This is a genomic window from Pradoshia eiseniae, from assembly GCF_002946355.1.
In the GTDB taxonomy this organism is placed as follows: Bacteria; Bacillota; Bacilli; order Bacillales; family Pradoshiaceae; genus Pradoshia; species Pradoshia eiseniae.
Window position 1 is genome coordinate 57,672 of the sequence record NZ_PKOZ01000008.1, and the last position, 57,671, is coordinate 115,342.

56 protein-coding genes and 1 other annotated feature (2 of these 57 cut by a window edge) are annotated in these 57,671 nt (G+C 43.3%); of the genes, 46 read left to right on the forward strand and 10 right to left on the reverse strand.

Features of this window, described 5'->3' with window-relative positions; genetic code table 11:
* Positions 1–279, reverse strand: the beginning of a protein-coding gene (locus CYL18_RS13255; RefSeq protein ID WP_104850004.1) for an NAD kinase. Its footprint begins 522 nt before the window's first position; only the first 279 of its 801 coding nucleotides appear in the window; it begins with the start codon at positions 277–279; the stop codon falls past the left edge of the window.
* A gap of 128 nt (positions 280–407) precedes the next feature.
* On the opposite strand from CYL18_RS13255, the gene sppA reads away from it, so the two are divergent.
* From sppA to CYL18_RS13300, 9 genes are all read left to right on the forward strand, one after another.
* Complete coding sequence (sppA, locus tag CYL18_RS13260; RefSeq protein ID WP_104850005.1) at positions 408–1,397, forward strand: signal peptide peptidase SppA; 990 nt, start codon at positions 408–410, stop codon at positions 1,395–1,397.
* A 12-nt stretch (positions 1,398–1,409) separates the two neighbouring features.
* A complete protein-coding gene (locus CYL18_RS13265) occupies positions 1,410–1,913 on the forward strand; it encodes an RDD family protein (RefSeq protein WP_236636468.1) in 504 nt (167 codons plus the stop codon).
* Between the two features lie 108 nt (positions 1,914–2,021).
* Positions 2,022–2,675, forward strand: coding sequence for a DUF2953 domain-containing protein (locus tag CYL18_RS13270; protein WP_161497140.1), 654 nt, complete (start codon positions 2,022–2,024; stop codon positions 2,673–2,675).
* A 14-nt stretch (positions 2,676–2,689) separates the two neighbouring features.
* Positions 2,690–3,121 carry a GerW family sporulation protein gene (ytfJ, locus tag CYL18_RS13275; protein WP_104850007.1) on the forward strand — a complete coding sequence of 144 codons (432 nt, stop codon included), beginning with the start codon at positions 2,690–2,692 and terminating at the stop codon, positions 3,119–3,121.
* Positions 3,122–3,256: 135 nt separating this feature from the next.
* A complete protein-coding gene (gene tpx / locus CYL18_RS13280; RefSeq protein ID WP_104850008.1) occupies positions 3,257–3,757 on the forward strand; it encodes a thiol peroxidase in 501 nt (166 codons plus the stop codon).
* 221 nt (positions 3,758–3,978) lie between these two features.
* Positions 3,979–4,971, forward strand: a complete 993-nt coding sequence (locus tag CYL18_RS13285; protein WP_104850009.1) for a class I SAM-dependent methyltransferase — start codon at positions 3,979–3,981, stop codon at positions 4,969–4,971.
* 193 nt (positions 4,972–5,164) lie between these two features.
* On the forward strand, positions 5,165–6,352 hold the full coding sequence (locus CYL18_RS13290) for an acetate kinase (RefSeq protein ID WP_104850010.1): 1,188 nt from the start codon (positions 5,165–5,167) through the stop codon (positions 6,350–6,352).
* A gap of 160 nt (positions 6,353–6,512) precedes the next feature.
* Entirely contained in the window at positions 6,513–7,343 is an 831-nt protein-coding gene (locus CYL18_RS13295) for an EcsC family protein (protein WP_104850011.1), read from the forward strand.
* A gap of 1 nt (position 7,344) precedes the next feature.
* A complete protein-coding gene (locus tag CYL18_RS13300; RefSeq protein WP_104850012.1) occupies positions 7,345–7,866 on the forward strand; it encodes a MogA/MoaB family molybdenum cofactor biosynthesis protein in 522 nt (173 codons plus the stop codon).
* 34 nt (positions 7,867–7,900) lie between these two features.
* On the opposite strand, the gene CYL18_RS13305 is transcribed toward CYL18_RS13300, so the two are convergent.
* Positions 7,901–8,215 carry a hypothetical protein gene (locus CYL18_RS13305; protein ID WP_104850013.1) on the reverse strand — a complete coding sequence of 105 codons (315 nt, stop codon included), beginning with the start codon at positions 8,213–8,215 and terminating at the stop codon, positions 7,901–7,903.
* 244 nt (positions 8,216–8,459) lie between these two features.
* Between CYL18_RS13305 and CYL18_RS13310 the strand changes: the two genes are divergently transcribed.
* From CYL18_RS13310 to nagE, 4 genes are all read left to right on the forward strand, one after another.
* Complete coding sequence (locus tag CYL18_RS13310) at positions 8,460–9,668, forward strand: argininosuccinate synthase (RefSeq protein WP_104850014.1); 1,209 nt, start codon at positions 8,460–8,462, stop codon at positions 9,666–9,668.
* The gene (gene argH, locus CYL18_RS13315) at positions 9,665–11,047 is read left to right on the forward strand and encodes an argininosuccinate lyase (protein ID WP_104850015.1); all 1,383 of its coding nucleotides are present in this window, start codon (positions 9,665–9,667) and stop codon (positions 11,045–11,047) included. Before CYL18_RS13310 ends, argH begins: the two co-directional genes overlap by 4 nt.
* A 452-nt stretch (positions 11,048–11,499) precedes the next feature.
* Positions 11,500–11,970, forward strand: coding sequence for a PTS sugar transporter subunit IIA (locus tag CYL18_RS13320; protein WP_104850016.1), 471 nt, complete (start codon positions 11,500–11,502; stop codon positions 11,968–11,970).
* Between the two features lie 131 nt (positions 11,971–12,101).
* Positions 12,102–13,556, forward strand: coding sequence for an N-acetylglucosamine-specific PTS transporter subunit IIBC (nagE, locus tag CYL18_RS13325; RefSeq protein ID WP_104850017.1), 1,455 nt, complete (start codon positions 12,102–12,104; stop codon positions 13,554–13,556).
* 175 nt (positions 13,557–13,731) lie between these two features.
* Here the strand turns inward: nagE and CYL18_RS13330 are convergent, their stop codons facing one another.
* The gene (locus tag CYL18_RS13330) at positions 13,732–14,556 is read right to left on the reverse strand and encodes a PRD domain-containing protein (RefSeq protein WP_104850018.1); all 825 of its coding nucleotides are present in this window, start codon (positions 14,554–14,556) and stop codon (positions 13,732–13,734) included.
* Positions 14,557–14,953: 397 nt separating this feature from the next.
* Between CYL18_RS13330 and CYL18_RS13335 the strand changes: the two genes are divergently transcribed.
* Positions 14,954–15,676: an alpha/beta fold hydrolase gene (locus tag CYL18_RS13335; RefSeq protein WP_236636470.1), complete on the forward strand. Its 723-nt coding sequence runs from the start codon at positions 14,954–14,956 to the stop codon at positions 15,674–15,676.
* A 185-nt stretch (positions 15,677–15,861) separates the two neighbouring features.
* Positions 15,862–16,248: a DUF302 domain-containing protein gene (locus CYL18_RS13340; protein WP_104850019.1), complete on the forward strand. Its 387-nt coding sequence runs from the start codon at positions 15,862–15,864 to the stop codon at positions 16,246–16,248.
* Positions 16,249–16,461: 213 nt separating this feature from the next.
* Here CYL18_RS13340 and CYL18_RS13345 read toward each other — a convergent pair whose 3' ends face one another.
* Together CYL18_RS13345 and CYL18_RS13350 are read right to left on the reverse strand one after the other, a co-directional pair.
* Entirely contained in the window at positions 16,462–16,917 is a 456-nt protein-coding gene (locus CYL18_RS13345) for a universal stress protein (protein WP_104850020.1), read from the reverse strand.
* 295 nt (positions 16,918–17,212) lie between these two features.
* Complete coding sequence (locus CYL18_RS13350; protein WP_104850021.1) at positions 17,213–18,304, reverse strand: M24 family metallopeptidase; 1,092 nt, start codon at positions 18,302–18,304, stop codon at positions 17,213–17,215.
* A 127-nt stretch (positions 18,305–18,431) separates the two neighbouring features.
* Here CYL18_RS13350 and CYL18_RS13355 point away from each other — a divergent pair, with 127 nt between their 5' ends.
* From CYL18_RS13355 to CYL18_RS13365, 3 genes are all read left to right on the forward strand, one after another.
* Complete coding sequence (locus CYL18_RS13355) at positions 18,432–19,109, forward strand: metal-dependent hydrolase (RefSeq protein ID WP_104850022.1); 678 nt, start codon at positions 18,432–18,434, stop codon at positions 19,107–19,109.
* Between the two features lie 95 nt (positions 19,110–19,204).
* Complete coding sequence (locus tag CYL18_RS13360) at positions 19,205–19,438, forward strand: hypothetical protein (protein ID WP_104850023.1); 234 nt, start codon at positions 19,205–19,207, stop codon at positions 19,436–19,438.
* Positions 19,439–19,512: 74 nt separating this feature from the next.
* On the forward strand, positions 19,513–20,817 hold the full coding sequence (locus CYL18_RS13365) for a CBS domain-containing protein (RefSeq protein ID WP_104850024.1): 1,305 nt from the start codon (positions 19,513–19,515) through the stop codon (positions 20,815–20,817).
* A 79-nt stretch (positions 20,818–20,896) separates the two neighbouring features.
* On the opposite strand, the gene CYL18_RS13370 is transcribed toward CYL18_RS13365, so the two are convergent.
* Positions 20,897–21,199: a YtpI family protein gene (locus tag CYL18_RS13370; protein ID WP_104850025.1), complete on the reverse strand. Its 303-nt coding sequence runs from the start codon at positions 21,197–21,199 to the stop codon at positions 20,897–20,899.
* A 136-nt stretch (positions 21,200–21,335) separates the two neighbouring features.
* Here CYL18_RS13370 and CYL18_RS13375 point away from each other — a divergent pair, with 136 nt between their 5' ends.
* Positions 21,336–22,271: a DHH family phosphoesterase gene (locus CYL18_RS13375; protein ID WP_104850026.1), complete on the forward strand. Its 936-nt coding sequence runs from the start codon at positions 21,336–21,338 to the stop codon at positions 22,269–22,271.
* Positions 22,272–22,332: 61 nt separating this feature from the next.
* Here the strand turns inward: CYL18_RS13375 and ytrI are convergent, their stop codons facing one another.
* A complete protein-coding gene (gene ytrI / locus CYL18_RS13380) occupies positions 22,333–22,833 on the reverse strand; it encodes a sporulation membrane protein YtrI (protein WP_104850027.1) in 501 nt (166 codons plus the stop codon).
* On the reverse strand, positions 22,830–23,165 hold the full coding sequence (locus CYL18_RS13385) for a YtrH family sporulation protein (protein WP_104850028.1): 336 nt from the start codon (positions 23,163–23,165) through the stop codon (positions 22,830–22,832). Before CYL18_RS13385 ends, ytrI begins: the two co-directional genes overlap by 4 nt.
* A gap of 154 nt (positions 23,166–23,319) precedes the next feature.
* On the opposite strand from CYL18_RS13385, the gene dnaE reads away from it, so the two are divergent.
* The 8 genes from dnaE to CYL18_RS13425 all read left to right on the forward strand — a co-directional run bounded on the left by dnaE (position 23,320) and on the right by CYL18_RS13425 (position 34,211).
* On the forward strand, positions 23,320–26,700 hold the full coding sequence (gene dnaE, locus CYL18_RS13390) for a DNA polymerase III subunit alpha (RefSeq protein ID WP_236636471.1): 3,381 nt from the start codon (positions 23,320–23,322) through the stop codon (positions 26,698–26,700).
* Between the two features lie 103 nt (positions 26,701–26,803).
* On the forward strand, positions 26,804–28,042 hold the full coding sequence (locus CYL18_RS13395; protein ID WP_104850030.1) for an NAD(P)-dependent malic enzyme: 1,239 nt from the start codon (positions 26,804–26,806) through the stop codon (positions 28,040–28,042).
* Between the two features lie 6 nt (positions 28,043–28,048).
* Entirely contained in the window at positions 28,049–28,690 is a 642-nt protein-coding gene (locus CYL18_RS13400; protein WP_236636472.1) for a FadR/GntR family transcriptional regulator, read from the forward strand.
* A 154-nt stretch (positions 28,691–28,844) separates the two neighbouring features.
* On the forward strand, positions 28,845–29,708 hold the full coding sequence (accD, locus tag CYL18_RS13405; protein WP_104850031.1) for an acetyl-CoA carboxylase, carboxyltransferase subunit beta: 864 nt from the start codon (positions 28,845–28,847) through the stop codon (positions 29,706–29,708).
* Entirely contained in the window at positions 29,708–30,685 is a 978-nt protein-coding gene (accA, locus tag CYL18_RS13410; RefSeq protein WP_104850032.1) for an acetyl-CoA carboxylase carboxyl transferase subunit alpha, read from the forward strand. The genes accD and accA overlap by 1 nt, the downstream gene beginning before the upstream one ends.
* A 278-nt stretch (positions 30,686–30,963) precedes the next feature.
* On the forward strand, positions 30,964–31,923 hold the full coding sequence (gene pfkA, locus CYL18_RS13415; RefSeq protein WP_104850033.1) for a 6-phosphofructokinase: 960 nt from the start codon (positions 30,964–30,966) through the stop codon (positions 31,921–31,923).
* A 30-nt stretch (positions 31,924–31,953) separates the two neighbouring features.
* Entirely contained in the window at positions 31,954–33,714 is a 1,761-nt protein-coding gene (gene pyk, locus CYL18_RS13420) for a pyruvate kinase (RefSeq protein ID WP_104850034.1), read from the forward strand.
* A gap of 104 nt (positions 33,715–33,818) precedes the next feature.
* Positions 33,819–34,211 carry an FxsA family protein gene (locus tag CYL18_RS13425; RefSeq protein WP_104850035.1) on the forward strand — a complete coding sequence of 131 codons (393 nt, stop codon included), beginning with the start codon at positions 33,819–33,821 and terminating at the stop codon, positions 34,209–34,211.
* 57 nt (positions 34,212–34,268) lie between these two features.
* On the opposite strand, the gene ytvI is transcribed toward CYL18_RS13425, so the two are convergent.
* On the reverse strand, positions 34,269–35,399 hold the full coding sequence (gene ytvI, locus CYL18_RS13430) for a sporulation integral membrane protein YtvI (RefSeq protein ID WP_104850036.1): 1,131 nt from the start codon (positions 35,397–35,399) through the stop codon (positions 34,269–34,271).
* Between the two features lie 139 nt (positions 35,400–35,538).
* Here ytvI and CYL18_RS13435 point away from each other — a divergent pair, with 139 nt between their 5' ends.
* The 18 genes from CYL18_RS13435 to thrS all read left to right on the forward strand — a co-directional run bounded on the left by CYL18_RS13435 (position 35,539) and on the right by thrS (position 55,919).
* Positions 35,539–35,997 carry a DUF441 domain-containing protein gene (locus tag CYL18_RS13435; protein ID WP_104850037.1) on the forward strand — a complete coding sequence of 153 codons (459 nt, stop codon included), beginning with the start codon at positions 35,539–35,541 and terminating at the stop codon, positions 35,995–35,997.
* A gap of 323 nt (positions 35,998–36,320) precedes the next feature.
* Positions 36,321–37,436, forward strand: coding sequence for a citrate synthase (citZ, locus tag CYL18_RS13440; protein WP_104850038.1), 1,116 nt, complete (start codon positions 36,321–36,323; stop codon positions 37,434–37,436).
* Between the two features lie 177 nt (positions 37,437–37,613).
* The gene (icd, locus tag CYL18_RS13445; protein ID WP_104850039.1) at positions 37,614–38,885 is read left to right on the forward strand and encodes an NADP-dependent isocitrate dehydrogenase; all 1,272 of its coding nucleotides are present in this window, start codon (positions 37,614–37,616) and stop codon (positions 38,883–38,885) included.
* Between the two features lie 80 nt (positions 38,886–38,965).
* The gene (mdh, locus tag CYL18_RS13450; protein ID WP_104850040.1) at positions 38,966–39,904 is read left to right on the forward strand and encodes a malate dehydrogenase; all 939 of its coding nucleotides are present in this window, start codon (positions 38,966–38,968) and stop codon (positions 39,902–39,904) included.
* Between the two features lie 407 nt (positions 39,905–40,311).
* Positions 40,312–41,025 carry a response regulator transcription factor gene (locus CYL18_RS13455; RefSeq protein ID WP_104850041.1) on the forward strand — a complete coding sequence of 238 codons (714 nt, stop codon included), beginning with the start codon at positions 40,312–40,314 and terminating at the stop codon, positions 41,023–41,025.
* Positions 41,022–42,791, forward strand: coding sequence for a two-component system histidine kinase PnpS (gene pnpS, locus CYL18_RS13460; protein WP_104850042.1), 1,770 nt, complete (start codon positions 41,022–41,024; stop codon positions 42,789–42,791). Before CYL18_RS13455 ends, pnpS begins: the two co-directional genes overlap by 4 nt.
* A 187-nt stretch (positions 42,792–42,978) precedes the next feature.
* Positions 42,979–45,606 (forward strand): DNA polymerase I, encoded by a 2,628-nt coding sequence (gene polA, locus CYL18_RS13465; RefSeq protein ID WP_104850043.1) that lies wholly within the window; start codon positions 42,979–42,981, stop codon positions 45,604–45,606.
* Between the two features lie 24 nt (positions 45,607–45,630).
* Positions 45,631–46,461, forward strand: a complete 831-nt coding sequence (gene mutM, locus CYL18_RS13470; protein WP_104850044.1) for a DNA-formamidopyrimidine glycosylase — start codon at positions 45,631–45,633, stop codon at positions 46,459–46,461.
* 59 nt (positions 46,462–46,520) lie between these two features.
* Positions 46,521–47,159 carry a sporulation membrane protein YtaF gene (ytaF, locus tag CYL18_RS13475; RefSeq protein WP_104850045.1) on the forward strand — a complete coding sequence of 213 codons (639 nt, stop codon included), beginning with the start codon at positions 46,521–46,523 and terminating at the stop codon, positions 47,157–47,159.
* 19 nt (positions 47,160–47,178) lie between these two features.
* On the forward strand, positions 47,179–47,772 hold the full coding sequence (gene coaE / locus CYL18_RS13480) for a dephospho-CoA kinase (protein WP_104850046.1): 594 nt from the start codon (positions 47,179–47,181) through the stop codon (positions 47,770–47,772).
* 174 nt (positions 47,773–47,946) lie between these two features.
* The gene (locus tag CYL18_RS13485; RefSeq protein WP_104850047.1) at positions 47,947–48,975 is read left to right on the forward strand and encodes a glyceraldehyde-3-phosphate dehydrogenase; all 1,029 of its coding nucleotides are present in this window, start codon (positions 47,947–47,949) and stop codon (positions 48,973–48,975) included.
* 265 nt (positions 48,976–49,240) lie between these two features.
* Positions 49,241–49,615 carry an adenosylmethionine decarboxylase gene (speD, locus tag CYL18_RS13490; protein ID WP_104850048.1) on the forward strand — a complete coding sequence of 125 codons (375 nt, stop codon included), beginning with the start codon at positions 49,241–49,243 and terminating at the stop codon, positions 49,613–49,615.
* Positions 49,616–49,761: 146 nt separating this feature from the next.
* The gene (nrdR, locus tag CYL18_RS13495; protein WP_104850049.1) at positions 49,762–50,220 is read left to right on the forward strand and encodes a transcriptional regulator NrdR; all 459 of its coding nucleotides are present in this window, start codon (positions 49,762–49,764) and stop codon (positions 50,218–50,220) included.
* A gap of 73 nt (positions 50,221–50,293) precedes the next feature.
* On the forward strand, positions 50,294–51,685 hold the full coding sequence (locus CYL18_RS13500; protein WP_104850050.1) for a replication initiation and membrane attachment family protein: 1,392 nt from the start codon (positions 50,294–50,296) through the stop codon (positions 51,683–51,685).
* A gap of 3 nt (positions 51,686–51,688) precedes the next feature.
* Entirely contained in the window at positions 51,689–52,630 is a 942-nt protein-coding gene (gene dnaI / locus CYL18_RS13505; RefSeq protein ID WP_104850051.1) for a primosomal protein DnaI, read from the forward strand.
* Between the two features lie 137 nt (positions 52,631–52,767).
* Positions 52,768–53,619, forward strand: coding sequence for a putative sporulation protein YtxC (locus CYL18_RS13510; protein ID WP_236636478.1), 852 nt, complete (start codon positions 52,768–52,770; stop codon positions 53,617–53,619).
* A gap of 80 nt (positions 53,620–53,699) precedes the next feature.
* A complete protein-coding gene (locus CYL18_RS19610) occupies positions 53,700–53,828 on the forward strand; it encodes a hypothetical protein (protein WP_269089192.1) in 129 nt (42 codons plus the stop codon).
* A 162-nt stretch (positions 53,829–53,990) separates the two neighbouring features.
* A complete protein-coding gene (gene thrS / locus CYL18_RS13515; protein WP_104850053.1) occupies positions 53,991–55,919 on the forward strand; it encodes a threonine--tRNA ligase in 1,929 nt (642 codons plus the stop codon).
* A 300-nt stretch (positions 55,920–56,219) separates the two neighbouring features.
* Here thrS and CYL18_RS13520 read toward each other — a convergent pair whose 3' ends face one another.
* Positions 56,220–56,720, reverse strand: coding sequence for a kinase (locus CYL18_RS13520; protein ID WP_104850054.1), 501 nt, complete (start codon positions 56,718–56,720; stop codon positions 56,220–56,222).
* 731 nt (positions 56,721–57,451) lie between these two features.
* Positions 57,452–57,585, forward strand: a sequence feature (ribosomal protein L20 leader region).
* 66 nt (positions 57,586–57,651) lie between these two features.
* Between CYL18_RS13520 and infC the strand changes: the two genes are divergently transcribed.
* On the forward strand, positions 57,652–57,671 hold the 5' portion of the coding sequence (infC, locus tag CYL18_RS13525; RefSeq protein WP_104850055.1) for a translation initiation factor IF-3. 484 nt of this gene lie beyond the right edge of the window; 20 of the gene's 504 nt are visible here — the first part of the coding sequence; it begins with the start codon at positions 57,652–57,654; its stop codon lies beyond the right edge, outside the window.

The window sequence follows — 57,671 nt, forward strand, 5'->3', positions numbered from 1 at the left end:
AACCATCTTCTCTGTATCATTAATATAAAAATCACAATACATATTCAATTTCTTGTCGAGGGAAATCCCTGCATAGAGACAGTCCTCTCTGAAATCTGTCTTTCGAACAGCTTGCAGGAATGTGCCGTCATCACCGATGCTGACGATGATATTTGCTTCTGCAGGATCTTTTACGGTGCTAAACCCATACTTATCTGTGCTTGCTTTAATGGCCTCAATTCGTTCGAGAATATCCTTGTCTTTCTTGTAGTAAAAATAGATGTTCTTGCGGTTATCCATCGCGAAACCTCCTCATAGGCAGTGCTTGCTAGAATTCTATGCAATTTCAAGTTTACCCAACATCGTCATGTTATAATAATTTTATCAGGAAAATAGGAAGATTCAAACTTCGACTGGGGGAATATTGTGTGAACAAAAAAAGATGGTTGGCACTGGGAATCGCGGCAGTTATTTTCTTCGCATCAATCCTTACGAATTCGATTTCCTTGCTGGCTTCTGATGAGGCTTCAATGTCAGAATTACTAGCAGCAGAAGAGGAAGTAATTGAGGATGGAGATTTCGAAAAAAGAATTGTGGTCTTGGATTTAGACGGAACGATTGCAGATACAGGAGATAGCGCTTCACTTTTCTCTTCGGAGGGATATAATCACCAAGCATTGCTTGAGCATTTAGATACCATCGCTTGGGATGACACGATTAGCGGACTTGTGCTGGAGGTGAATTCACCAGGCGGAGGGGTTCATGAGAGTGCTGAAATTCACCGGAAAATCGAGGCCATTAAAGAGGCGGGAAAACCAGTTTATGTGTCCATGGGCTCAATGGCTGCCTCTGGCGGCTATTATGTCGCAGCTCCTGCCAATCAAATCTATGCAAGTCCTGAGACATTGACAGGATCGCTTGGCGTCATCATGCAAACCTTTAATTTTGAAGGATTTGCCGAGAAGTACGGCATTGATATGGTAACCATCAAAAGTGGAGAGTTCAAGGATATAGGTAACTCCTTCCGTGATATGACTGATGAAGAGAAGAGCATTATGCAATCCCTCGTGGATAACTCTTATAACCAATTTGTTACGGTCATTGCAGAAGGAAGGGACATGTCGAAAGAAGAGGTAAGAAAAGTGGCGGATGGCCGAATCTATGACGGCCGTCAAGCGAAGGAGCTGAATCTCGTGGATGAGCTCGGCTACTTGGATGATGCAATTGCTGGCATGAAGAAAAACGAGGGGCTGGAGGATGCAGCTGTCGTTAAGCTGACAGATTCCATTGGCCTAGGTTCAATGCTGAATTTGAAGCTCACGCAGTGGCTTGGCGGAAATGATGAGGCAAGCATCATTAAAGAAATCATGACCGAAAATCAATCTCCGCAACTGATGTACTTATATTCTGGAGAGTAAGGAGGCAGGGGAATGACGGATACACACGAGACTAGCTTGAATGAGCAAGAAGATATAAATACACAGAAAACGGATAATTTTTCTCAAAAGATTATGAACCTGCCCCGTGCTGGATTTTGGATGAGATTTTGGGCTTATATCATTGACATCCTGATTGTCGGGAGCATCAGCCGGCTTTTCATCAAGCCAATTTTTCGCTTGCTTGATATACCGATTGACAGCAGCGGAATCTTCTCGCCGTTCACGGTGATTGATTCCATCGTTTTTTTCGGATACTTTTTCATTATGACGCTCCTGTTTGCACAAACATTAGGCAAAATGGTCATGGGGGTGCATGTTATTTCGCTCACAAGAGATAAGCTGGATTGGAAGACATTATTGTTTAGAGAGTGGATAGGAAGATACATCTCCGCCTTTTTCTTCCTTGGCTATATCGTTGTCGCTTTTAACCCGCGCAAGCAAGGCTTCCATGATATGTTCAGTGATACGGCTGTCCTGCTTGATAAGGAGCGGTGAGATCCATTAAATAATAGTAGAAGCATAAACCCGCCTGCTGCCAGGCGGGTTTATTTTATGTATCTGTTGTCCATACTGTTTGCTTGATAATAGATGGGGGTGTTCAACGTGGTCATTCTATTTGGATGCTTGCTTGCGCTGCTCGCATTGTTTGCCGTGTTCTTGCTATCACAAGTAACGGTGTCGGTTATTTATGATAAGAACTTCCAGAAAAATGAGGCGGAAGTCAAGATACGAATGTGGCGCGGGCTGCTGCATTATGAGAAAAAAGTGAAAATAGGTGCGCCGGTTGGGGAAGTGAAGAAGGATGGGGCAGAGAGCATACAGGAAGAACTGTCCATTGATGAGATGGATGGTTCTTTACGGGTCATCGCCAAGTCTTTGACAGAACTAAAAGGATATGGATCGGCAACAAAGGAAATCACCTCAGATATCCAATTGACGAGCCTTGAGATTTCCCTGTCCTATGGGGCTGGGGATGCACCTAAAACGGCGATGGCGACGGGACTGTTATGGGGAATTGTCAGTGCAGCTATTGCTGTCATAAGTCACTTTTTCCAATTAATCGTCATACCGAAAACGGAAGTTGTTCCCTATTTCATGATTAAGAAACCTCTTGAGCTTCATTTTGGTTGCATAGGAAAGGTCAGAATGGCAAACGCTATAAAAGCTATATGGAAATTAGCCCGGTTTATGCAAAGAAAAAAGCAGTTGCATAATACAGGCGAACATAGCCATAAGGACAAAAATCAAATGGCCTAACAGGAGGGTATATTATGTCTAATCATCCTATTGGTGGATTAATGAATTCGGCGATGGAAAACTTGAGAAGCATGGTAGATGTGAACACGATTATTGGTGACCCAGTCGAAACCCCGGATGGGAGTGTCATTATGACCGTATCAAAGGTGGCATTTGGTTATGCGGCTGGCGGCAGTGACTATCAAATCAGCGGTCCGGATGCTGAGAACCACAGACATCCCTTTGGAGGCGGAAGTGCAGGAGGCGTGTACATTACCCCAATCGCCTTCTTGATTGTTAGCTCCCAAGGAATCAAAATGCTGCATCTCGACGAGAGTACTCATCTCATCGAAAAGCTAATGGAAGCAACCCCTGTTGCAGTCGATAAGGTAAGCTCCATGCTCTCGAAAAAAGGAAAAGGGATGCAAAACGATCAGCAAACATCTGGTATAGACAGCATGGATTAAACGAACAGAGACCGCATCTTGCTAATGAGATGTGGTTTGTTTTTGTAGAATTATTAATCATAGCTTTTTACAAAGGGTGGCTGAAACTCTATACTTAGAATGAATGAAAAATTCAGACTATGGAGGGGAATTAGTGTGGCGAACGTGACTTTTAAAGGAAATCCGGTTACATTGGTCGGAACAGAAGTAAAAGTAGGCGACAAGGCGCCTGAATTTACGGTGCTAGGGAATGATTTATCTCCTGTTACGCTGGAAAGCTCAGCTGGAAAGGTGAGAATTTTTAGTGTCGTTCCATCTATTGACACAGGCGTATGTGACGCGCAAACCCGTAAGTTTAATGAAGAGGCGGCCAACTTGGATAATGTTAAAGTCATCACGGTCAGTGTCGATTTGCCCTTTGCTCAAAAGCGCTGGTGTGCGGCAGCCGGACTTGAAAATGTTGTGACGGTTTCTGACCATAGAGATTTATCTTTTGGAGAGGCATACGGCGTGTACATTAAAGAATTGCGTTTGCTAGCGCGTTCTGTATTTGTGGTAGATAGCCAAGATAAGGTTACATACGTGGAATATGTGCCTGAAAGCACCGACCATCCGAATTACGAGGCGGCCATTGAAGCGGCAAAAGCGGCAAACTAAACACGAGATTTAAGACATTAGAGGAATCCAGGAAGGTTCAGCGAGAACCGTTAAGCCTGGGTTCTTTTTTTGTTTAGATTAATTTATTGAAAATTCTTAATAAAAATACCCCTTTTGGTCCTCGAAATGTTTATCCCTCTCAGAAAAGGTGATACTTGTTCTTTATAGGATGTAATACTACAATGGGTAAAAGAATAGTGGACGAAGTTGGAGGAAACGCTATGAATACAACAAAAGTTGAACAAATATATGAGCTCATCACAAGTACCGCGAAAATCATTCAAGAAGAATTGGGCGGGACTGAACTGGAGGCCATCGCCGAAACAGGAGAAAATCTTTTCCAGGGCGATGTGCTGCAGGATGAACTCAGTGAGATAACTGTAAAGAAATTAAAGAAAGGCTATCAGGAAATCCATCTTGATCATTTCAGCAAGGAAGATATCCGAAAAGGATGGCAATTGGCCATTTTAAAAGCTATGCGCACGCATGTGCAGCCGAATCATCAAATGACCCCTGACGCGATTGGCTTCATGTTTGCTTATCTTTTGGAGAAGTTTACGGCAAAGCAAGAAGCTTTGTCTGTCCTTGACCCTGCTGTTGGGACAGGGAATCTGCTCTTTTCTGTCATGAATGTCTTGAGTGGCAAGCAATTGAATGCCACTGGGATTGAAGTAGACGAAACATTGGTCAAACTCGCTTATACAGGTGCGAATTTATTGGGTATGCCTGTCCATTTCTTGCACCAGGACAGCTTGCAGCCCTTGTTCATTGACCCAGCCGATGTCGTGATTTGTGATTTGCCTGTAGGCTATTACCCGGATAATGAGCGTGCAAAGGAATTTAAGGTAAGAGCGAAGGATTCAGAATCAATGTCCTATGCCCATCATCTTTTCATTGAACAAGGCTTTACCTATTCTAAGAATGGAGGCTATCTTTTCTTCCTCGTACCAAATGATCTGTTTACGACATCTGAAGCCCCTGCATTGAACCAATTCATTCATGAGCACGGATATATCCAAGGGCTTATTCAATTGCCGGAGAGCATGTTTAAATCCAAGCAGTCAGCAAAAAGCATCCTAATTCTGCAAAAAGCTGGTGATGGAGTGAAAGCGCCAAAACAAGTGCTGCTAGTCAATATGCCGAAATTGTCAGACAAAACCGCAACAGCCGCTATGCTGAACAAAATCGATAATTGGATCAAGGCAGAAAAATAATCATGGCAAAGCTCCTGTAATTCATTCGTTTTTTCAATGTGTTAGAATTATGTGAAAATAATAAAATTTAATGTGCAAGCGTTAACATGTAAATAATTCTATTGCTAGAACCAAACTTCAGTGGTTTAATTGGATTCGAGGTTTAATTTTAAAATTATATCACTATGGATAAATTATAGGAGCTGTGATTTAAATGTCTAAAATTATCGCGATAAATGCGGGTAGTTCCTCGTTGAAATTTCAGTTATTTGAAATGCCCGAAGAAAAAGTAATTACAAAAGGAATCGTAGAGAGAATTGGCTTGGCTGATTCTATCTTCTCTATTACTGTTGATGGTGAAAAGAAAACAATCGTAACAGATATTCCTGACCACTCTGTGGCAGTTAACCTTTTATTAGAGAAGCTAACAGAGCACAAAATTATCAACTCACTTGATGAAATCGAAGGTATTGGCCATCGTGTCGTTCACGGCGGAGAAATCTTCACTGATTCAGCTGTTATCACGGATGAAGTGCTTGCACAAATCGAGCAGCTTTCTGAGCTTGCTCCGCTTCACAACCCGGCAAACGCAACAGGTATTAAAGCATTCCGCAATGTATTGCCAAATGTTCCTGCTGTTGCCGTATTTGATACAGCTTTCCACCAAACAATGCCAGAGGCTTCTTACCTATACAGCTTGCCGTATGAATACTACAAAGAGTATGGCATCCGTAAGTACGGTTTCCATGGCACATCTCATAAATATGTGTCTGAACGTGCGGCTGAATTGCTTAAACGTCCGCTTGAACAGCTTCGTTTGATTTCTTGCCACCTTGGTAACGGTGCAAGTATCACGGCAATCGAGGGCGGAAAATCCATTGACACAACAATGGGCTTCACTCCTCTAGAAGGTTTAACAATGGGAACTCGTTCTGGTAGCTTGGACCCTGCGTTGATTCCATACTTGATGGAGAAAACAGACAGCACAGCTGATGAAGTAATAAATATCCTTAACAAGAAGAGTGGTATGCTTGGTGTATCCGGATTCTCAAGCGACTTGCGTGACATCGAGGATGAAGCAGCGAAAGGAAACGCTCGCGCTGAGTTAGCGTTGTCTAAGTTCTCTGACGGCATTCACAAATACATCGGTTCTTACGCAGCGAAAATGAATGGCGTTGATGCAATCATCTTCACAGCTGGTATCGGTGAAAACAGTGCTGAGATCCGTGCGCGTGTTCTTCGCGGCCTAGAATTCATGGGTGTATACTGGGATCAAGACGCTAACAACGTGAGAGGCGAAGAGAAATTTGTTAACCACCCTTACTCTCCAGTTAAGGTCATTATCATTCCAACTGATGAGGAAGTTATGATTGCCCGCGACGTTGTTCGCTTAACAAAATAATCGCTTTACAAAGAGACTGTGAATGCTTTGCATTCATGGTCTTTTTTGCTGTTGAATGGGTCATGTAAACTTTATCGACTAGCCTCTGCCTGAATGTGAAAGAATAGGAAGGAGGTATGTTATACTCTATATACATGTTAATTAAAGAAGAGGTGATCAAATGGCGCTTACAGAGAGGGAAGGCATAATCTTACAGGAATTAAAAACGTGGGAAAGTGAAATGCGGTCTGATGAACCGACAGACTTTGAAGCCTATTATGATCGATTGATTGAAAGCTTGTTCACGCTGTTGCCTGAATCTGTACAGGAGGAGTTCTTCGCAAAGCTCGATAACTGGCTTTTTCATTTACACTCCATGATTCACGAATCTCAGTTCCAGGCTGATGCGAGAAACCGAATTCTTACGAATGCCCGTGTATTCGATGAACATGTCAAAGATATTGAAGGTTTGAGGGAGATGCCGATTGACCGGCTGACGTATATCGCAGAGCAGCAAATGGCGCGCCACAGGCTGTATTCCCTAGTTCAAGGAGGCATTTCAGCAGCCAATGGCGGATGGGCGCTTGCGTCCGACCTGCCAGCGCAGATGGTCATTAATTTGCGGAGCATCCAGCTCATCGGGCTATCCTATGGGTATGATATCAGCACACCATATGAAACCACCTTGTCACTGAAGGTATTCCATGCCGGCACAATGCCAAAGCGAATGCAGAAATATTTCTGGGATGACCTTATGGAGGACTTAGAAAAGCCTTCTGATTACTTCTATGAAGGGGAAGAAATGAGCAACGTCTTTTGGTTTGATCAGCCTATTAAACAAATGCTCAAGGTACTCGCCATTTACTTCTTCCGCAAGCAGATGCTAAAAGGAGTGCCGATCATCAGTCTCGCCATCGGCAGTCAAGCGAATTACCGGCTTACCAAGAATGTCACGACCTTCGCTAATCAGTTCTATAAATACCGCTATTTAAGAGATAAAGAAGGCGAATGAAATGACCCAATCCAGTACATACATCCATAAGAAAGAGGCTCCTAAGGTCGTGCGCTGCCAGATCATCACCATCAGCGATACGAGAGATATGGAAAGTGATAAGAGCGGACAGATAATGCTGGAGTTAATTGAGGCATCAGGCCACAAGGTGGCAGGCCGGGAGATTGTCAAAGATGAAGCAGTACAAATTCGGGAGGCAGTCCTTCGAGCTAGTCAGGATGATGGTGTTGATTGCGTGCTGACTAATGGAGGTACAGGCATTGCCAAACGTGATGTTACGATAGAAGCTCTGTCTGAGCTATATGAGAAGGAGATACCTGGTTTCGGAGAGCTATTTCGGATGCTTAGTTTCCAGGAAGATATAGGTTCCGCTGCAATACTCTCAAGAGCGAGTGCCGGTGTTATTGGAGATACTCCTGTTTTCTCCACACCTGGGTCAAGCGGAGCAGTTCGCTTGGCCATGAATAAATTAATTATTCCAGAGCTTGGTCATCTATTGCGCGAAATCAGGAAAGACCGATGAACCGTTCCATTGATGGGGCGGTTTTTTTATAGGCTCATCTATGCGCCTTGCCTGATAGCTCCTCGTTTGTCCGAAACCAAATCCAGAGGTCATTTATGCATGAGGCGAGTTCAGAAATCTCATCATTGATTAAGCAGGACCTTTCAAAGTCCTCTTCCTCATTTAAATCATGTAATTTTTCGTTGATTTGCGCTTCGAGCTCCTTCACCCGGTCTGGGATGGTCCCCTTGATCTCCTCCCAGTGCATGAGAATCTCGGATTGAGTATCTGCTGAATAACGGGTCCAATCCCGTTTGAGGCTGGGAACATCGATGCCAAGCCGTTTGTCATGTACAAAATACATTTCCATAACTATGAAGCCTCCTCTTGTTTATTACCTTTTATTGTATACAACTATCCTCAGAATAACGATTCTTTTAGACAAATTCGAGAAGTACATACACTTTGCCTCTTTCATTTGAATAAAAAATTAGATATTTTCAGATAAATACTTGAAAAAGCATTTTAAGATTGTTATAGTGAATATCATATTAATTGCATAAAAACATATAATAATGAATAAATATACAACATACAATGGAGGGAACAGGAACATGACAAAGGAGAAAGTCGTGCTTGCCTACTCAGGCGGATTAGATACATCGGTGGCCATCTCATGGCTGAAAGAAAAGGGGTATGATGTCGTCGCTTGCTGTCTCGATGTCGGTGAAGGAAAAGACTTGGAATTCATTAAGGAAAAAGCCATCAAGGTGGGTGCCTGCAGCTCTTATGTCATTGATGCGAAAGAAGAGTTCGCACAGGAATTCGCGCTCGTTGCCTTACAAGCACATGCCTTGTATGAAGGGAAATACCCGCTGGTCTCTGCTCTTTCAAGACCGCTGATTGCGAAGAAGCTTGTAGAGGTTGCAGAGAAGGAAAATGCGGTCGCTGTTGCCCATGGCTGTACAGGAAAAGGCAATGACCAAGTCCGCTTTGAGGTATCCATCCAAGCATTGAATCCAGACTTAAAGGTGCTTGCTCCTGTCCGAGAATGGAGCTGGTCCCGTGAAGAGGAAATCCAATATGCAAAGGAAAACAATATACCAATACCCATTAATCTAGACAGCCCTTATTCGATTGACCAAAATCTATGGGGACGCAGCAATGAATGCGGTGTGCTGGAGGATCCGTGGGCTGCACCACCTGAGGGTGCTTATGATTTGACATGTGCCCTTGAGAATACGCCTGATGTGCCTGATACAGTTGAAATCCTTTTTAATGAAGGTGTTCCATTTGCTTTAAATGGAAAAGAATATCCATTGGCACAATTGATTCTTACCCTCAATGAAATGGCTGGCAAGCATGGAGTGGGAAGAATTGACCATGTGGAGAATCGCCTTGTCGGCATTAAATCAAGGGAAGTGTACGAGTGCCCGGGCGCGATTACGCTGATTAAAGCCCATAAGGAATTAGAAGATTTGACTATGGTGAAGGAGCTGGCTCATTTCAAGCCGGTTATTGAGAAGAAGCTGACGGAGCTTATCTATGATGGATTATGGTTCTCTCCTTTGAAGGACTCTCTCCTTGCTTTCTTGAAACAGTCACAAAGCCATGTAACAGGCATTGTGCGTGTGAAGCTTTTTAAAGGTCACGCCATTGTGGAAGGCCGCAAATCTGCTTATTCTCTATATGATGAGAAATTAGCTACCTATACATCAGCTGATGAGTTCGATCATACGAGCGCGGTTGGGTTCATCAATCTCTGGGGCTTACCGACAAAAGTGAACAGCCAAGTGCATATCCAAAAGAAGGTGACAGTGTGAAAAAGCTTTGGGGCGGAAGGTTCACCAAAACCGCTGAGGAATGGATTGATTCTTTTGGCGCATCCATCTCGTTTGACCAAGAGCTAGTAATGGAGGACATCGAAGGGAGCCTGGCACATGTACAAATGCTAGGCTCCTGCGGAATCCTTACGAAGGAAGAGGAAAGTGTTATTAAAGAAGGACTCTCTTCCTTGAAGGTAAAGGCCGAGAAGGGGGAGCTCCCCTTTTCCGTTGACTATGAAGATATTCATTTGAATCTGGAGAAGCTATTGATTGATGAAATCGGCCCTGTTGGGGGCAAGCTACACACCGCAAGGAGCCGGAATGACCAAGTGGCGACAGATATGCATCTTTATCTGCGCCATCAAGTCGAAGAAATCATCGTGACCATCGAGGAGTTCCAGAAAACATTAATCGATGTTGCCGAGAAACATGTGGAGACGATTGTGCCGGGATATACCCATCTGCAGCGAGCTCAGCCCATTTCGCTCGGCCATCATTTCATGGCCTATTTCTGGATGCTTGAACGGGACAAAGAACGGTTTACAGACAGCTTGAAGAGAATCAATCTTTCTCCCCTTGGGGCAGGAGCGCTCGCAGGCACAACATTCCCGATTGATCGTCATATGACAGCTGAGCTGCTCGGATTTGAAGGTATTTATGAGAATAGCCTTGACGCAGTCAGCGATCGGGATTTTATAGCGGAGTTTCTCAATCATTCATCGATTTTGATGATGCATCTCTCTCGCTTCAGTGAGGAAATCATCTTGTGGTCAAGCCAGGAATATCGTTTCATCGAGCTTGATGATACATTTTCGACTGGGTCGAGCATCATGCCTCAGAAGAAGAATCCTGATATGGCAGAATTGATTCGCGGGAAGACAGGTCGCGTATACGGAAATGCCATTGGACTAATGACTCTTCTGAAGGGCTTGCCCCTTGCCTATAATAAGGATATGCAGGAAGACAAGGAGGGAATGTTTGACACGGTTATAACGGTCAAAGGTTCGCTTAAAATTTTTAACGGGATGATTGCGACGATGAAGGTGAACTCATCTGTCATGAAGGAGGCAGTCTACCAGGACTTCTCCAATGCGACGGAGCTCGCTGATTATTTAGCAGCAAAGGGAATCCCTTTCAGGGAAGCGCATGAAATTGTCGGAAAGCTTGTGTTGAGCTGCATTCAGCAGGGCTGCTATTTACTCGACCTGCCGCTTGAGACCCTTAAGGATGCATCCTCACTCATTGAAGAGGATATTTATGACGCTCTTAAGCCTGAGGAAGCCGTGCGCAGAAGGAATAGTGCAGGCGGAACAGGTTTTAAACAAGTCTCTTCAGCCATTGAGAAGGCCAGGGCTTTACTATCCTTGGACAAATAGAGATATAACTTGCAGGCGCGAACCAGCTTTTGGTTTGGCGCCTGTTTTTGTGGTGCAAGGGTCTCTCACAGGAATATGAAATTCAATAGAAGAATCATAAGGTATAGTCCTATAAGTTAGAAATACGACCGGGGGATTATGACAGACAATCTTAACCCGGTCTTACTGCATTCGCTATGTGTTGCATAAATAGTGTAAAAACACATTAAAAAAGTAAAAATTAAAATATTGTGACATAATAAAATTTTTAGTTTAAATTTGATGCACGGGATGATAATATAGAATTAGAAATGATATATGTCTCTCATGTAACTGATTCGATCAGGCATGGTGGTAAATTACTAGGTTACGAGTAACTTAGTGAAATTCCGCCATGCCTTTTTTTAGTACTTTAAGAACTAAAAAAAGAGTTATATCAATTCATCATTTCAGACAGAAAGGAGCAATCAAGAATGGCGTTTGGTTTTTTTAAGAAAAAAGAGACTGATTTGTTGGCTCCGTTAAATGGAACGATCATCCCGCTAGAGGAGGTTCCCGATCCAGTATTCAGCCAAAAAATGATGGGCGACGGTATTGCGATTCAACCATCGGGCGGACATGTTCATGCTCCATTTAATGGAGAAGTTATTATGATTACACCTACTAAACATGCTATTGCTATTCGGTCTACATCTGGTGTCGAGGTTTTGATCCATATAGGCCTTGAAACAGTTGCCTTAAAGGGTGAAGGATTTCAACTCGCTGTTAAAGAAGGTGATCGTGTCGAGAAGGGGCAATTGCTTGTTGAGGTCGACTGGGCATATATAGAGGAGCACGCGGAAAATACGATTACCCCTATAATCGTGACAGATAGCGATAAGGAAATCACCTACAGCAGCAAGGGAAGCTGTGTTCAAGGAGAGACGGTCTTAATGACCATTTAGTCTATTCCTGTATGAATATTAAGGAGGTGATGCCCGAGGCTGTGAATTTAAGTAAACGCTTACGCTCTTTGGCTAGCTATATGGCCAGATAGACGTGGAGTTATGAAAAAAGAAGAATCGGAGGGAGTAAAGTGAAAAAATTCTTTCAAAGACTTGGTAGTTCTCTAATGTTACCAGTTGCCGTATTGCCTGCTGCTGCGATTTTGATGGGTATCGGTTACTGGATCGATCCAAGCGGCTGGGGTGCTGACAGTTCAGTTGCCGCCTTCTTAATCAAAGCCGGGTCCTCTATTATCGATAATATACCAATCTTGTTTGCCGTTGGTGTAGCACTTGGTATGTCGAAGGATAGAGATGGCTCTGCCGCATTAAGTGGTTTAGTTGCTTATCTAGTCGTAACGACTTTGTTATCACCTGGGTCTGTTTCAATGTTAAAAGGGGTTGAGCTAGAAGCCGTAGACCCTGGATTCGCGAAAATCGGAAATGCATTTGTTGGTATTATAGCTGGTATTGTAGCCGCAAATATGTACAATCGATTTAGCCATGTTAAGCTTCCGGATGCTTTAGCCTTCTTTAGCGGAAAACGTTTAGTGCCAATTATGACAGCTGTATCCATGCTGCTTGTTTCTGTTATCTTATTCTTTATCTGGCCGCCGGTTTACTCTGGACTCGTTTCCTTCGGTGAAGCAATTGCCAAATTGGGAGCAGCTGGTGCTGGTCTTTATGGATTCTTCAATCGATTATTAATCCCAACTGGCTTACACCATGCCTTAAACTCTGTATTCTGGTTTGACGTTGCGGGCATTAATGACATCGGTAATTTCTGGTCCGGTGAAGGTGTTAAAGGTGTAACAGGAATGTATCAAGCAGGGTTCTTCCCAGTCATGATGTTCGGGTTGCCTGCTGCTGGTTTAGCTATGTATCATACAGCTAAAACAAAAAACAAAAAACAAGTTGCTTCCTTAATGATCGCAGCTGGTTTTGCGGCCTTCTTTACTGGTGTAACAGAACCGATTGAGTTCGCATTTATGTTTGCAGCTCCATTATTATATGTTGTCCATGCTGCGTTGACAGGTATTTCTCTTTTTGTGGCAGCCTCTTTCCAATGGACAGCTGGTTTTGGTTTCAGTGCCGGTTTGGTTGACTTTGTTCTAAGCTCCAGATTACCTCTTGCTAATCAGCCATATATGCTGATTTTACAGGGATTAGTGTTTGCTGTAATTTATTATTTCTTATTCCGTTTCATCATTGTGAAGTTCAACCTCAACACACCAGGCCGCGGGGAAGAACTTGATGCAACTGAGGAAGCTCAATCTCAAGCAGGTTCATCAGAAGATAAGTTTGCTGCACAAGCTCAAGTAATCTATGATGGATTGGGCGGTAAAGAAAACATCGTATCTGTTGATAACTGTGCTACTCGCCTTAGACTAGAAGTCAAAGATATTGATAAGGTTGATCAGAATAAAATTAAATCAACTGGTGTTCCTGGCATTAAGGTGACTGGTCGTGAAAGCTTACAAGTTATCGTAGGGACAAGCGTTCAGTTCGTAGCAGATGAGTTGAAAAAAATTGTGAAATCAAAATAAAAAAGTAATAAGGGGATTCCAATCATGGAGCTATAAATGGCTTCATTTCAAGCTGAAAATCGTTTATAGTGACCCCGAATAAAAGCTCGTTCCATCGATAAAAGATAGAACGAGCTTTTTGTGTGTGATTATTCTGTTTTTTTATGATGAATGGGTATCTCGGTAATTAGATCGTTTACACTTCTCTGCTTCGTAATCTTTCTATATGTATCGTAATATAGCCAACTTCCTCTGATGGGAGCTGGATGTCATGCTGCCGGGAAAGGTATTCTGCTATTTTTGTGGCGCAATGATAAGAGGATGGGAATTTATTACGCACCATGATTAGCATCTCATCATCCATTGTTCGCTCTGCAGTATCATTAATTCTATAAAGAGTATAGCGGAGATGAGTAATCAAACGCTCATAAGATAGTCCTGTCTCTTCCAAGCTGATAGAAAAATAATCCCGAATGATATGTATAATCTCATTTATGATGGAAGTTTGACGCAGGGAAACCTGCAAATCTCCAGATGGAACAGATGCTGTATGCAGGTGGAGAGCGATAAACGCAGCCTCATCAATCGGCATACGTATCCCTATTTTCTCCTCCACATAATTAATGGCCCAGACGCCTATATCAAACTCCTTTTTATAGAGGATTTTAATCTCAGAGAGCAGTTTGTTTTTGATAAAAATACCATCTTCATAGCGTTCAATTGCAAATGAAAGGTGATCGGCCAAAGCAATAAAGATATGAGGGTTCAATTTGACTTGAAGAAGCTCCTCAGCATACTGAATAATTTCCTGGGTTAAAGCCATATGTTCAACTGGAATCTGAGGTAAAAGCTGCCCAAGATGAGCATCATTTTTAACCACAAACAATTTATCGATTTTATTTCGGTTGATAAGGTCGTTTTTCCCTTTATTGAATGCAATGCCAGGACCAATGACGATTTTTTCCTGATTATCCTCTACTACAATCGCTGCATTGTTGTTTAAGATTTTCTTAATTTTCATGCCTCTTCACCTCCAGTATTTCTTATTCTAGTACTTTTATCATATTAAAATATAAAGTTTCTGTAAAATACATAATTTATCATTCTCAGCTTGAGAAGATTATAATATATGCTTTTTATACAGAATAAGGATGCTTTGTCAGCATGCAAATTCTATTGAAGCGAGTGAGAAAAGATTTATTCCAGAATAAATAATCGCTATATTGAAGTACAAAATGTGTAGAGAACTAGCGGAGAATCTGGTTTGTTGAGAGGATAGTCTTTTTCTTTTGGCTAAAAAAGGGATTAATTTGTTTTATAACGAATTTATTTAAATAGTTTCTACGCCATAAATGGCCAATTTTTTGTATCTGTTATTTTGTCGGCTTGAGAAGGATAGAAAGAACCGGGGTTTGACTTTGAATAAGAAACAGGAGGAGAGTACAATCAAAAAACTTTATTTTTTGCACGGCTTTATGGGGACCTCAGATACGCATTTCACCGAACAGATTGCTTATTTTAAGGAGAAGTATGAGCTCATTCTTATAGATTTGCCTGGTCACGGTAATGCACCGGCTGATGCTTCTGATAATTATTTCGAGGAAACGCTTAATTATGTTATCGCTAAAATCCAGAATACAGGTGAAGGATATGTAATCGGGTTATCATTAGGAGCTTCTTTAGCTATACATATTGCTTTAAGAGTGCCAGAGTTAGTGCGAGGCATTGTGCTTACAGGCTATACCCCTTTTATTCCTGAAGAGTTAGAAGTTGTTATGCAAAAGCAATATGAATACTTTTCAAATATCGAAGAGAAGGATGAGGCTATCGCTGAGTATTTTATGGGCTTGCATGGTGAGCGGTGGAAGAGAACGTTAAATCATGTGAATCACACGATGACCTTTCTTTATCCAGAAGCCACTAAAGAACACATCCAAACTATCAAGGTCCCGGTGCTACTCCTTAATGGCAGCAACGAATTGTACGAGGTAAATTCCGCTGCTTATATCAAAAAAATCAATAAGGATATTCTGATTGGATTGGTTCCTAACGCCGGTCATACAGCTAATATCGACCAGCCGGATATATACAATAAGATTGTTGATAGTTTTTTAAAAGATACAGATAAAGTGCCTGTCTGAATAGTGTGATGAAACATCAAGATAATCCTTAAACGTGTAAAGCACTACCTAAAGGGTATATAAGATGAAACAAATAATTGGTGAGGTGGAAATAAAGAAAGTTTCTTTAAGATTATCGTTTGAGATAATATCACCAATTACACCTAGGTTTTAGGGAATTAAGCTATTTTAAGGAGTTGATTCATTTGTTTCATTACACCGTTGAGACATCAAAATCTTTAGCAGATGCCCTTCAATCACTCGAAGAAAGCTTGAAGGAAGATAAGTTTGGTGTACTGTGGAAATTTGATGTGAAAGATACGCTGAAGAATAAAGGTTTTGAATTAGAAAATCCCTACATGATCCTTGAGGTATGCAATCCTAAGGAGGCACATAAGGTTTTATCGGCGAATGAATTAGTGGGGTATTTTCTTCCTTGTAAAATCGTTGTCTATCAAGACAATCAAGGGAAAACAAAAATCGGAATGCCGAAGCCCAGTACTCTAATCGAAATGGTTGATGATGATACTTTAAAGGAGATTGCCAGTGATATAGAGGATCGATTAATTGCTTGTATGGATAAAGCTAAATAATTTTTCCCCAAATACTTGAACTTCGTACCTATGATTCATGGCTTATAAGAGGAACATTCAAATGGAGGAAGCATATTGTTATTCATCTCCATATAAAGGCAGTTTTCAATATATAATGATAATGCCAAATTTAAAAGGCTGGCCCGAAAGCTCAATAATGGAACTTTCGAGTCAGCCTCTCACTTTATTTGGTTTATTGATGTCTATGAATGATTATATGCCAGTTTTTTCCTCAGAGCGAATGACCATAACATCACACTTTGCATAGCGGATAATATGTTCAGAAACAGACCCGATGAAGAAGCGTTCTACCGCATTTAGCCCTGTGGCACCGCAGACGATCAGGTCAATATCATGCTTCTTGGCAATGTCCTTCGGTATTTTTACCTTAGGGGAGCCGAATTCGATGCATATTTCTACTTTTTTTACACCTGCATCCATGGCGATTGTTTTATATTCTTCTAAAAGGTCTTTCGCATATTGCTCTGCGCTTTCGGTGATTGAAATGCTATATGCTTCAACCGCCGCAAACGTACGATTGTCCACAACATGGGTCAAAACAAGTGTTGCATCGTTACGTTTAGCGATGTCGATAGACTTTTTGAATGCCCATTCAGCTTCTTGTGAACCATCCACTGCAACAAGGATCTTATTATAGGATAATGCCATATTAATCTCCTCCTTTATTATAATTCTATTATACTATAAAACATTCCGAATAGTAGCAAAATTATATGGAAATACAGTGAACGTTTAATTGATTTTTGTAATAATAGCTGGTTTTGTCATAAGGGACAAGATGGAATATCATTGAAACCATTAGTGTTTTTTCTTGAAAGTTTTATTTGTATGGAAAGAGTAGTATTTATGATGGATAGTTAAGGTGATGGGGAGTTAATGTTTTATTAATATACTAATAACGCTTGTGAACGGATGTGGAAATCTCCGCTCACAAGCATGGTGATTATAGTGTGATTAATTCTTTCGGGAACTTCGTCAGGATTTCAACACCGTTTTCAGTAACATAAAGATCGTCCTCGATGCGGACGCCTGCTTTTTTAGGGACATAGATGCCTGGTTCGATTGTGAATACCATGCCTTTTTGCAATTTCAGCTCATTAACTTCCGTTAGGGAAGGATATTCATGTACGCTGATGCCAAGGCCGTGTCCTAATCGATGCGGGAAGTAATCTCCGTAGCCCTTATCGCGGATGATATTGCGGGCTGTCAAGTCAACCTCAGCACAGGTAACGCCAGGTCGGCATGCCGCTACGGCAGCTTTCTGTGCTTCAAGAACCGTTTCGTAAATCTCTCTTTGCTCATCGGAGATTTGCCCGTAAGCAACGGTACGTGTGATGTCTGAGCAATAGCCGTCAACAACAACGCCAAGGTCGAAAAGAACGAGATCCCCCTTTTTTACTTTTGTTTGCCCAGGAACACCGTGCGGGGAAGCGGCGTTCTCACCTGTCAGCACCATTGTGGCGAATGACATTTCGGAGACGCCCTCTTTTTTCAATTGGTATTCAAGTGCAGCCAGGATTTCCATTTCTGTTTTGCCTTCGGCGATTTCCTCTGTCCCAATCTTAATTGCGTAATCGGCAAGGCGGCATGCTTCTTTAATTATCGCCAGCTCACTCTCGCTCTTGACCATGCGCAATTGGCGCATTTTTTCTTCCGCGGATATGTAAGAAGGCTGACCAAGGATGGAGTTTAGGCCTTCTAGGCGCTCCATTGTCAAATGTTCCTTCTCAACTGCGAGCGTGTGAATGGAAACATTGCGTTTTTTCAATGCCTCATGGACTCTTTCCCATGGGTTTTGCGTATCTAAAATTCCGATAATTTCATATGGCCAGCCGGCTTGCTTCGCATCAGGGACTTCCATTTGCGGACAAATCAAAATCGGCTCATCTGCAGGGAATGCAAGAACCGCAAGCAGCCGCTCATGCGGTTCGCTGTGAAAACCGCTTAAATAGAAAACATTTTCAGTGGATGTAATGAATGCGGCATCAGCCTGTTTTTCTTTCAGCCAACCAGCCAGTAAATTTAAGTTGCTCATTTATACAGCCTCCTGTACTCTAGTGATATATGTTAGAGGTTATCAATTAAATGTAGGAAAGTAAATTGTTAGAAAATAAAAAAAGCGGGTATTTATATCCAATAGCGAAGAAAAGGAGAGATGAATCTTGAAGGTTTCGTATCACGGCCATTCAGTTGTCAAAATTGAAACGGACAAGCATCAAATCTTAATTGATCCATTTATCACGGGAAATGAGCTGACGGACTTGAAGGTGGAGGATGTCAGCCCTGACTTCATTCTTCTAACACATGGCCATAGTGACCATGTGGGGGATACGGTTGAGCTCGCTAAAAAGCATGATGCCCTTGTTATTTGCAACTTTGAGATGAGTACATATCTTGGCTGGAAAGGCGTCAAAACACATGGGATGTCCATTGGTGGCGCCTATGATTTTGATTTTGGTCGTGTGAAGCTTACGCAGGCCTTTCACGGGACTGGCTTTGAGGAGAATGGCCAGATTATCTATGGCGGGATGCCGGCTGGCATTCTAGTAACCATTGATGGCAAGACGGTCTTTCATGCAGGCGATACCGGGCTCTTCTCTGACATGAAGCTGATTGGGGACCGGCATCCAATTGATCTTGCATTTATTCCAATCGGGGATAACTTCACAATGGGGCCGGAGGATGCGGCGCTCGCTGTCGAATTCCTGCATCCAAAGCTAGCTGTTCCGATTCACTATGATACGTTTCCGCCAATTAAGCAGGACCCGCATCATTTCGCTTCCCTCTGTGAGGAGGGTGTCGTGAAGGTGATGGCTCCCGGTGATTCTGTGGACTTATAGAATAAACATGAAGCGCTAATACCCAGCTCGTTATGGGTCGGCGCTTCTTTTTTGGAGAAATCTCTCATATATTAGCCATATAGGAGGGATCTAAGATGAAGAATAGATATGGATTTTGTTTTGTTACTGCCTTTGTGATGCTCATGTGGTCGCTGCCGCGTTTAACATTTGAAGGAATGAGGGAAGAGGTGTTATTCTCTGGGGCCTGGATGCTGTTGGCCTTTTGTGTCCTTGCTGGCAATCTTTCTGGCATTCTTTATGGCACTGACAGGAAACGGGAAGTTTCAAAGGCAGGCAGTGCTGCTAAGGTGAGGCAAAAAGGACGATGAAAATAGGCCGTTTGATAGATTTGCCCTTTTAACCTTATAATAAGAATAATGGATAACAAAAAAGGGTGAATAGTTTGGCTACTAAGCATGAACAAATATTACATTATATTGATGAACTTCCGGTTGGGCAGAAAATCTCCGTCCGGCAGATTGCGAAGGCTCTATCGGTGAGTGAAGGAACGGCTTACCGTGCAATTAAAGAAGCCGAGAATAAGGGCTATGTGAGTACAATTGAGCGTGTTGGCACGATTCGGATTGAGCGCAAGAAGAAAGAGAACATTGAGAAGCTGACATTTGCAGAAGTGGTCAATATTGTTGATGGACAGGTTCTTGGCGGGAGGACTGGCCTCCATAAAACATTGAATAAGTTTGTCATCGGGGCGATGGAGCTTGATGCAATGATGCGCTATACGGAGGCCGGGAACCTTCTTATTGTCGGGAATCGGGTGAAGGCGCATGAGCTTGCCTTGAAGGCGGGAGCGGCTGTCCTGATTACGGGAGGATTTGATACGGTCGATGCTATTAAGAGGCTGGCCGATGAATTGCAAATGCCGATTATTTCAACCTCCTATGATACGTTTACAGTAGCGACGATGATCAACCGGGCCATCTATGATCAATTGATCAAGAAGGAAATCCTCCTTGTGGAGGATATTTTGATTCCGACTGAACGGACAGAAGTACTGCGAGTAGGGAATACAATCGAGAATTGGACAACCCTAAACAGGCAAACGAAGCACAGCCGATTCCCTGTAGTCGATGAGAATATGCGGCTGCAAGGAATGGTCACTTCCCGGGACATCCTTGGCTTAAGCGCTGACACCCAAATTGAGAAGGTCATGACGAAAAGTCCGATTTTCACGGGGGAGAAGACAAGCGTAGCTAGTGCTGCCCATATGATGGTTTGGGAAGGGATTGAATTGCTGCCTGTTGTGGATAACCGAAATATTCTGATTGGCATCATCAGCCGCCAGGATGTTCTCAAGGCGCTGCAGATGAGCCAGAGACAGCCACAGGTAGGTGAGACAATTGATGATGTCATTGCTAACCAGATGAATGTCATTCAAGGTGAGGATAAGTTTGAATGCGAAGTGACCCCGCAGATGACGAATCATTTGGGAACCATTTCGTATGGTGTCTTTACCGCGCTTGTAATCGAAGCTGCGAACCGGGCGCTCCGAGGCTATAAGAGGGGCGAGCTTGTCGTGGAAAACATGTCCGTTTATTTCCTGAAGCCTGTACAGCTCGAGAGTATTTTGACCATTGCGCCTAATATTCTTGAAGTCGGCCGCAAATTTGGGAAGGTAGAGATTGATGTATTCAATGAGGGTAAACTGGTCGGAAAAGCGATGCTGATGTGCCAGCTGCTTGAGCGCTGATTGGATTTTTCAATAGAAAATGCCTTAACCGGCGGGAAGATATTCCTGGGTTAAGGCATTTTTGGTCTGATAATTGTCCTTATTTAGATAAGGCCTGGAATTCATCCTCAGCGAGCGGTGCGAAGTGACGGTACATTTTAAAACCGCCGTATAAGCTAAGCGCTCCCATGATGATGAAGATGCCTCCGATGAAATAAGTGAGTGTTGTTTGGTACAGATACAATTGATTAATCCCGAATATCAAAACAAACAATCCGAGTGTCATAGATGATTTTCCTTTTAGGCATGCACGCTGCATTGGATGCTGTGTCCGGAAGGTTTTTGCTTTATAGTAAATGTAGAAGGAAAGGGACGTCACAATAAAGAAAACAAGTATCGGCATAGATTGGCCTCCGTTTGAATAGTATGTCTACATTGTACTAAAAATTGAATAAAATGACCAATATGGAAAGTGCTTCCGAAAGGGCTGCTTTTTTGTTTTAATTAAGATTGAAAGACTCATTAAAGGAGAATGAATAATGAAAGAACGCATACTTGATGCAATTAAACAATATGAGACGATTATCTTACATAGGCATGTCCGTCCGGATCCTGATGCATACGGATCTCAATGCGGGCTTGGAGAAATGATTAAGGCATCTTTCCCGGAGAAGAATGTATATATGGTAGGGCTGGAGGAGGAGTCCCTTCGTTTTTTGAAGGAGTTGGATCAAATCCCTGATTCTGTATACGACCAAGCTCTTGTTATTGTATGTGACACTGCTAATCAGGAGCGGGTATGTGATCAGCGGTATACAATGGGCGATATGCTCATCAAGATTGACCACCATCCGAACGATGATGCATATGGAGATATTGTATGGGTGGACACATCAGCGAGCTCCTGCAGTGAAATGATTTATGACTTTTATACGTTCGGCAAGGATAAGGGCTTGAAGCTGACTCAGGAGGCTGCACGCTTACTTTATGCTGGCATTGTAGGGGATACCGGAAGATTCCTCTATCCGAGCACCACTGATAAAACCTTCCTGTATGCAGGTGAGCTAATTCATTATGGATTTGACCGCACAGAGATCTATAATGGACTTTATGATGTGGAAGAGGCGGTCGTTCGTTTAAACGGTTACGTTTTTGAACACTTTAAAATGGATGAGAACGGCGTTGGTTCTATGGTCATCACAAAGGATGTCATGGATCGTTTTGGAGTGAAGGCATCACAGGCTTCCCTATTAGTGAGCACGCTCGGCGGAATAAAGGGCTTGAAAGCATGGGCCTTCTTTATAGAGGAAGGCAAGGATATCCGGGTTCGTCTCCGTTCCAAGGGGCCGGTCATCAATGGCATTGCCAAAAAATATAATGGCGGGGGACATCCGCTCGCATCAGGAGCGACTATCTATGACTGGGCAGACGTGGATAAGGTCGTGGCAGACTTAGTGGAGGTTTGCAAGGCTTAATACTAAAAGAGGCTGATTCAAAAGCACTGTAAAGTTAGCTTTTTAGAATCAGTCTCTTTTCTTACATTTGCCTAATGGCTAGTTCAATTTCAATATTCGTATAAATAACCAGCTCCCTTATTTCGAGCTGATAATGGCGGCTGTTCACCTTTATGTCTTTATTGATGATGGCCCGTTTAAGCAGCTCCTTCCCTTTACTGACGTTTTCTAAATCCTTGCCGATCAGGGAGGAGAAATCCTTTTGGATGCTTTGTTCTACCTCGAATACACTGAGCGGGTCAAGCCGGTACTTCTTGTAGTTGGTGATGCGGACGGAGACATCCTGGACGAGCAAGCGGCTTTCGTTTCGCTTGTTAAGTATTTCGTACTCGCTTTGCCAAATGTCCACCTCTTCGGATAAATCCTTGATGGTATCCTGCTGAGTCTGGATGAGCTGGACCTGTTTCTCCTGGAGGTCCCCAAACATGTAAAAGAAAAGGGCCCAGCTCATAACGGCGCCAATCGCTATTCCTGCGAAGAAGCGCTGCCACATAGGATTGCGGTAATAAGGGGGGATTCTCATGGATGCATTTGCTCCTGTGTGAGCCAATGGATGATGAGCGCGCCAGCCTGAGCTCCGCCAAGGGCAGAGATGATGAGCATGATTTGCTTGAAGATATCCTTCGTTTCCCCGTGAAAAATGCCTCGTTCAAATGAATAAACTGCATCAAAGGTGCCTCCGATGGCAGCGACAATTGCCCATATCCTTAATCCTTCCGATAGGCGGAATACATGGGTTAAGGGAGGCTGTCCGGTAATGAAGGCGGCGAGTCCTCCTATTAAGGAGCCGCCTAATAAAACTCCTAATGAAATGAAGAAGCTGTTAATGAAGGCTGGTAGAAATGCTTGGTCCATATAACTCGTCCCTTTTTGTTTTTGATATATGTATATGAACAGGCAGCTGGTATTATGAGGATGTTAAAAAGTTTCTGTATGAAAATACGAACATATTTTCTTTTTTTCGCCAGGACTCTTATAATAAAGAAGAATCGTTTATAGATGATTTAGTATGATAAAGAAAAAGGATGTGACGCCAATGTCATTTGTCCATCTTCATGTATATAGTGCTTATAGCTTGCTTGAGAGCACCTTGTCGGTGAAGGAAATTGTCGCCGGTGCCAAGATGCGCGGATACAAAGCCGTTGCATTAACCGACCGCAATGTAATGTATGCGGCTCCGTCTTTTTATAAGGAATGCGAAGCACAAGGAATGAAACCAATCATTGGTTTGACATGTGATCTGCTGAATGAGGAGGAGACAAGCAGCTTCCCGCTCCTGCTTTTAGCGAAGAATAATCAAGGCTATAAGAATTTGATGAAAATTTCAAGCGCCATTCAGACACGGTCAAATGAAGGGTTGCCAATCAGATGGCTGAAAGGCTATTCGAATGGATTATTAGCGATTAGTCCAGGAGCCGAAGGACAGATTGAAGGGCTGCTGGAACAAGGCGATGAGGAAGGCGCTGCTGCGCTTGTAAATAAATATAAGCAAATCTTTCAGGAAGGCTGCTTTTATCTTTCGCTGCCTCGGAATAAGAAACCGAGCTGGGAGAAAGTTAAACAGCTGGCGCGGGATATGTCTGTCCCGCTTGTCGCAGTTGGTCCAGTCCGCTATATGGATAAAGAGGATTTTCAGGCCTATCAGGGGCTTACATGCTTAAAGGACAATATTAAGCTTGCAGATTTAGAGGATAGAAGCATCAGCAGGGAGGAGTCGATGCACCTAGCCTCTATGGCTGAGATGGTCGAATGGTATGGAGAGGAGCCTGATGCTTTGGAGAATTCGGTCAAAATTGCTAAGTGCTGCTCTGTCACCATAGACTTCCATCAAAAGCTGCTTCCCAAGTTTCCTGTGCCAGATGGGAGGACAGCAGATGCCTATTTGACCGAAATATGTTACCGGGGTCTAAAGAGGCGTTACCCAGAAGGCGATAAGCGTCATGAAGACCGTTTGAACTATGAACTCTCGGTGATTGCCAAGATGGGATTCAGTGATTATTTCCTCATTGTGTGGGATTTCATGAACCATGCGCATAAAACAGGCATATTAACAGGACCTGGGCGAGGCTCTGCCGCAGGCTCTATTGTCTCCTATAGCCTTGGAATCACGAATGTCGATCCCATGAAGAATGATCTTTTATTTGAGCGTTTCCTGAATCCGGAGAGAATCACGATGCCGGATATTGATATCGATTTCCCGGATAATCGCAGGGAAGAGATGATTCGATATGTGGCTGATAAATATGGGGCTCTTCATGTCGCTCAAATCATCACGTTCGGTACTTTTGGCATGAAAGCGGCACTGAGGGATGCTGCAAGAGTGTCCGGATTAAATGCGAAAGAAATTGAACAATTATCTAGGACACTCCCGCCAGGACATGGGATGACGATTCGTCAGGCTTTGGCGGATTCTGCCCGCCTGCGCGAGTGGGTGCAGCAAGCGGAGCATCATCAAAGAATCATCGATATGGCACAAAAGTGGGAGGGACTGCCACGGCACACATCTATCCATGCTGCTGGCGTTGTGATGACGGACCGTCCACTCACAGAAATCATCCCTATCCAGGCAGGGCATGAAGGCGTTTATTTAACCCAATTTACGATGGAATACCTGGAAGAAATCGGACTCCTGAAGATGGATTTCCTGGGTTTGCGTAATTTGACGCTGCTTGACCAAATAATCAAGCAAATTGAGAGATTTACGGGGCAAAGAGTCCAATTAAGCCAATTGCCGCTTGATGATAAGAAAACCTATGAATTACTTTCAAAGGGGCAGACATCGGGTATTTTCCAATTTGAATCTGGCGGGATGCAAAATGTTCTGCAGAAGCTTAAGCCTACCTCATTTGGTGACCTGGTTGCTGTGAACGCCTTGTACAGACCAGGTCCTATGGATAATATCCCGGCATATATTGCAAGGAAGCATGGACAGGAGACCGTCTCTTATCCTCATCCTGTACTTAAGGAAATTCTTGAGCCGACATACGGAATCATTGTCTATCAGGAGCAAATCATGCAGATTGCCTCTACGATGGCTGGCTTCAGTTTAGGTGAAGCCGATTTGCTGCGCAGAGCGGTCAGCAAGAAGAAGAAGGATGTGCTGGATCAGGAAAGAGAGCATTTCGTCCGCGGTGCTGAAAGGAACGGATATGACACGAGGCGTGCAAATGACGTGTATGATTTAATTGTCCGTTTTGCTAATTACGGGTTCCCGAAAAGCCATGCGGTTGCCTATAGCTTAATTGCCTATCAGCTTGCTTATTTGAAAGCAAACTATTTTCTCCATTTCATGTCCGGAATTATGACGTCTGTGATTGGCAATGAAGAGAAGATTATCCAGTATGTCCAGGAATTGAAGAGTAATGGGTATGAATTACTTCCGCCATCCATTAATAGGAGCCACTATCCGTTTGTGATTGAGAAGGGGAAGGGAATCCGCTACAGTCTCGCAGGTATAAAGGGAATTGGGGCATCTGTTTTGCGTGAGATTGTTCAAGCGCGCAAAAATGGTCCCTTTGCCGACTTGTTCGATTTTTGCGTTCGTGTGCCTGCAAGGGTTTTGAACAGAAAGGTGCTCGAAAATCTCTGCTATGCTGGGGCGTTTGATGAGTTCTCCATTGACCGGGCAAGTATTCTTGCCAGTATTGATGTGGCATTGGAACATGTGGAATTGGTCCGCCCCTCAAATGGCGACGCTAGTTTCTTTGATTCAGATGATGAAATGATAAAGCCGAAATACATGATTGTCGACCCGATGCCTTCTACAATAAAGCTGCAAAAAGAAAAAGAAGTGCTCGGATTCTATTTGTCTGATCATCCTCTATCAGCGTACCGGAAGAAATTAACTCATGCGGGAGCCTTGCCGATTGTTAAATACCACCCAGGCATGTCCGGCTATCTTGGCGCTTTTATTCAGTCTGTGAAAACAATCCGTACCAAAAAAGGAGAGAACATGGCCTTTTTCACCGCGGGTGATGAAACGGGCGAGATGGATTGTGTCGCCTTTCCGGATGTATATAGACATTCTAACGTTCTCTTAAAGGAAGGCAATATGCTGCTTTTAGAGGGGAAATCAGAAGAGCGGAATGGCAAGAAGCAGTTTGTCCTCAAAGCGATCTATAATTTGCATGATGAGAATGAACAATTGCGCCAATTATTTAAATCGCTGTTTATCAGATTGACTCCTGATCGGCAAACGCCGACAAATCTTGCAGAAATCAAACGATGTCTTGCTGGATATCGAGGGAATGTAAAAGTTTATCTTCGTTATGAAAAGGAAGCAAAGACCATTCAACTGTCAAAGGAGAATTGGGTAACCCCGTCATCCCAATTGATTTCTATGTTGGAAGAGATTGCTGGTAAAGGAAATGTTCTGTTAAAAGAAGATTGACTAGGAATTGCACTGAATATTGTGATATATTGAAAGATATCATTTCTGGTCTGACCATCAAGGCGGATGGGACCAATTGTTTTTAAGAAAAAGGGGTGTTGGGATGACTTTAAGAGAAGAAGCGCTGCATATGCATCGTGTTAACAAAGGTAAATTGGAAACGGTGTCTAAAGTTCCGGTTCGAAATGCAAAAGATTTGAGCTTGGCCTATTCTCCAGGCGTAGCAGAACCTTGCAAGCAAATACATGATAAGCCGGATACAGTATATGAATATACCATAAAAGGCAATACGGTCGCTGTTGTCTCCGATGGGACAGCCGTCCTTGGACTTGGCAATATTGGCCCGGAAGCTGCCTTGCCTGTTATGGAAGGAAAGGCCTTGCTATTTAAGAGTTTCGCAGGTGTGGATGCTTTTCCAATCTGCTTAAATACAAATGACGTAGATAAAATCGTGGAAACAGTCAAGCTGCTTGAGCCCACTTTTGGCGGAGTGAATTTGGAGGATATTGCAGCACCGAATTGCTTTGTCATTGAAGAACGGTTAAAGCGGGAAGCGAATATTCCGGTCTTCCATGATGATCAGCATGGAACAGCCATTGTGACGCTTGCTGGGCTTGTGAACGCATTGAAGCTATCCAATAAAAAAATGTCAGAGATAAAAGTGGTGGCGAGCGGAGCGGGTGCAGCCGGCATCGCTATCATAAAGCTATTATATAATTTCGGCGTGCGTGATCTTATCATGTGTGATAGTAAGGGAGCGATTTTCGAAGATCGCCCATATGGAATGAACCAAGTGAAAGCTGAGGTTGCGAAATACACGAACCGCAGCAGATCAGAAGGGTCGCTACAGGATGTAATCAAGGATGCTGATGTCTTTATTGGCGTATCGGTCGCTGATGCGCTAACAGCTGAGATGGTTCAATCCATGGCGGAAGATCCAATCATCTTTGCAATGGCCAATCCGACGCCGGAAATCATGCCAGAGCTTGCGAAAGAGGCGGGAGCTAAAGTCGTGGGCACAGGCCGGTCTGATTTTCCTAACCAGGTCAATAATGTACTGGCATTTCCGGGCATTTTTCGGGGAGCTCTAGATGTGCGTGCCACGCATATTAATGAGAAGATGAAGGTGGCTGCTGTCCATGCTATCGCAGATTTGATTTCAGAGGATGAGCTGCACGCGGATTATGTCATTCCTGCACCTTTCGATCCGCGGGTTGCACCAGCTGTGGCAGCTGCGGTGGCTAAAGCGGCAATGGAAACTGGTGTAGCGAGATTGAAGGTTGACCCAGAAGAGATTAGAAAAAAGACAGAGTTATTATCATCAATTGGGAAAAGCGAGTGATGGCCAGTGGAGCAAAGGCAAGATGGAGGACAATCAAAGGTTTATCTAGAAATCGTACGTAAGCTTCAGAGGATGATTGAGCAAGACAAGCTTGTTCCGGGAGATAAGATTCCCTCTGAAAGGGAGCTTTCAGAAAGGCTGAATGTTGGCCGCTCATCAGTTCGTGAGGCGTTAAGAGCGCTTGAGCTTTTGGGTTTGATTGAAACGCGGCGGGGGGAAGGCACATTTATTTATAACTTTCAGGAGCATAAGCTTGTCGAGCTCTTAGGTTCTTTTTTCGTGCTTGAAGGCAAGACGAAGGAAGATTTGCTTGAAGTGAAGCTGCTGCTTGAGAAGGATTGTATTCGAATCTTGGCTGATTTGAGTAAAGGTAATCCTGGAATGGGCATAGAATTTTACGATTGGGCAAGGAACCATTCATTTACCGATGAAGAATTCTTTACCAAGTTGGCGATACTGACAGATAATAGATTGATGGAGAGAATTTGGAGAACGGTCAACAGCTATGTAAAAGCTTCCGGCAGTATCTTCCCTATTTCTGAACGTAAGCAATACATCGCTTTAGCTGCCTTGTTAGAGAAGGGGCAAAAGGAAGAGGCTCTTAACATCTACGAAAATAACATCAGGAAGAGTGTAAACGCCGAATAACAGGCGGCTGCTTAACCAAATGGACTTGGCTTTATCTTTTGGGATTCATGGAAGAAATCCTTTGTAGTTCTCGGACTATGAGGTTCTTTCTGAGGACAAGAGGTAGGGCCACTGTCATTTGTAAACCATATGGAACTGAAAGGGGATAGGCAGTTTGTTAAAAGATGTTTTTTCAAGAGGGCGCAGAAAAAAATACGCAACCATTCCATCGGATAAAGCGAAGCAGGATATACCGGAAGGAATTATGATGAAATGCCCTTCATGCAAAGTAATCAAATATTCCAAAGAAATAATCAAAAATGAAAAGGTTTGCCCTAAATGCGGATATCATCATCCGATGACCGCTTATGAGCGAATGAAGAGTATTAGTGATGAAGGAACCTTTGAAGAAATAAATCGGATGATGGTATCTGAGAATCCATTATCTTTCGAGGGATATCTAGAGAAATTAGATCAGGATCGAAAGAAAACAAATATGAATGAAGCGGTCTTGACAGGAGTCTGTCAAATAAGTGGTCTGACCAGTGTGGTTGCTATTATGGATTCGACATTCCGAATGGGAAGCATGGGGTCAGCTGTTGGAGAGAAAATCACACGCGCCATTGAGAAGGCGGATGAATTGAAGGTGCCCTTCATCATCTTTACAGCTTCTGGGGGAGCCAGGATGCAGGAGGGCGTATTAAGCCTGATGCAAATGGCTAAGACAAGTGCCGCTTTGAAACGATTCAGCGACCATCAAGGCTTGATTATTTCTGTCATGACCCATCCGACAACAGGCGGCGTTTCAGCGAGTTTTGCATCACTTGGAGATTATAACCTGGCTGAACCCGGAGCCTTAATCGGATTTGCTGGAAGGAGAATTATCGAGCAGACCATTCATGAAAAATTACCGGATGATTTCCAAACATCCGAGTTCTTGCTTGAGCATGGACAGTTGGACGCTGTCATCCATCGCAGTGAACTGAAAGCTACATTGACTAATATTATGGAGATTCACACGGCGGGAGGTAATGAGTGATGTCAGCAGAATTTTCCTTTGAAAAACCAATCAGGGACTTACAAGGAAAGATAGATGAACTGAAGAAGTTAGCCAGCACCACCACACATGACTTTTCAGCGGACATCGATACTCTTGAAGAAAAGCTTCGGGCTATCGAAAAGGAAGTCTACGAAAATCTTGAACCGTGGGATCGCGTACAAATAGCCCGCCACTCTACACGTCCGACAACGAAGGATTATATTGATTGCTTATTCACCGATTTCTTCGAATGTCATGGTGACCGGCTTTACGGAGACGATCATGCTATTGTTGGCGGGATAGCCAAATATCGGGGACAGCCTGTCACAGTCATTGGTCATCAGCGCGGCAAGGACACGAAGGAAAATATTCTCCGCAACTTTGGAATGCCCCATCCAGAAGGGTATAGAAAAGCATTAAGGCTTATGAAGCAGGCTGAAAAGTTCAATCGCCCGGTAATTTGCTTTATTGACACAAAAGGCGCATATCCCGGAAAGGCAGCCGAAGAACGCGGCCAAAGTGAAGCCATTGCTAGAAATCTGTTCGAGATGGCTGGTTTGAAGGTTCCCATCATATGCATAGTGATTGGTGAGGGGGGAAGCGGGGGAGCGTTGGCCCTCGGTGTCGGCGATCATTTACATATGCTTGAGAACTCTACTTATTCGGTAATATCTCCTGAAGGAGCCGCCTCTATCCTCTGGAAGGATTCCGCTCAGGCAAAAAAAGCCGCTGAATCCATGAAGATTACAGCTAGGGACCTAAAAGAATTAGACATCATTGATGAGGTTATTCCTGAGGTGCTTGGTGGAGCCCATTGTTCAGCTGAAGAGCAGGCCGAAGAAATTGACCGTATACTAGCGCAATCAATGGAGAAACTATTATCACTTGAAGTAGAAGAGTTATTAGATACACGTTATATGAAGTACAGGAAGATTGGAAAATATAATTTTCTTGGCAGTATTTTTTCCTATCAATAGAGAAAAGAAGAAGCGTACAGACGGATGTACGTTTCTTTTTTAAGATGTTGGGAAAAATACAAAGAATATTCATTTTCTCTAAATATGATGATATTTAATGGCTTGATACCGTTTTCAAGTGTAAATACTGGATAAAATGGGGTTTACGAAAGTATTTTGTTATCATAGAATAAAGTTGCAATAATGATTATATCGTTTCATCATTGTGTTTCTTCCTTTCCATACTTTACAGGTTGAAGCTCTATAGAAGAGATTATAATATACTTGAGGTGAGTATCATGAAGAAAATTGGCGTATTAACAAGTGGAGGAGATTCTCCAGGTATGAACGCCGCGATTCGTGCAGTTGTCCGTAAAGCGATCTACCATAATGTTGAAGTATATGGAATTTACAATGGTTACCAAGGGCTGATTAATGGAAACATCAAAAAGCTGGAACTAGGTTCTGTTGGAGACATTATACATAGAGGAGGAACAATGCTCTATACCGCACGTTGTCCGGAATTCAAGGAAAGGGAAGTGCAGCTTAAGGGCATTGAGCAACTTAAAAAGTTTGGAATCGAAGGTCTTGTTGTCATCGGTGGAGATGGTTCTTACCGCGGAGCGCGAGCACTTACAGAGCTCGGCTATCCATGCGTAGGAGTGCCTGGAACAATTGATAATGATATCCCGGGAACTGATTTCACAATCGGATTCGATACTGCGTTAAATACGGTTATTGACTCCATTGACAAAATCAGGGATACAGCAACCTCCCATGACAGAACGTATGTGATTGAAGTTATGGGAAGAAATGCCGGAGATATCGCCTTATGGGCTGGTATGGCTGGCGGAGCGGAATCCATTCTCATCCCAGAAGAAAGCCATGACATGAATGATATCATTAATAAGCTAAACCGTGGGCATGATAGAGGTAAGAAACACAGTATTATTGTTGTTGCTGAGGGTGTAGGAAGCGGTTTTGAAATCGGTCAAGAAATTCAAAGGCATACCGGTGCAGAAACACGCGTAACCGTGCTAGGACATGTTCAGCGCGGAGGATCTCCTACTGCCCATGACCGTGTTTTAGCGAGCCGTTTGGCAGCAAGCGCAGTTGAATTGCTTATGGAAGGCAAAGGCGGCCGCGCTGTCGGGATAGTGAATAACAAGTTGGTTGATTATGATATTATTGAAGCATTGAAAATGCCGCATGTTATCGATCAAAAAATGTATAAATTATCGGATGAGCTGTCAATTTAAGGCTATATAAAGTAATTAGGAGGATACAGCATGCGTAAAACGAAAATTGTGTGTACGATTGGCCCTGCCAGTGAATCATTAGAAAAGCTTAAGGCTTTGATGGAGGCCGGCATGAACGTGGCACGCCTTAACTTTTCTCATGGAAGCCACGAGGAGCACCGCGCACGAATTCAAACAATTCGCCAAGCTGCAAAGGAAACAGGCAAGACTGTTGGGATCTTGCTCGACACGAAAGGACCTGAGATTCGTACGCATGATATGGAAAATGGCGGTTTTGAACTAGTTGCCGGAAATAATGTGACGATTTCCAGCACTCAAGTTCTAGGAACACCAGAGAAATTTTCCATCACTTATGAAGGTTTAATTGATGATGTACAGCCAGGTTCAAGAATTCTTGTGGATGATGGGCTGATTGGTCTTGAAGTAACATCAGTGGATAAATCCAAAGGTGAAATCCACACGAAAGTACTTAATACTGGAATGATTAAAAACAAAAAAGGCGTTAACGTACCTGGTGTATCTGTTAAATTGCCTGGAATTACACAAAAAGACGCTGAGGACATTGTTTTCGGTATCCAAGAAGATGTTGACTTCATTGCGGCTTCATTCGTTCGCCGTGCAGCTGATGTGCTTGAAATCAGAGAATTGCTTGAAAAACATGATGCTGGTCATATCCAAATCATCCCTAAGATTGAGAATCATGAAGGTGTAGAAAACATCGAGGAAATTCTTGAGGTTTCCGACGGATTAATGGTTGCCCGTGGAGACCTTGGGGTTGAGATTCCGGCTGAAGATGTGCCGCTCGTTCAAAAGGATTTAATCAAACGCTGCAACCGTTTGGCTAAACCAGTTATCACAGCGACACAAATGCTTGATTCCATGCAGCGCAACCCTCGTCCGACTCGTGCGGAAGCAAGTGACGTTGCCAATGCAATCTTTGATGGCACAGATGCAATTATGCTTTCTGGTGAAACAGCTGCTGGTCAATATCCAGTAGAAGCCGTTCAAACTATGCACAATATTGCTCAAAAAACAGAGACTGCTTTGAATTATAAAGAGATTCTTTCTGCTCGCAGCAAAGATCATGAGTACAATGTAACAGAAGCGATCGGTTTGTCTGTGGCACATACGGCATTAAACTTAAAAGTTTCTGCCATCATTGCTCCTACACAAAGCGGGTCTACAGCTAGAATGATCTCTCGCTATCGTTCTAATGCGCCAATCATCGCGGTTACAGCTCATGAGCGTGTAATGCGCAAGCTTGCATTAGTATGGGGCGTTCAGCCAGTCCTTGGCACACAAACTACAAACACTGATGATATGCTTGAAAATGCTGTATCAGAATCGACGAAGCACAACATTGTGAACCCTGGTGATTTAGTCATTATCACAGCCGGTGTTCCTGTGAACGAATCTGGTACAACGAACATCATGAAGATTCACATCATCGGTTCTGTATTGGTAAGCGCACAAGGTATCGGCCGCAAGTCTGCATCAGGCAAAGTGGTTGTAGCTAAAAATGCTGCTGAAGCAATTGAGAAAGCAACAGAAGGATGCATTCTCGTTACAAACGCGAGCGACCGCGACATGATGCCGGCGATTGAAAAATGTGCGGCTCTAGTTACGGAAGAAGGCGGATTAACAAGCCATGCTGCTGTAGTAGGATTAAGCCAAGGCATTCCTGTAATCGTTGGTGCAAAAAATGCGACAGCTGAATTGAAGGACGGACAAGTTGTTACCGTTCATGCAAGAAGCGGCCGTATTTATGAAGGACATTCAAGCATCCTATAATGAATAAGGGGGAAGAGTTGTTTAAGTTGGCAATTGCTAATTTAGGCAGCTCTTTTTCTTTTCGTGGTACACTTTAAAGAAGATTATGATTTAGGGGGCTTATTATGAAACGACCGACGTTTCTTTTTATATTGATTCCAACGCTTGAGATTATTACCCTTTTGCTGGCAGGGTCTTATATTGGCATAGGGTGGACAGTAGCCCTTATGTTCTTAACCGGAATTTTCGGCTTTCTCTTTGCGAAGAGGCAAGGGATTCAGACACTAAGAAGGGCGCAGGAACAATTGAACAGAGGAATGATGCCAGGGGAGGAGCTCTTTAATGGAATCTGTATTTTAGCCGGTGCTTTCCTGCTTCTATTGCCGGGATTTATAAGTGATTTAGCAGGGCTGATTTTGCTGATACCGATTACAAGAAAATGGGCGAAACCGCTAATCACCGCATTAATGTGGAAGATTATGAGCCGATCGCAAGGTACCATTAGAATCATCCGTTAAATAGGGGAGGCTTGTTCATGGCAGGCAAAGACATCGTTTGCCATGAACAGCCGTTTTTTATTTTGTAAATTCAGTTGGTTTTCTGCCCATGATGAAATCCCAAACATCATGAAGGATACGGAGCTTATAGAGGGAGCGGATGATTATAAGGACAATGGGCCCGATAATGAGGCCGATGAAACCGATTGTCTTAAAACCGACGAAAATGGCAATCAAGGTTATAAGCGGGTCGAGCCCGATGCTTGAAGAAAGGATTTTTGGTTCCATTACCTGCCGCTGAACAATAACGACGGTGTAAAGAATGGCCAGCCCAAGAGCGAGGCTGAAATTTCCGGTCATCAATGCATAGATAATCCAAGGGACAAATACAAAACCAGTTCCGAGATACGGAAGCAAATCGACAAATCCAGTAATCAAGGCAATGGTGATGGCAAATTCTATCCTTAGAATCAGTAGGCCGAGGAGCACAATAAGTGTTGTTATGGTTATAAGCGTTAATTGCGCGCGGATAAAGCCAAATAATGCCCGCTCAAGTTCTACGATGATTTTTTTGATGTTAAATAGAGCTTTGGCTGGAAGCAGCTGCTGTGTCTTTGCTAAAAACTTGTTCCATTCCTTTGCAATGAAGAAGGTCGCAAGCAAGGAGAAGAGGGCTCCTGTTCCTGCGCCCGGAAGCCAGCCGATAAGTTTGGGAACAAAACCAAGGGTTGTTTGGATAAGGTTTGTAAGTGTCGTACCAATGCTGCTGCCAATGTTTTCGATATTTGACAGAATCGTATCCTGCTGTCCATCCTCTAAATCATTGAATAAGGAAATGATCCTTTCATACAGAGGAAGAATCCTACTCTGGAAAAAGTCTTGTATCAGTTTGATCATATTGTCGAGATGTTCAGGCAGCACGTTGGATAAATAGGCCGCTCCGGCTACGATTTCGGTGATTAAAAAGGTAATCAATCCGGCAATTAAGGCAATCACGACAATCATACTGACCAGGACAGACAAGGCTCGAGGAAACCGCAATTTTTCAGTTGTAAAGGTGATAAAGGGGTTCATTAAGAAGGCAAGACATATCCCAATGATGAAAGGGTATGTATATTTTGCCGTCAGCAGCAATAAATAAATCGTTATGACAGAGCCGGTAATGACCATTATAAAGCGAAGAGCCCGGTATAGGTATTCAAAATTCACGATTTGGTGCCTCCTTAAAAGAGGTTTTGATGAGACAACTATTCTTATCTTTAGTTTGATAAAAATTAGATTATTACCGCAAAGGCAAAAAAATATTTATTCACAATTTTCTACTCTATCATCGGAAGGATGAACGAACATGTATGGACCTTATATCTTCTTGATTATCCTGCTTTTAATCGGGATTGTGGCTAAGAATACCTCTCTTATAGTTGCTACAGGTTTCTTGCTGCTAGTAAAAGTGGCAGGGACGGATGGCCGATTCCTTGCTTATGTGCAATCAAAAGGAATCAATTGGGGTGTAACTATCATCACAATTGCTGTGCTCGTTCCTATTGCCACGGGCAATATTGGCTTCAAGCAGCTGGCTGAAGCCGCTAAATCACCATATGCATGGGTTGCGATGCTTTCGGGAATAGCAGTTGCCCTGATTGCGAAAAATGGCATACAGCTGCTTTCCTCTGATCCGCATATCACAGTTGCTCTCGTATTTGGAACAATACTTGCTGTGGCCCTATTTAACGGAGTGGCAGTCGGTCCGCTGATTGGAGCTGGGATTGCCTACTTGATGATGCAGCTGATTGATTTATTTAGATAATTCTTTCCGAAAGAATTTATGTCAATTAATTTTGTGAGGTATTTTCTTTCACAAATTTGGAATTATTGTTTATAATTATAAATGGGTTTGGGTTTCACAAAAATTTACAATTTTTTTGTGAACCCTATTATTATTCTGAGCAAACGTTCAGAATGTGGTTTTTAGGGGTTGAAAATACATTCTTATGATAACGCTTACTTGTTATAAGAGTATAAAATTATGCGGGATATAGCTTAGAGCCGGGATATATTCAGCATGATGAGCCCGACTGACCAGTGGTTTGAAAAACATAGGGGAAATTTCTGGCAAAGGAGAGATTACTAATGTCTGTAACAAAAGGATTAGAAGGTATTGTTGCTACATCATCTTCCATTAGCTCAATCATTGATGACACTCTCACATATGTGGGGTATGACATTGATGATTTAGCAGAGAACGCAAGCTTTGAAGAGGTTATTTTCCTTTTATGGAACTTAAGGCTGCCAAACCATCTTGAATTAGAAGACTTGAAGAATCAATTGGCTGCTAATGCGGCACTGCCAAATGAAATCATTGAGTATTTCAAAATGTATCCTATTGAAAAAGTGCATCCGATGGGGGCTTTGAGAACAGCTGTATCTATGCTTGGATTATACGATGAAGAAGCGGATGTAATGGATGATCAGGCAAATTTAAGAAAAGCGATTCGTTTGCAAGCGAAGATTCCTGCTATTGTGACAGCTTTTTCACGCATCCGTAAAGGCTTGGAGCCAATTGCGCCTCGCAAGGACTTTGGTTACGCTCAAAACTTCTTGTATATGTTAAATGGCAATGAACCGAGCCAAGTGGAGATTGAAGCCTTCAATAAAGCTCTCGTTCTCCATGCAGATCATGAATTGAATGCTTCTACGTTCACAGCGCGTGTTTGTGTGGCCACACTTTCTGATATGTATTCAGGAGTAACGGCAGCAATTGGCGCTTTGAAAGGGCCATTGCATGGCGGAGCAAATGAAGCTGTTATGAAGATGCTCAAAGAGATTGATACACTTGAGAATGTTGAAGCTTATATCAATAATAAGCTTGATAATAAAGAGAAGATTATGGGCTTCGGCCACCGTGTATACCGCAAAGGGGACCCTCGTGCAAAACATCTCCGTGAAATGTCCAAAAGACTCACTGACATGAACGGCGAACCAAAATGGTACGAAATGTCTACAAAAATTGAGGAGCTGGTTACATCCAGAAAACCTCTGCCACCAAACGTAGATTTTTATTCTGCATCTGTCTACCATAGCTTAGGCATTGACCATGATTTGTTTACGCCAATCTTTGCTGTCAGCCGTATGTCCGGATGGATTGCTCATATTCTTGAGCAATACGAAAACAATCGTTTGATTCGTCCGCGTGCGGAGTATGTCGGTCCTGGCATGCAGAAGTACGTTCCGATCGAAGAACGTTAAATTTCATTGTGCAAAGGACAAGCCTCTTTAAATAATTCTGATACTTGTAAATAAACGTTTTTTTCATAATATTAGTAATTGTTATGCTATACTTTAGAGTGTTAAAGAAACAGAGATAAATAGAGACTAAGAAATCAGCGGCATATCGCTTGCTGATACATGCTGGAGGGATTTTCAATGAGTCAGGCAGAAAAAATCAAAGTAGTAGACGGCGCTTTGCAAGTGCCAAATCACGCTATCATTCCTTTTATTGAAGGAGATGGAACGGGTCCGGATATTTGGGCTGCGGCATCGCGTGTACTAGAAGCTTCTGTAGAAAAAGCTTATAATGGAGAGAAAGCAATCGTTTGGAAAGAAGTATTAGCTGGTGAAAAAGCATTTAACGAAACAGGTGAATGGCTCCCGGCTGAAACACTTGATGTGATTAAAGAATATTTAATCGCGATAAAAGGGCCATTGACTACTCCTGTTGGCGGCGGAATTCGCTCTTTAAATGTTGCTCTTCGCCAAGAACTTGATTTATACACATGCTTAAGACCTGTCCGTTATTTCAACGGTGTTCCTTCACCGGTTAAACGTCCGGAAGATACAGATATGGTTATTTTCCGTGAAAATACAGAAGATATCTACGCTGGAATTGAATATGCAAAAGGATCTGATGATGTTAAGAAACTATTAGATTTCCTTCGCAATGAGATGGGCGTATCTAAGATTCGCTTCCCAGAGACTTCAGGTATTGGCATTAAACCAGTTTCTGAAGAAGGAACAAAACGCCTTGTGCGCGCAGCCTTGAATTATGCAATTAAGGAAGGAAGGAAATCCTTAACGCTTGTTCATAAAGGAAATATCATGAAATTCACAGAAGGTGCCTTCAAGAACTGGGGTTATGAAGTAGCAGAGCAAGAATTCGGCGAACAAGTATTTACATGGGCACAATATGACCGCATTAAAGAAGCTGAAGGAACAGAAGCAGCGAATAAAGCCCAAGCTGATGCGGAAGCTGCAGGCAAGATTATTGTGAAGGATTCTATCGCAGATATCTTCTTACAACAAATTTTGACTAGACCAAGAGAATTCGACGTAGTTGCGACAATGAACTTGAATGGAGATTATATCTCTGACGCTCTTGCTGCACAAGTCGGCGGAATCGGTATCGCACCTGGTGCGAACATTAACTATGTTACTGGTCATGCGATTTTTGAAGCAACACATGGTACTGCACCAAAATATGCTGGCCTTGATAAAGTGAACCCATCCTCTGTCATTCTATCCGGTGTATTAATGCTTGAACATTTAGGCTGGAATGAAGCAGCAGACATGATCACTCGTTCCATGGAAAAAACAATTGACTCTAAAGTGGTCACTTATGACTTCGCTCGCTTGATGGATGGAGCAAATGAAGTGAAATGTTCTGAGTTTGCTGATGAATTAATCAAGAACATGGAATAAGAAATACAAGGGTAAGACAGACAGGATTCGCTGAGGGGTGTTGAACGGTACCGTCAATAAAAGATGGGGGTAGATGATATATGGGATTGAAGCGCAATAAAATCTCTGTAATCGGCAGTGGTTTTACAGGAGCAACAACAGCATTTCTATTGGCTCAAAAGGAGCTTGGAGATGTCGTGCTCGTTGATATACCGCAGATGGAAAAGCCTACAAAGGGGAAGGCGTTGGACATGGCCGAGGCTGGCCCGGTTCAGGGGTTTGATGCATCTATTACAGGTACATCTGATTACGAGGACACCAAGGATTCTGATCTAGTGATTATTACGGCAGGCATTGCCCGTAAACCAGGAATGAGTCGTGATGACCTTGTGCAAACCAACCAGAAAATCATGCGTTCAGTGGCAAAGGAAGTTGCGAAATATTCGCCAGATAGCTACATTATCGTGCTGACCAATCCGGTTGATGCGATGACCTACACGGTTTTTAAAGAAACTGGTTTTCCGAAGAATCGTGTCATTGGGCAATCAGGCGTTCTTGATACCGCAAGATTTTGCACATTTGTCGCTCAGGAATTAAATCTGTCTGTCAAGGATATAACCGGCTTTGTGCTTGGGGGACATGGGGACGATATGGTTCCCCTTGTCCGCTATTCCTATGCTGGCGGAATTCCTTTGGATCAGCTTATTCCAAAAGAACGGCTCGAAAGCATTGTCGAACGGACAAGAAAAGGCGGAGGAGAGATTGTGGAACTGCTGGGTAATGGCAGTGCCTACTATGCACCTGCTGCCTCTCTTGTTTCCATGGCTGAAGCTATCTTGAAGGATCAGCGCCGGGTTCTCCCAGCTATAGCTTATTTAGAGGGAGAATATGGCTATGATGGAATCTACCTTGGCGTACCAGCCATCATAGGAGCAAACGGCATAGAAAAAGTCATTGAGCTGAAATTGCAGGACGAGGAAAAAGCCGCCCTTGCACAGTCAGTTCAGTCGGTTAAAGCGGTTATGTCTATTCTTGTGTAAAGAAATAAGGATGAAAGGACTCTGAATGATTTTAATCAGAGTCCTTTTTTATGTTTTCTTGCGCAAGCTAGTTAAAGTATAGGAAATGGAATTAAACTCTGATGCAGTTTCTATAACTTTAAATCCCTATTTTCATGAATGTTTTTCTGAAACCGCCCAACTGCAGTCCCCGTATCTCTTTCCATCATCTGAGCTATTTTCCCATTCAGGTATTATATCAAGATTTCTTCTTTTCATATATAATAGTGAGGGATTAAACTATTGCTAGAAGAATAAGAGAAGGCAGCTTAGTTGATTCTCTATAATCTTCTTTACAATAAATGTAAGTGAGTATGATTCGAAATACAAAAATATGGTTGATTAATCAAACTTAAGCTTTCATGAATGAAGCGTATTGGGAGGATAAGATGAGTAAAAAAGTTCTGGTTGTAGAAGATGAAGAATCAATCATTACCTTGCTCACATATAATCTGGAACAAGCTGGATTTACTGTTATTAAGGCTATGGATGGGGAAATGGGCAAGCAACTGGCAATGACGGAGAAACCAGATGTTGTCATATTGGATCTCATGCTGCCAAAGTTAGACGGGATTGAGGTTTGTAAAATTTTACGACAAAATAAAATAACGGTTCCAATTTTGATGCTAACTGCTAAAAGTGAAGAATTTGATAAAGTCCTAGGACTTGAACTTGGTGCAGATGATTATATGACGAAGCCATTCAGCCCGCGTGAGGTTGTGGCAAGGGTGAAGGCGCTTCTTCGCAGAGTAGATATGCTGAATATGGCAAGTGAGACAAAAGAAGATGATTCAGAATGCATGACGATTGCTAAACTGAAAATCTATTTTGAGCGGTATGAAGCCTATTTAGGTGATGAAATGCTTGAGCTTACTCCAAAGGAATTTGAGTTATTAGCCTATTTGGCAAAGAATAAATCTAGAATCCTTACAAGAGACCAGCTGCTGAACGTGATTTGGAATTATGATTTCGTCGGTGATACACGAATTGTGGATGTTCATATCAGCCATCTGCGTGAGAAGATTGAACAGGACACGAAGAAACCAGTCTACATTAAAACCGTGCGCGGTTTAGGCTATAAACTAGAGGAACCGAAAGAATGAACAAAGCAAGAAGAATGATGGTCGTTGAAATAGCATCCGCTATCCTGATTGTAACCCTGTTGTTTGCGATTCTTTTAGGAAAGCTTTTCACAATGTATCTTGAGAGAGATACTAAGAACGACTTAAAGGATGCAGCGCAAATCATTGAATGGCAGCTTACAGATATAGAGGATTCAGATATTCTAAATAGCAGGCTCGATCAGCTCAGCAAAAAGTATGGCATGACAATTCTTCTCGCCGGTTCTGATGGTAATCTTCTTTCGGAATTTACCGATGCTGAAGAAGGGTTAACGGAAGAGGAGCGTGCCCTTTATCAGGCTGAGGTAAAGGAGTATGCAGGGGATTCTGCTGAACCAGCTGTTGGTGAGCTAAAGTCAACAGGCTTATATTATTACCTTGATAGCAATCAAGCGGCAGGAGGTTACCTGCTCGTCGGGAAAGAGAGGAACCCTGGTATAGAAGGGGTGTCTGTGTTGGCAACTTCCCTGTCGTTTTTGGGTATTGCTTTTATTATTATCATGCTGTTTGTCTTTCAAATCGTTAAAAAGTATTTCATGCCGATTGATAGTGCACTTCATGCTGTGCGCGAGCTGGCGAAGGGCAATTATCGTGCGCGATCATATGTCGGGCGAAATAAAGAAGCGGGGATACTGAATAATTCCATTAATCAGCTCGCCCGTGATTTGCAAGAGATGAATATTGCGTATGATATTCAAAAGGACCGGCTCAATACCTTGATTGAGAATATGGGAAGCGCGTTATTATTGATTGATGACAAGGGTTATATCAATATGGTCAATCGAGCTTACCTCAATCTCTTTCAGGTAGATGAAGAGAGCTACTTATCTGAGTTGTATTATAAAGTGATTGACAGCGAGAAAGTGAACGCTTTAATCGAGGAAATCTTCATGGTGGAGCAAAAGGTCAAAAAGCAAATTGTACTGACTATTGGGCTTGAGCGGAAGAATTTCGAAGTGTATGGAGCTCCAATCATTGGCCCAAAAGGTGAATGGAAAGGAATCATTCTTGTCTTCCACGATATTACGGAACTGAAAGATCTTGAAAGGGTACGAAAGCAGTTCGTGGCTAATGTATCACATGAATTGAATACTCCAGTTACGTCGATCAAGGGGTTCACGGAGACGTTGATTGACGGCGCGAAGGAAGATAAGAATACACTTGACCATTTCTTGTCAATCATCCTGAAAGAGAGCAATAGACTGCAGGCACTGATCAAGGAATTGCTTGAGTTATCAAAGGTTGAACAGCACGGCTTCCAGCTTGATTTTCAAAAGGTGGATATCATGCCTGTCCTGATGGATACCTTCGAGATTCTTGAAAAGAAAGCAGCTAAAAAAAATATCTGCTTCGAGATAGTCGATCCGAAAAGACAAATCGTTTGTGAAACGGATTCTTTCCGCTTGCAGCAAGTCATCATCAACCTTGTCAGCAATGCTATTGCCTATACTCCGCCAAATGGAAAGGTGACCGTATCTGTGAGTGAGGATAAGGATGAGGTTTTTATCAAGGTTTCGGATACGGGAATTGGCATTGATGAAAAGGAATTTCCGCGTATTTTTGAGCGCTTTTATCGGGTTGATAAGGACAGGAGCAGGGAGAGCGGCGGGACTGGTCTCGGACTTGCCATCGTAAAGCATATCCTTGAGGCTCATCATGGTAAAATTACGATTGACAGCAAGCTTGATGAGGGCAGTACGTTTACGGTAATCATTCCGAGGTCTCAAGGCTCTGACAGAGGAAAATAAATGATATAAGAAATGTTAGCTCCTTTCACTTGGTTCGTGAAGGGAGCTTTTTAATTTCCTGAAAAAAGGAGTAAACCTTGCTCTCAAAGGATGGAACAGCTGTTTTTCTTTCAATCAAGACTCATGTTAGAATAGAGTAATAAGATTGTCGGTTAATTGGATAAATTAGCTCAAATGGGAGGAAAGCATGGATAAAAGAATCGTCTTAATAGATGGCAATAGCATTGCCTACCGAGCATTTTTCGCATTGCCTTTGCTCAATAATGATAAGGGTGTACATACAAATGCCATATACGGCTTTGCGATGATGCTGAATAAAATTATGGAAGAGGAAAAGCCGACCCATATGCTGGTGGCCTTTGATGCGGGTAAGACAACATTTCGCCACAGCACGTTCGCAGAATATAAGGGAGGCCGTCAAAAGACGCCGCCTGAGCTGTCCGAGCAATTCCCATTCATACGCGAATTGCTGGATGCCTATGGTATTTCCCGCTATGAATTGACGAATTATGAAGCAGATGACATTATCGGCACACTCGCCGTGCTCGCAGAGGGAGACGGATACGAGGTCACGGTCATATCTGGAGACAAGGATTTGACGCAGCTGGCTTCAGAGAAAACGACAGTTCGAATTACGCGTAAAGGAATCACTGACATGGAGGATTACACACCTCAGCATATTCGAGAGAAGTATGATTTGACGCCTGAGCAAATCATCGACCTGAAGGGCTTGATGGGCGATTCCTCTGATAATATCCCTGGAATTCCTGGTGTTGGAGAGAAGACAGCCCTTAAGCTTCTGCATCAATTCGGAACTGTGGAGGCGGTTGTTGAGTCGCCTGATAAGGTGAGCGGCAAGAAATTAAAGGAAAAAATTGAAGAATATAAAGAGCAGGCCATCCTCTCTAAACAGCTGGCGACCATTGAAACAAAGGCGCCAATCGAAGTCAGCCTTGAGGAAGTCGATTACACAGGACCTGATCAAGAAAAGCTGCTTGCCATTTATAAGGAGCTTGGCTTTGCAACCTTAATCGAGAAGATGGATCCGGTTAAGGCTCAGGAAAATGAGGTGCTAGAGGAGATTGACTATACATTCGTCAAGGAGATTACACCTGAGCTATTCACTGATGATACAGCGCTGTATGTAGAAATCCTGGAGGATAATTATCATACTGCGCCTATCATTGGACTGGCCATCTCAAATGCGAAGGGAACTTTCTTTATCGAGAAGGATAAGGCTGTCGAGTCTGATGTGTTTAAGGAGTGGGCAGGAAATCCTGACATGAAGAAAACGGTGCATGATGTAAAGAAAACGACTGTTGCCCTGCATCGAGAGGGGATTGAGCTGAAAGGTGCCAGCTTTGACCTTTTCCTTGCTTCCTATGTGCTTAACCCTGCTGAGCCGGAAGTCGATATGGCCGATCTTGCGAAAAAGCATAATGCAGGTCATATCCAAACGGATGAGCATGTATATGGAAAAGGAGCGAAACGTAAAATCCCAAGTCCGGAGGTTTGCGGTGAGCATATTGCACGCAAGGCTCATGCGATGGGCTTAATCAAAGCGAGTATTGAAAGTCAGTTAATTGCGAATGCGCAATTATCCTTGTTGATGGATTTGGAATTGCCTCTCGCCATCATCCTGGCAGAGATGGAGATTACCGGAGTCAAGGTGGACAAGGAGAGATTGAAGGAAATGGGCGGCGAGCTGGCGGCGAGGCTTGCTGATATTGAGGCGAAAATTTATGACCTCGCTGGTGAGAGGTTTAACATCAACTCACCGAAGCAATTAGGTGTCATCCTTTTTGAACGATTGGGTCTGCCGGTAATCAAGAAGACGAAAACAGGTTATTCCACATCAGCGGATATCCTGGAGAAGCTTGAGAACAAGCATGAAATCATCCGCGAAATCCTGATTTATCGCCAGCTGGGCAAGCTACAATCCACCTATATTGAAGGGTTATTGAAGGTCATCCATGAGGATGGAAAGGTTCATACGCGCTTCAATCAAGCGTTAACGCAAACGGGACGTCTCAGCTCGACTGACCCCAATTTGCAGAACATTCCTATCCGTCTGGAAGAAGGCAAGAAAATCCGTCAGGCGTTTGTGCCATCAGTGGAAGATTGGGTCATCTTTGCTGCTGACTATTCCCAAATCGAGCTGCGTGTCCTTGCCCATATTGCAGATGACGAGAACTTAATCAATGCATTCAAGGCAGATATGGACATCCATACAAAAACAGCGATGGACGTCTTCCATGTAACAGAAGAGGAAGTGACGTCCATAATGAGGCGTCAAGCAAAAGCGGTCAACTTTGGGATTGTATATGGCATCAGTGATTATGGATTATCGCAAAATCTCAATATTACGCGTAAGGAAGCGGGCACATTCATTGACCGTTATTTAGATAGCTATCCGGGCGTCCAGCGTTACATGAAGGATATAATCGAGGACGCGAAGGAGCGCGGCTATGTCACGACCCTTCTGCACCGCCGCCGATATATCCCTGAAATCAATAACCGGAATTTCAATGTCCGCGGTTTTGCAGAACGGACAGCCATGAACACGCCAATACAGGGCAGTGCCGCTGACATTATTAAATTGGCGATGATTCACATGAGCGATCGGCTGAAGAGAGAGAATTTGAAAGCGAAGCTATTACTGCAAGTGCATGATGAATTGATTTTTGAAGCGCCAAAGGAAGAAATAGACATCTTAAAGAAAATTGTACCGGAGGAAATGGAGAATGCCATTAAATTGAGTGTTCCGCTCAAGGTGGATTATTCATTTGGCAACACATGGTACGATGCAAAATAGAGAGCGGCATAAGGGGGTATTTATTTGCCTGAATTACCAGAAGTAGAAACGATTAGGCGAACGCTAGAGGTCATGGTGCTAGGCAAGACAATAGAGGATGTGGAAGTGCGATGGGGCAAAATCATTAAGGAACCGGATGATACTGAATTATTCCGTCTCTTCCTTAAGGGACAGACCATTCAGGAAATCGGCCGTCGCGGCAAGTTTCTCATCTTTTATCTAGATGATTACAGCCTTGTCTCTCATTTGAGGATGGAAGGTAAGTATGGGCTTTTCGACAAGAGTGAAGAGATGGATAAGCATACTCATGTCATATTCAAATTCACAGATGGGACGGAGCTTAGGTACAGGGACGTACGCAAGTTCGGCACAATGCATTTGTACCCGAAAGGAACGGAGCAGGATGTTCTGCCATTGTCGAAGGTAGGGCCTGAACCATTTTCTGATGAATTCACTCCGGAGCATTTGGAGGCAGGACTTAAAAAGACGCATCGCTTCATTAAGACGGTCCTCTTGGATCAGCGCCTGCTTGCAGGGCTTGGAAATATATATGTGGATGAGGCCTTGTTTCATGCGGGCATTCATCCGGAGCGACCTGCTTCCTCCTTGGATAAAGAGGAAATCCAGCGTTTGTATGCGGCGATTAAGACGACACTTGCTGAAGCCATTGAAAAAGGCGGCAGCACGATTCGTTCTTACGTAAACTCCCAGGGACAGATTGGTATGTTCCAGCTTGAATTATTTGCTTATTCCAGGAAGGGGCAGCCCTGTAAGACATGCGGCACAATCATGGAGAGAATTACCGTCGGTGGCAGAGGAACCGTCTACTGTCCTTCCTGTCAGAAACGAAGATGAACCAAAGATAGGCTCCTGTCATATAGTAGGGTATTGATTGTTGAAAGGAGTCCCTGTCAATGGAGCACTTGGCTTCAATACTCTTACTCGCTATGGCAGTTAGCCTTGACAGCTGTGGTGTCGGAATGACCTATGGTATCCGGAATGTAGCCATTCCTATAAGGTCGATTATGATCATTGCCGCTTGTTCGGCTTTGAGTTTTGCAATTGGAATGTTTACAGGTTCTGCGAGTGAACACTTCATGGCAGAATCATGGGCAGGTGTGCTAGGAGGGCTTATACTCATTTCATTAGGCATTTGGACGACTACTAGCAATTTAAAGCAAAATGATGATGTGTACTTGAATGTGGACGAACGGACGTTGTTTCAGCTGGAGATTAAGTCAATTGGTCTTGTGATCCATATCTTGAAGAAGCCGCTCAGCGCTGACTTTGACCGTTCCGGCACGATAACAGGTCTTGAAGCCTGCTTTTTGGGCTTTGCCCTTTCCCTTGATGGGTTCGGTGCAGGAATTGGAGCCGGTATTCTCAACTATCCGCTTACCGGTGTCGTATTGCTCAGCTTCATCATGAGCGCTGTCTTTATGAAGGTTGGTCTTCAGGCCGGCAAATACTTAAATGATTCATTCTTCTCAAAGGTATTGTCCTTTGTACCTGGAATTGTTTTAATCGCACTCGGAATCAGTAAACTATTTTAGACAGGGGAAACGGTAATATATGAAGAAAATAATCGGACTGACAGGAGGAATCGCCAGCGGGAAAAGTACGGTTTCAAACTGGCTTATCTCGCAAGGCTACCCTGTCGTTGATGCAGATGTCGCGGCCAGGAAGGTTGTTGAACCAGGCATGCCGGCTCTACGGGAAATTACGGAAGCTTTTGGGCGTGATATTCTCCTTGAGGACGGGACGCTTAATCGAAAGAAGCTTGGGGCCATCATCTTCTCGGATGATGAGAAACGCCAAACGTTAAATGCAATTGTCCATCCGGCGGTAAGGGAGTGGATGAGGCAGGAAACGGAGCGCGCATTTCTCGAGGGGACGTCCATTGTTATTATGGACATTCCTTTGCTGTTTGAGAGCAAGCTCACTCATATGGTGGAAGAGACTATTCTTGTCTATGTTTCGATGGAGACCCAATTAAAGAGGCTTATGGATAGAGACGGTTACAGCGAAGCGGACGCCTTGGCTCGGATTCGTGCTCAAATGCCAATCGATGATAAACGGAAATTGGCAGACTATATTATTGATAATAATGGACCGGTTTCTGAAACAATTGAACAGGTAAAAGAAATTATGAAACAATTTAAATAGAGATAGAGAAAAGGCTGCTCCTGATAATCAGGGGTGGCCATTTTTAGTGCTATTAACCATTTATCGTTTTATTGCCAAAAATAGGTGTTCGAACTATGCAGTATTCCTCTTAATGTGTTATACTATTTATATGATTTTTGGTTAATTGTATAACTCATATTAGGGGGAAATGGAATGAAGGCTAGAGTTGCAATCAATGGATTTGGTCGAATTGGAAGAATGGTCTTCCGAAAGGCCATTAAGGAAGATAATCTGGAAATTGTAGCGATTAATGCCAGCTATCCTGCGGAAACATTAGCGCATTTAATAAAGTATGATACCACTCATGGACGATTTGATGGGGAAGTCGTTCCACATGGGGATCATTTAGTTGTGGATGGAAAGAAGGTTTTGCTGTTAAATAATCGAAATCCAGAAGCCTTGCCATGGAAAAGCCTTGATATCGATATCGTGATTGAAGCGACTGGCAAATTCAATCATAGGGATAAAGCATCCCTTCATTTGACCGCCGGAGCAAAGAGAGTTGTCCTCACTGCACCTGGAACAAATGAGGATGTCACAATTGTCATGGGCGTTAATGAAGAACAATTGGATATTGCTAATCATTTCGTTATTTCAAACGCCTCGTGCACGACGAATTGCCTGGCTCCGCTAGCTAAGGTGCTTGATGAGCAGTTTGGCATTGAAAATGGCTTAATGACAACTATCCATGCCTATACGAATGATCAGAATAATATCGATAATCCGCATAAAGACCTGCGCAGAGCACGAGCTTGCGGTCAAAGTATTATCCCGACAACAACCGGCGCAGCAAAGGCATTGTCACTCGTCCTGCCGCAATTAAACGGCAAGCTGCACGGTACGGCGCTCCGCGTGCCGACACCGAATGTCTCACTTGTGGATTTGGTTGTTGACTTGAAGACACCGGTTACAGCCGATGATGTTAACCGCGCATTGACGAGTGCTGCAAACGGAAAGTTGTCCGGTATTATGGAGGTTTGTGATGAGCCGCTTGTTTCCATTGATTTCACAACCAATCCGCACTCCACCATCATTGACAGCCTCTCGACTATGGTCATAGGCGAACAGAAGGTAAAGGTGCTGGCCTGGTATGATAACGAATGGGGCTACTCCTGCAGAGTAGTGGACCTCGTTAATCATGTGGCGCGTTTGCTCGTGAAGGAAGAAGTGAAAGTAAGCTGAAAGGCCATATAGAGAGAGCCGTTCCCGAATGTAGAGGGGAGCGGCTTTATTATTTGGTGAATTTAATATGGGATAAATTGTATAAAATGGGAAGGTCATGTTGCAAATACTAGGTAAAAATTATATACTAAAAACCGTAAACTTCATATCCTGGCATTGGCTGCTTAAAGGGTTAGGACCTCTCAGGACTAACTTTCCCCCGTGGCAGTTGCGGCCAGAAACGAAGATATCAAATTCGTTTAAATGCTTGAAGGGGGAATTAAATGTGAAAACTATTGGTCGTCATGTCATTTCGGAATTATGGGGCTGTGATTTAACAAAGTTGAACGATATGAATAAAATCGAACGAATTTTTGTGGATGCTGCACTCAGGTCGGGAGCGGAAGTAAGAGAGGTTGCCTTTCATAAATTTGCTCCGCAGGGAGTCAGTGGAGTCGTCATCATTTCTGAATCGCATTTAACGATTCATAGTTTTCCGGAGCACGGTTATGCAAGCATTGATGTATATACTTGCGGCAACCTTGATCCGAACGTCGCAGCCAACTACATCGCTGATGCCTTGAATGCTCAAACGAAAGAAACCTTTGAGATTCCAAGGGGGATGGGCCCGGTGGCTGTAAGAAGGATTCAGGCTATGTAAATTTCTATATTCAAAGAGGATGCCGATAAAAATCGCATCCTTTTTTTGACGATGGACCAAGAGAATCGTCTTTTTAAACAAATACTTGTCCAAATGGGCTTGTTTCTATAAGATAGAACTATAAAGAAAGGGACGGTGCTAATTGAATGATATGTCCAACTTGCCAACATAACGGGACAAGAGTGCTCGATTCCCGGCCTGCTGATGAGGGGCGTTCCATACGCAGGAGAAGAGAATGTGAATCGTGCGGTTACCGTTTCACTACTTTTGAGAAGGTGGAAGAGATTCCGCTGATTGTGGTGAAGAAAGACGGAGCCCGTGAAGAATTCAGCCGTGAGAAAATCCTCCGCGGATTAATCAAGGCTTGTGAGAAACGCCATGTTGCCCTAAAAGAACTGGAGGAAATCACGACAGAGGTTGAGAAGGGATTGCGGAACCAAGGCATCTCTGAAGTGAAGAGTGATCATATAGGAGAGATGGTCATGGACCGTCTTGCAGAGGTGGATGAAGTGGCCTATGTAAGGTTTGCTTCTGTTTATCGCCAGTTTAAGGATATTAACGTATTTATTAAGGAATTAAAGGAATTAATAAAAAAAGAAGATTAAAACAGAGCTGAAGGCAGTTTTCTTTAGCTCTTTTTTGCCATTATCACTTCTTGTAGGCGAAAGGTTTGTAAACATGATGCAATATTCCTGGATGTTCGTAAACCCAAAAGACCGATATGTTGTCCTATATAAGGACAAATTATCAGAGATGGACCATAAGGTCATCCAATACTTATACCAGCCATTGATTGGCGGTCTTTCCATCTCGCTATATTTGACCTTCATCAACGAGGTGACCACCGGTTTGATGTATTCAAAGCAGACCACACACCGCTGGCTGATGGATGTGCTTGGGATGCCTCTTGATGAGATTTATCAATGCCGGAGGAGACTCGAGGGCATTGGTTTGTTGAAAACATATAAGAAGTCGACTGAGGAAGGGAATGTCTTCATCTATGAAATCATGGCTCCGCTTACGCCGGAGAAGTTTTTCCATGATGATCTATTGCCGATCTACCTTCAGCAAAAGCTGGACAGCCGGCATTATGAAAGGCTATTGGGTATGTTTTCTGATAAAAAGATTCCCGATGATTATGAGGATGTGACCCACTCATTTACTGATGTATTTGAAACGGAATTCAAGAACCCAAAAGAAGTGGTCGAGCCAAAGCGATTAGGACAAAATCAGTTCTTCTCTAAGGAAACACAAGGGTACAGTGCTAATTTCATCGAGCAATTTGATTTCGAGTTATTATTTGCTTCCTTAAAGAGCAGCTTCATTTCACGTAAAGCCTTTACTCCAGCGGTCATGGAGGCAGTGGCGACGTTGGCTTATCTGTATAAGATTGGGGTCATGGATATGAGCAAGCTCATATTACGCTGCCAGAATGAACATGAAGAGATTGATATAGCTGAACTTCGCAAATGCGCTCGTGAATTGTTCCTGATTAACCACGGTGAGGAGATGCCAGCAATCATCGAGCGTGTACAGCCGGAGTTTGAGCGGACAATCTTTGAACCGAAAACGCCAGAGGAGCATTTGCTCTATACATTTGAAACAACCTCGCCTCTTGAGTTTCTCGTTAGCTTGTCTGAGGGGGCGCTCCCATCTGAGAAGGACCTTGCCCTTGTCGAAAAGGTCATGGTCAATCAGAAGCTGCCGCCTGGTGTCGTCAATGTGCTTCTCCATTATGTGATGCTTCGTTCTGATATGAAGCTGCAGGCGAGCTATGTGGAGACAATCGCTTCCCATTGGGCTCGCAAAAAGATCACAACTGTACGGGAAGCCTATGAAACAGCTAAGAGCGAGCATAAGAAATACCAAAAATGGGCCGATGACAAACAGAATAAGAACACGAAATCATCGAATCGCCGTACGGCTTCATCCGGCAGGAAAGAAATGATTCCGGAGTGGATGGATGACAGCAAGAAGAAAGAACCGGTCGCTCAGACAGAGGATATCGCTGAGAGAGCACGGAGATTGAAAGAACAAATACAAGGCAACTCTCAATCAGGAGGTGAGTAAGCGGTGAGAAATATACAGGACTCTTTGAACAAGCTTGGGAATCGTGAGGGATTTCAGAAACGATGGGATGAAATGCGAAATCTCGTCTTGAGCAACCCGGAGGTACGAGCCTTTATCCGCGAGCATGAGGACGAACTGACCAACGACATGGTCGAAAAGAGTATGAACAAATTGTATGAGTATGCCACGCAAACAAAAACATGTGATGAATGTCCATCACTTGATAGCTGCCGGAATATAATTGGCGGTCATGTTCCACGCTTGTTCATCCAAGGAAAGAGAATTGACGTGTCCTATGAGCCATGCCGCAAGAAAATCCTACATGAGGAGAAAAGCCGCATGCGCAGGCTGATTCATGCGAGCCATGTGCCTAAGGAAATTGTTAATGCCACTTTCGCTAATTTATATATTGATGAACATGTAACTGAAGCAAGGATTGAAGCGATTGAGAAGGCAAAGAACTTCGTGGATAATTACAAAAAAGGCATTCGCAATAAAGGGCTTTATTTATACGGTGAATTTGGGGTTGGAAAAACGTATCTGCTTGGCGCCATTGCCAATGGGCTATCCGAGGACGGCATTTCCTCTCATATCGTGTACTGGCCGGAATTTCTCCGTGAGCTGAAAGGGTCGTTTGCTGAAAACACCTTTAACCAAAAAATAGACGCCCTTAAAGAGGTGCCAGTCTTAATGATTGATGATATTGGTGCAGAAACGATGAGTGCCTGGTCGCGAGATGATGTGCTGGGGCCAATCCTGCAATATAGGATGCATGAGAATCTGCCAACCTTCTTTACCTCCAACTTTAATTGGAAGGAACTTGAGCACCACTTCTCGTATACACAAAGAGGAGAAGAGGAACGAGTGAAGGGAAAACGAATCATGGAACGGTTCCGCAACTTGACAATGCCGGTAGAGATGGACGGCAAGAACCGAAGAGAATAGATTAATGAAGCTGCCCGCATGGGGCGGCTTCTTTTTTTCATTCCTATAATTTGAACCTGTCATTCTAAAGGAATGCGTTGTCCCATATACATGGATTATAAAGTTTCGTTAAGTCTGGAGGGATTTGGTTGCTCACGGTGCATTTTGATTCACGGGAAGAACAGGCCTGCTGGCATGTTCGCATGCAGAACAGTCATCCAATCATCCAACAGGCAGTCTGTCCAGCCGAGAACGATGGACAAAAGTTCATCTCCTTCCGCCTTGAACCGAATCGGGATCAGGCAGCCTGCCTTGCATTGATAGAATTCCTATATTCCTTCTTCTCTTCCTATCATTTGGAAAAGAAAATCAGGGAAATCATCCAGAATCGCTATTTATTTCAAGACGAGGATGAGGTAGAGCATATTGCGGAAATGGCCATGCTGATGTGGGAGGGAGAGGTTGTTTACCACGGTGCGAACGATCTTCCTGAGAAATTAAGAAATAGAGTTTCTGGTTTATTTAAGGAAATCGTCTCTGAACAAGTCCCATTCTCCTTTCAATCCTTATGGAGTTTTCGGATGCGTGCCATTCAGGATGAATTTGTATCACTAGTTGGGATTGCGATTGATGAATATAAGCTTGAACAGGATTATCAGGAGTTTATATTCCTTCTGCGCGGTCTGCTTGAGGTAAGGCGACCGTTATTGGAGGAGGTCCATCTCGTATATAAGGATGAGTTTTTCTTTTATAATCAGCATTTTCAATTGATCTCAAAGCGTAATCTCGCCAATGCCATTGATCGGAAGCTAATGGCGGAAAACCCGATGTTCGTTGATTCGAATACCATTGCACCGCTCGTTTCCATGGCACCGCGGAAAATCTTTATTTATGCCGAGGATGAGGAAATCAGAATTATTCGTACGCTGAAAAAAATTTTTGAGGAGCGAATCATCATTGCCCACCCAAATCATTTTGCTGATCGATTGAATGGGGGAGAGACAAGATAAATTTTATTCAACCTCCTTGCTTTTGTCCTCGTAAGCTTTTATAATTACCTACATACCAAACCTCATATAGAAGATAAGTTATGATAAGGACATGGGCATTATCGAATGTAGGCGTATTAGAGAGGGAAGCCATTGGGCTGGAAGCTTCCTCGCATACTGAAATGCTTACCACCTTTGAACTTCAGTCAGGAACGCTTTTGAAAGGCTAGTATTGGCTGACGGGAGACTCCGTTAACAGAAACTAAGTGTCGGCTATTTATGCCGGAATTTGGGTGGAACCGCGGGTATTATGAATAAATCCATAACAGCTCGTCCCTTAATATATTTTGAGGGGCGGGCTTTTTATTTTGCAAAAAAAAGGAGTGGCAGACATGGCCGAGAAAATCAACATTACATTTCCAGACGGGGCGGTAAAGGAGTTCGACGCTGGTACAACAACTGAACAAATCGCTTCCTCCATCAGTTCAGGCTTAAAGAAAAAGGCGCTTGCCGGCAAAGTGAATGGTGCCCTTTATGACCTGCGCAGACCAATCATGGAAGATGCTTCTGTCGAAATCATTACACCAGATCAGCCGGAAGCATTGGAAATCCTTCGCCACAGTACGGCGCATTTAATGGCACAAGCCGTGAAAAGAATCTACAAAGACGTGAAATTCGGGGTAGGTCCTGTGATTGAAGGCGGATTCTATTACGATATGGATCTTGAGGAGTCCATCACACCGGAAGACCTTCCAGTGATTGAGAAAGAAATGAAAAAAATCATCAATGCAAACCTTGAAGTTGTGCGTAAGGAAGTCAGCCGCAATGAAGCGAAACGACTTTTCGAAGAAATTGGCGATGAGTACAAGCTTGAATTGATTGACGCTATTCCTGAAGATGAGACAGTGACAATCTATGAGCAAGGAGAATTCTTCGATTTATGCCGCGGCGTGCACGTACCGTCTACAGGCAAGATCAAGGAATTCAAATTGCTGAACATCGCTGGCGCTTACTGGCGCGGAGACAGCGACAATAAAATGCTCCAGCGTGTATACGGAACAGCCTTCTTCAATAAGGCAGACCTTGATGAGCATCTTCGCCTTCTTCAAGAAGCGAAAGAGCGTGACCACCGTAAGATTGGGAAAGAGCTTGACCTGTTCATGAACTCCCAATTGATTGGACAAGGCCTTCCATTATGGCTTCCAAAAGGTGCGACAATCCGTCGCGTCATCGAACGTTACATCGTCGATAAAGAGCAAAAGCTTGGCTACGACCATGTATACACACCAATCATGGGAAGCGTTGATTTATACAAAACATCCGGACACTGGGATCATTATCAAGAAAACATGTTCCCAATCATGGATATGGATAATGAGCAGCTAGTCCTTCGCCCGATGAACTGCCCGCATCACATGATGATTTACAAAAATGACATTCACAGCTATCGTGAGCTTCCAATCCGTATCGCTGAGCTTGGCATGATGCACCGCTATGAAATGTCCGGAGCCCTTGCAGGACTGCAGCGCGTACGCGGAATGACATTGAATGACGCCCATGTATTTGTCCGTCCTGACCAAATCAAGGATGAATTCAAGCGTGTCGTGAACTTGATTCTTGAGGTATACAAAGATTTCGGCATGGAGAACTACTCCTTCCGTCTTTCTTACCGTGACCCGCAAGACAAAGAAAAATATTTCGATGATGACGCAATGTGGGAAAGAGCGCAATCCATGCTGAAAGAGGCAATGGATGAGCTAGGCCTTGACTACTATGAAGCAGAAGGCGAAGCGGCATTCTACGGACCGAAATTAGACGTTCAAGTAAAAACAGCCCTTGGAAAAGACGAAACTCTTTCCACAGTACAGCTGGACTTCTTGCTTCCTGAACGCTTTGACTTAACATATGTCGGAGAAGACGGCAAACAGCACCGTCCGGTCGTTATCCACCGCGGTGTCGTATCCACTATGGAACGCTTCGTTGCCTTCTTGATCGAAGAATACAAAGGCGCATTCCCAACATGGCTCGCACCTGTACAGGTACAAGTCATCCCGGTATCTCCGGACGTGCACCTAGACTATGCGAAGAAAATTGAGGAAGGCCTCCAAGCTGCCGGACTCCGTGTAGAACTGGACCTTCGTGACGAGAAAATGGGCTACAAAATCCGTGAAGCCCAAATGCTCAAGATTCCGTACATGCTCGTCATCGGTGACCAAGAGCAAGAAAACGGTCAAGTCAATGTCCGTAAATACGGCGAACAAAAATCAGAGGTTATGCCATTTGAAGACTTCCTTGAAATCATCAAAGGCGAATTGAAATAAGATAACACAGCTGGAAAAGGTCCAAATGCGCGTATGGCATTTGGACCTTTTTTTGTTAGGGATTCACATCTTTCTGCATGATAGATGACTGTGGTGATACTGTTGGTTTTAAGATTGTATGTGGCGTTGGCGGCTCAGAGGTAGTTACCTATAAAACGAATGATTATTCTTGGTATGTACATGAAGATGTCCCATATTACATCAAACAGGACTTCAAATAGGTTTTCTCTCAGTTTTCTTCTTTTCATCTGCTAACTCCCTGGTTTATCTTTCCTGCCGAGTGATTCTGACCTGATAGAGCTAAATCTTCTGCAGTTGATCGATGATCAGCTTCATTACATCTTCCTGTGACATGTCATCCGTCAGTAACACCTCTCGAGTCCACCCAAGATAATCCTTTGGATTCCACCAAGATCGCAAAGATTCCTCGCCAAATTCCATCCTCTTCGGCCGAAGGTTATGGCGTTTGACTGTTTCCTCGAATGACAAATCAAAATAGTATATATGCACTTTTTCATGATAAAAATGAATTAAGTCATGAAGCATTTCACCATAATGCTGTTTACTCAGGATTCCTTCCAAAATAACAAATTCACACTTCCCCTTACCGTATTCTGCAATTTGCCGAATCAAATCAATCGAAAGATTTCCCTTTCTGTCATGGATATTCAACATATCCCGTCGGACGGTATCCTGAGAAATAAAGAGGGTTCCGCTTCCCAGATGTTTCTGTAGTGTTTTTGCGATAGTTGTTTTACCGCTCCCTGAATTTCCGCGTATGATAATTAATTTTGACTCCATCTTATCCCCTTCGTTTCTTTGTCTCTTATGACGACAGTTTATAGTTGTTTTATAAGTAAGGATTAAATGGCACTCCCTACCCCTGTTTGTTCATTTCTTTTTACTCAGCTAGTGATGTCACTATAATATTTCTACATTTGTATTCAAAATCCTTTCCATGCGGTTACTGCGTGAAAAAGCCAGGTAAAGCCCTCCCTTCACCCAAGCAAAGGGTATGAAGGGTGGGGGAAGGATGGTCGAAAGGTGGGGAAAGCCAGGCAATGCCCACCCTTCACCCATGCAACGGGTATGAAGTGTGGGGAAAGGGTGGGCAAAAGGTGGGAATCGTCAGAGAATGCCCACCCTTCACCCAGGCAACGGGTATGAAGTGTGGGAATAGAGTGGTCAAAAGGCGGAGAAAACCAAGCACCGCCTACCCCTTGCCCAAGCGACAGATATCATAGATGAACAAAAGATAAGAAAAGCATGCAACCCCCAGCCATACCAGTCCATATAAAGGAAACTCCTTGCCCCATAAATGCTTGCCAGGACAGCGTTCCAGCCAAAAAGAAACAAAATGATTACCCAAATTCCCCCTGTTTAAAACCACACACCCCAAATGTTTCTCAAAAAAATCTTGCCATCCTAATAATTGTCTGATAGAATAGTTTTTGTTGTCATAAGAACGATGAACGATTATTGACATGTTATTGGGCAATGTGTTATGATGTTTTAGTGAGCAATTTAATATAGCACTTAAGAAGAAGCACCCGCTTCTCACCTGTATGGCACTCATGATGAGCAGCTGACTGGTTACGATTAGCTAATCTGACAGTATGTCTTATTATGGGCGGGTGTGCGTGTACACCGGTCTTTTTTATTGCCTAAAAAAGCTATATAAACTATTTTGCCCTAAAATTTTTGGAGGTGGCTTATTATTAGCAAACAAGACATGATCTTAAACGAAGGCAT

Excerpts from the sequence above, each read along its gene's own strand:
- CYL18_RS13395 (WP_104850030.1), top strand. The coding sequence starts at position 26,804 with ATGACTTTAAGAGAAGAAGCGCTGCATATGCATCGTGTTAACAAAGGT.
- CYL18_RS13520 (WP_104850054.1), bottom strand. The coding sequence starts at position 56,720 with ATGGAGTCAAAATTAATTATCATACGCGGAAATTCAGGGAGCGGTAAA.
- accA (WP_104850032.1), top strand. The coding sequence starts at position 29,708 with ATGTCAGCAGAATTTTCCTTTGAAAAACCAATCAGGGACTTACAAGGA.
- polA (WP_104850043.1), top strand. The coding sequence starts at position 42,979 with ATGGATAAAAGAATCGTCTTAATAGATGGCAATAGCATTGCCTACCGA.
- citZ (WP_104850038.1), top strand. The coding sequence starts at position 36,321 with ATGTCTGTAACAAAAGGATTAGAAGGTATTGTTGCTACATCATCTTCC.
- CYL18_RS13350 (WP_104850021.1), bottom strand. The coding sequence starts at position 18,304 with ATGAGCAACTTAAATTTACTGGCTGGTTGGCTGAAAGAAAAACAGGCT.
- CYL18_RS13385 (WP_104850028.1), bottom strand. The coding sequence starts at position 23,165 with ATGGACCAAGCATTTCTACCAGCCTTCATTAACAGCTTCTTCATTTCA.
- CYL18_RS13290 (WP_104850010.1), top strand. The coding sequence starts at position 5,165 with ATGTCTAAAATTATCGCGATAAATGCGGGTAGTTCCTCGTTGAAATTT.
- pfkA (WP_104850033.1), top strand. The coding sequence starts at position 30,964 with ATGAAGAAAATTGGCGTATTAACAAGTGGAGGAGATTCTCCAGGTATG.
- coaE (WP_104850046.1), top strand. The coding sequence starts at position 47,179 with ATGAAGAAAATAATCGGACTGACAGGAGGAATCGCCAGCGGGAAAAGT.
- ytfJ (WP_104850007.1), top strand. The coding sequence starts at position 2,690 with ATGTCTAATCATCCTATTGGTGGATTAATGAATTCGGCGATGGAAAAC.
- CYL18_RS13375 (WP_104850026.1), top strand. The coding sequence starts at position 21,336 with ATGAAAGAACGCATACTTGATGCAATTAAACAATATGAGACGATTATC.
- CYL18_RS13435 (WP_104850037.1), top strand. The coding sequence starts at position 35,539 with ATGTATGGACCTTATATCTTCTTGATTATCCTGCTTTTAATCGGGATT.
- CYL18_RS13500 (WP_104850050.1), top strand. The coding sequence starts at position 50,294 with ATGATGCAATATTCCTGGATGTTCGTAAACCCAAAAGACCGATATGTT.
- CYL18_RS13320 (WP_104850016.1), top strand. The coding sequence starts at position 11,500 with ATGGCGTTTGGTTTTTTTAAGAAAAAAGAGACTGATTTGTTGGCTCCG.
- CYL18_RS13330 (WP_104850018.1), bottom strand. The coding sequence starts at position 14,556 with ATGAAAATTAAGAAAATCTTAAACAACAATGCAGCGATTGTAGTAGAG.
- thrS (WP_104850053.1), top strand. The coding sequence starts at position 53,991 with ATGGCCGAGAAAATCAACATTACATTTCCAGACGGGGCGGTAAAGGAG.
- mdh (WP_104850040.1), top strand. The coding sequence starts at position 38,966 with ATGGGATTGAAGCGCAATAAAATCTCTGTAATCGGCAGTGGTTTTACA.
- pnpS (WP_104850042.1), top strand. The coding sequence starts at position 41,022 with ATGAACAAAGCAAGAAGAATGATGGTCGTTGAAATAGCATCCGCTATC.
- icd (WP_104850039.1), top strand. The coding sequence starts at position 37,614 with ATGAGTCAGGCAGAAAAAATCAAAGTAGTAGACGGCGCTTTGCAAGTG.
- CYL18_RS13295 (WP_104850011.1), top strand. The coding sequence starts at position 6,513 with ATGGCGCTTACAGAGAGGGAAGGCATAATCTTACAGGAATTAAAAACG.
- CYL18_RS13310 (WP_104850014.1), top strand. The coding sequence starts at position 8,460 with ATGACAAAGGAGAAAGTCGTGCTTGCCTACTCAGGCGGATTAGATACA.
- CYL18_RS13305 (WP_104850013.1), bottom strand. The coding sequence starts at position 8,215 with ATGGAAATGTATTTTGTACATGACAAACGGCTTGGCATCGATGTTCCC.
- ytaF (WP_104850045.1), top strand. The coding sequence starts at position 46,521 with ATGGAGCACTTGGCTTCAATACTCTTACTCGCTATGGCAGTTAGCCTT.
- CYL18_RS13265 (WP_236636468.1), top strand. The coding sequence starts at position 1,410 with ATGACGGATACACACGAGACTAGCTTGAATGAGCAAGAAGATATAAAT.
- CYL18_RS13485 (WP_104850047.1), top strand. The coding sequence starts at position 47,947 with ATGAAGGCTAGAGTTGCAATCAATGGATTTGGTCGAATTGGAAGAATG.
- ytrI (WP_104850027.1), bottom strand. The coding sequence starts at position 22,833 with ATGAGAATCCCCCCTTATTACCGCAATCCTATGTGGCAGCGCTTCTTC.
- CYL18_RS13455 (WP_104850041.1), top strand. The coding sequence starts at position 40,312 with ATGAGTAAAAAAGTTCTGGTTGTAGAAGATGAAGAATCAATCATTACC.
- CYL18_RS13370 (WP_104850025.1), bottom strand. The coding sequence starts at position 21,199 with ATGCCGATACTTGTTTTCTTTATTGTGACGTCCCTTTCCTTCTACATT.
- CYL18_RS13300 (WP_104850012.1), top strand. The coding sequence starts at position 7,345 with ATGACCCAATCCAGTACATACATCCATAAGAAAGAGGCTCCTAAGGTC.
- CYL18_RS13360 (WP_104850023.1), top strand. The coding sequence starts at position 19,205 with ATGAAGAATAGATATGGATTTTGTTTTGTTACTGCCTTTGTGATGCTC.
- nrdR (WP_104850049.1), top strand. The coding sequence starts at position 49,762 with ATGATATGTCCAACTTGCCAACATAACGGGACAAGAGTGCTCGATTCC.
- pyk (WP_104850034.1), top strand. The coding sequence starts at position 31,954 with ATGCGTAAAACGAAAATTGTGTGTACGATTGGCCCTGCCAGTGAATCA.
- CYL18_RS13425 (WP_104850035.1), top strand. The coding sequence starts at position 33,819 with ATGAAACGACCGACGTTTCTTTTTATATTGATTCCAACGCTTGAGATT.
- CYL18_RS13345 (WP_104850020.1), bottom strand. The coding sequence starts at position 16,917 with ATGGCATTATCCTATAATAAGATCCTTGTTGCAGTGGATGGTTCACAA.
- CYL18_RS13285 (WP_104850009.1), top strand. The coding sequence starts at position 3,979 with ATGAATACAACAAAAGTTGAACAAATATATGAGCTCATCACAAGTACC.
- dnaE (WP_236636471.1), top strand. The coding sequence starts at position 23,320 with ATGATAAAGAAAAAGGATGTGACGCCAATGTCATTTGTCCATCTTCAT.
- CYL18_RS19610 (WP_269089192.1), top strand. The coding sequence starts at position 53,700 with ATGATAAGGACATGGGCATTATCGAATGTAGGCGTATTAGAGAGGGAA.